Annotated in this window: 57 protein-coding genes and 2 tRNA genes (2 of these 59 cut by a window edge); 18 read left to right on the top strand and 41 right to left on the bottom strand. The window is 49.3% G+C overall.

The genetic code is table 11. The annotated features are described in order from the left end of the window. From murC to mraZ, 21 genes are all read right to left on the bottom strand, one after another. Positions 1-789: the 5' portion of a UDP-N-acetylmuramate--L-alanine ligase gene (gene murC, locus ACTHSX_RS03920; RefSeq protein ID WP_049351714.1), read on the bottom strand. 621 nt of this gene lie to the left of the window's left edge; 789 of the gene's 1410 nt are visible here — the first part of the coding sequence; the start codon lies at positions 787-789; its stop codon lies beyond the left edge, outside the window. A 171-nt stretch (positions 790-960) separates the two neighbouring features. Next, complete coding sequence (locus tag ACTHSX_RS03915; RefSeq protein ID WP_440376868.1) at positions 961-1815, bottom strand: hypothetical protein; 855 nt, start codon at positions 1813-1815, stop codon at positions 961-963. Between the two features lie 22 nt (positions 1816-1837). Next, positions 1838-2905, bottom strand: coding sequence for an undecaprenyldiphospho-muramoylpentapeptide beta-N-acetylglucosaminyltransferase (gene murG, locus ACTHSX_RS03910; protein WP_440376867.1), 1068 nt, complete (start codon positions 2903-2905; stop codon positions 1838-1840). A 4-nt stretch (positions 2906-2909) separates the two neighbouring features. Further along, positions 2910-4172, bottom strand: a complete 1263-nt coding sequence (locus tag ACTHSX_RS03905; protein WP_440376866.1) for an FtsW/RodA/SpoVE family cell cycle protein — start codon at positions 4170-4172, stop codon at positions 2910-2912. A 271-nt stretch (positions 4173-4443) separates the two neighbouring features. Next, entirely contained in the window at positions 4444-5940 is a 1497-nt protein-coding gene (locus ACTHSX_RS03900) for an amidase (protein WP_440376865.1), read from the bottom strand. Positions 5941-6143: 203 nt separating this feature from the next. Beyond that, positions 6144-6704 carry a L,D-transpeptidase family protein gene (locus tag ACTHSX_RS03895; protein ID WP_440376864.1) on the bottom strand — a complete coding sequence of 187 codons (561 nt, stop codon included), beginning with the start codon at positions 6702-6704 and terminating at the stop codon, positions 6144-6146. 13 nt (positions 6705-6717) lie between these two features. Further along, the gene (gene murD, locus ACTHSX_RS03890; protein ID WP_440376863.1) at positions 6718-8055 is read right to left on the bottom strand and encodes a UDP-N-acetylmuramoyl-L-alanine--D-glutamate ligase; all 1338 of its coding nucleotides are present in this window, start codon (positions 8053-8055) and stop codon (positions 6718-6720) included. Positions 8056-8098: 43 nt separating this feature from the next. Then, entirely contained in the window at positions 8099-9022 is a 924-nt protein-coding gene (locus tag ACTHSX_RS03885; protein ID WP_440376862.1) for an SEL1-like repeat protein, read from the bottom strand. A 69-nt stretch (positions 9023-9091) separates the two neighbouring features. Next, positions 9092-10009 carry an SEL1-like repeat protein gene (locus ACTHSX_RS03880; protein ID WP_440376861.1) on the bottom strand — a complete coding sequence of 306 codons (918 nt, stop codon included), beginning with the start codon at positions 10007-10009 and terminating at the stop codon, positions 9092-9094. A 52-nt stretch (positions 10010-10061) separates the two neighbouring features. Beyond that, positions 10062-10550: a group II truncated hemoglobin gene (locus ACTHSX_RS03875; protein WP_440376860.1), complete on the bottom strand. Its 489-nt coding sequence runs from the start codon at positions 10548-10550 to the stop codon at positions 10062-10064. Between the two features lie 116 nt (positions 10551-10666). Beyond that, the gene (gene mraY, locus ACTHSX_RS03870; protein WP_004518887.1) at positions 10667-11749 is read right to left on the bottom strand and encodes a phospho-N-acetylmuramoyl-pentapeptide-transferase; all 1083 of its coding nucleotides are present in this window, start codon (positions 11747-11749) and stop codon (positions 10667-10669) included. A 101-nt stretch (positions 11750-11850) separates the two neighbouring features. After that, complete coding sequence (locus ACTHSX_RS03865; RefSeq protein ID WP_003748282.1) at positions 11851-12000, bottom strand: hypothetical protein; 150 nt, start codon at positions 11998-12000, stop codon at positions 11851-11853. A 16-nt stretch (positions 12001-12016) separates the two neighbouring features. Next, complete coding sequence (locus ACTHSX_RS03860) at positions 12017-12448, bottom strand: hypothetical protein (RefSeq protein WP_049331932.1); 432 nt, start codon at positions 12446-12448, stop codon at positions 12017-12019. A 2-nt stretch (positions 12449-12450) separates the two neighbouring features. Further along, a complete protein-coding gene (locus tag ACTHSX_RS03855) occupies positions 12451-13818 on the bottom strand; it encodes a UDP-N-acetylmuramoyl-tripeptide--D-alanyl-D-alanine ligase (protein ID WP_440376859.1) in 1368 nt (455 codons plus the stop codon). Positions 13819-13867: 49 nt separating this feature from the next. After that, the gene (locus tag ACTHSX_RS03850; protein WP_263340355.1) at positions 13868-14599 is read right to left on the bottom strand and encodes a hypothetical protein; all 732 of its coding nucleotides are present in this window, start codon (positions 14597-14599) and stop codon (positions 13868-13870) included. Positions 14600-14790: 191 nt separating this feature from the next. Beyond that, positions 14791-15312: a M23 family metallopeptidase gene (locus tag ACTHSX_RS03845; RefSeq protein ID WP_440376924.1), complete on the bottom strand. Its 522-nt coding sequence runs from the start codon at positions 15310-15312 to the stop codon at positions 14791-14793. A 180-nt stretch (positions 15313-15492) separates the two neighbouring features. Continuing rightward, complete coding sequence (locus ACTHSX_RS03840) at positions 15493-16971, bottom strand: UDP-N-acetylmuramoyl-L-alanyl-D-glutamate--2,6-diaminopimelate ligase (protein ID WP_440376858.1); 1479 nt, start codon at positions 16969-16971, stop codon at positions 15493-15495. Positions 16972-16997: 26 nt separating this feature from the next. Continuing rightward, the gene (locus ACTHSX_RS03835; RefSeq protein ID WP_440376857.1) at positions 16998-18746 is read right to left on the bottom strand and encodes a peptidoglycan D,D-transpeptidase FtsI family protein; all 1749 of its coding nucleotides are present in this window, start codon (positions 18744-18746) and stop codon (positions 16998-17000) included. Between the two features lie 78 nt (positions 18747-18824). Then, a complete protein-coding gene (gene ftsL / locus ACTHSX_RS03830) occupies positions 18825-19088 on the bottom strand; it encodes a cell division protein FtsL (RefSeq protein WP_003681879.1) in 264 nt (87 codons plus the stop codon). A gap of 63 nt (positions 19089-19151) precedes the next feature. Continuing rightward, entirely contained in the window at positions 19152-20114 is a 963-nt protein-coding gene (gene rsmH, locus ACTHSX_RS03825; protein ID WP_314053292.1) for a 16S rRNA (cytosine(1402)-N(4))-methyltransferase RsmH, read from the bottom strand. Next, the gene (gene mraZ, locus ACTHSX_RS03820) at positions 20111-20566 is read right to left on the bottom strand and encodes a division/cell wall cluster transcriptional repressor MraZ (RefSeq protein ID WP_039861849.1); all 456 of its coding nucleotides are present in this window, start codon (positions 20564-20566) and stop codon (positions 20111-20113) included. Before mraZ ends, rsmH begins: the two co-directional genes overlap by 4 nt. A 402-nt stretch (positions 20567-20968) precedes the next feature. Between mraZ and ACTHSX_RS03815 the strand changes: the two genes are divergently transcribed. From ACTHSX_RS03815 to ACTHSX_RS03805, 3 genes are all read left to right on the top strand, one after another. After that, complete coding sequence (locus ACTHSX_RS03815; protein ID WP_440376856.1) at positions 20969-22120, top strand: class I SAM-dependent methyltransferase; 1152 nt, start codon at positions 20969-20971, stop codon at positions 22118-22120. Positions 22121-22226: 106 nt separating this feature from the next. Then, positions 22227-22303 (top strand) — tRNA-Met (locus ACTHSX_RS03810). A gap of 6 nt (positions 22304-22309) precedes the next feature. Continuing rightward, a tRNA-Ala gene (locus ACTHSX_RS03805) sits at positions 22310-22385 on the top strand. 141 nt (positions 22386-22526) lie between these two features. Here the strand turns inward: ACTHSX_RS03805 and ACTHSX_RS03800 are convergent. The 6 genes from ACTHSX_RS03800 to ACTHSX_RS03775 form a co-directional block, all read right to left on the bottom strand. Then, positions 22527-22931 (bottom strand): ClpXP protease specificity-enhancing factor, encoded by a 405-nt coding sequence (locus tag ACTHSX_RS03800; protein WP_440376855.1) that lies wholly within the window; start codon positions 22929-22931, stop codon positions 22527-22529. An 11-nt stretch (positions 22932-22942) separates the two neighbouring features. After that, positions 22943-23548, bottom strand: coding sequence for a glutathione S-transferase N-terminal domain-containing protein (locus ACTHSX_RS03795; RefSeq protein ID WP_003685910.1), 606 nt, complete (start codon positions 23546-23548; stop codon positions 22943-22945). Between the two features lie 213 nt (positions 23549-23761). Continuing rightward, complete coding sequence (locus tag ACTHSX_RS03790; RefSeq protein WP_254322270.1) at positions 23762-24547, bottom strand: cytochrome c1; 786 nt, start codon at positions 24545-24547, stop codon at positions 23762-23764. Between the two features lie 14 nt (positions 24548-24561). Further along, entirely contained in the window at positions 24562-26085 is a 1524-nt protein-coding gene (locus ACTHSX_RS03785; RefSeq protein ID WP_440376854.1) for a cytochrome b, read from the bottom strand. An 18-nt stretch (positions 26086-26103) separates the two neighbouring features. Beyond that, the gene (gene petA / locus ACTHSX_RS03780) at positions 26104-26685 is read right to left on the bottom strand and encodes a ubiquinol-cytochrome c reductase iron-sulfur subunit (RefSeq protein ID WP_049350863.1); all 582 of its coding nucleotides are present in this window, start codon (positions 26683-26685) and stop codon (positions 26104-26106) included. Positions 26686-26807: 122 nt separating this feature from the next. Then, positions 26808-27557, bottom strand: coding sequence for a Nif3-like dinuclear metal center hexameric protein (locus tag ACTHSX_RS03775; protein WP_440376853.1), 750 nt, complete (start codon positions 27555-27557; stop codon positions 26808-26810). A gap of 175 nt (positions 27558-27732) precedes the next feature. Between ACTHSX_RS03775 and ACTHSX_RS03770 the strand changes: the two genes are divergently transcribed. Then, the gene (locus ACTHSX_RS03770; protein ID WP_003748251.1) at positions 27733-28659 is read left to right on the top strand and encodes a LysR family transcriptional regulator; all 927 of its coding nucleotides are present in this window, start codon (positions 27733-27735) and stop codon (positions 28657-28659) included. 75 nt (positions 28660-28734) lie between these two features. Here the strand turns inward: ACTHSX_RS03770 and ACTHSX_RS03765 are convergent, their stop codons facing one another. The 3 genes from ACTHSX_RS03765 to dnaJ all read right to left on the bottom strand — a co-directional run bounded on the left by ACTHSX_RS03765 (position 28735) and on the right by dnaJ (position 31430). Continuing rightward, positions 28735-29385: a TIGR01621 family pseudouridine synthase gene (locus tag ACTHSX_RS03765; RefSeq protein ID WP_440376852.1), complete on the bottom strand. Its 651-nt coding sequence runs from the start codon at positions 29383-29385 to the stop codon at positions 28735-28737. A 1-nt stretch (position 29386) separates the two neighbouring features. Beyond that, entirely contained in the window at positions 29387-29965 is a 579-nt protein-coding gene (locus ACTHSX_RS03760; protein ID WP_440376851.1) for a TMEM165/GDT1 family protein, read from the bottom strand. A 295-nt stretch (positions 29966-30260) separates the two neighbouring features. Next, the gene (gene dnaJ / locus ACTHSX_RS03755; RefSeq protein WP_440376850.1) at positions 30261-31430 is read right to left on the bottom strand and encodes a molecular chaperone DnaJ; all 1170 of its coding nucleotides are present in this window, start codon (positions 31428-31430) and stop codon (positions 30261-30263) included. A gap of 210 nt (positions 31431-31640) precedes the next feature. On the opposite strand from dnaJ, the gene leuS reads away from it, so the two are divergent. The 3 genes from leuS (at position 31641) to ACTHSX_RS03740 (ending at position 36121) form a co-directional block, all read left to right on the top strand. Further along, complete coding sequence (gene leuS, locus ACTHSX_RS03750) at positions 31641-34271, top strand: leucine--tRNA ligase (protein WP_440376849.1); 2631 nt, start codon at positions 31641-31643, stop codon at positions 34269-34271. 229 nt (positions 34272-34500) lie between these two features. After that, positions 34501-35313 carry a DNA adenine methylase gene (locus ACTHSX_RS03745; RefSeq protein ID WP_440376848.1) on the top strand — a complete coding sequence of 271 codons (813 nt, stop codon included), beginning with the start codon at positions 34501-34503 and terminating at the stop codon, positions 35311-35313. Further along, entirely contained in the window at positions 35306-36121 is an 816-nt protein-coding gene (locus ACTHSX_RS03740; RefSeq protein ID WP_440376847.1) for a DNA-methyltransferase, read from the top strand. The genes ACTHSX_RS03745 and ACTHSX_RS03740 overlap by 8 nt, the downstream gene beginning before the upstream one ends. A 12-nt stretch (positions 36122-36133) precedes the next feature. Here ACTHSX_RS03740 and ACTHSX_RS03735 read toward each other — a convergent pair whose 3' ends face one another. The 4 genes from ACTHSX_RS03735 to ACTHSX_RS03720 all read right to left on the bottom strand — a co-directional run bounded on the left by ACTHSX_RS03735 (position 36134) and on the right by ACTHSX_RS03720 (position 41451). After that, positions 36134-36832, bottom strand: coding sequence for a MutH/Sau3AI family endonuclease (locus ACTHSX_RS03735; RefSeq protein WP_440376846.1), 699 nt, complete (start codon positions 36830-36832; stop codon positions 36134-36136). Further along, on the bottom strand, positions 36819-37073 hold the full coding sequence (locus ACTHSX_RS03730; RefSeq protein WP_003681417.1) for a helix-turn-helix domain-containing protein: 255 nt from the start codon (positions 37071-37073) through the stop codon (positions 36819-36821). Before ACTHSX_RS03730 ends, ACTHSX_RS03735 begins: the two co-directional genes overlap by 14 nt. A 125-nt stretch (positions 37074-37198) precedes the next feature. Then, positions 37199-39814: a bifunctional acetaldehyde-CoA/alcohol dehydrogenase gene (gene adhE / locus ACTHSX_RS03725; RefSeq protein ID WP_440376845.1), complete on the bottom strand. Its 2616-nt coding sequence runs from the start codon at positions 39812-39814 to the stop codon at positions 37199-37201. Between the two features lie 317 nt (positions 39815-40131). Next, complete coding sequence (locus ACTHSX_RS03720; RefSeq protein WP_440376844.1) at positions 40132-41451, bottom strand: MFS transporter; 1320 nt, start codon at positions 41449-41451, stop codon at positions 40132-40134. Positions 41452-41814: 363 nt separating this feature from the next. Here ACTHSX_RS03720 and ACTHSX_RS03715 point away from each other — a divergent pair, with 363 nt between their 5' ends. Both ACTHSX_RS03715 and ACTHSX_RS03710 read left to right on the top strand, forming a co-directional pair. Further along, a complete protein-coding gene (locus ACTHSX_RS03715; protein ID WP_440376843.1) occupies positions 41815-43188 on the top strand; it encodes a Na+/H+ antiporter family protein in 1374 nt (457 codons plus the stop codon). A gap of 1 nt (position 43189) precedes the next feature. Continuing rightward, positions 43190-43417, top strand: coding sequence for a SlyX family protein (locus ACTHSX_RS03710; RefSeq protein WP_004518924.1), 228 nt, complete (start codon positions 43190-43192; stop codon positions 43415-43417). A 101-nt stretch (positions 43418-43518) separates the two neighbouring features. On the opposite strand, the gene lysA is transcribed toward ACTHSX_RS03710, so the two are convergent. Then, positions 43519-44739, bottom strand: coding sequence for a diaminopimelate decarboxylase (gene lysA / locus ACTHSX_RS03705; protein ID WP_440376842.1), 1221 nt, complete (start codon positions 44737-44739; stop codon positions 43519-43521). A 16-nt stretch (positions 44740-44755) separates the two neighbouring features. Then, positions 44756-44947: an LPS translocon maturation chaperone LptM gene (gene lptM / locus ACTHSX_RS03700; protein ID WP_003684659.1), complete on the bottom strand. Its 192-nt coding sequence runs from the start codon at positions 44945-44947 to the stop codon at positions 44756-44758. A 50-nt stretch (positions 44948-44997) separates the two neighbouring features. On the opposite strand from lptM, the gene cyaY reads away from it, so the two are divergent. From cyaY to ACTHSX_RS03685, 3 genes are all read left to right on the top strand, one after another. Further along, the gene (gene cyaY / locus ACTHSX_RS03695; protein WP_254321439.1) at positions 44998-45321 is read left to right on the top strand and encodes an iron donor protein CyaY; all 324 of its coding nucleotides are present in this window, start codon (positions 44998-45000) and stop codon (positions 45319-45321) included. 54 nt (positions 45322-45375) lie between these two features. Next, positions 45376-45882, top strand: a complete 507-nt coding sequence (luxS, locus tag ACTHSX_RS03690; RefSeq protein WP_004518928.1) for an S-ribosylhomocysteine lyase — start codon at positions 45376-45378, stop codon at positions 45880-45882. A gap of 184 nt (positions 45883-46066) precedes the next feature. Next, positions 46067-47662, top strand: coding sequence for a hypothetical protein (locus ACTHSX_RS03685; RefSeq protein ID WP_440376841.1), 1596 nt, complete (start codon positions 46067-46069; stop codon positions 47660-47662). Between the two features lie 110 nt (positions 47663-47772). Here ACTHSX_RS03685 and ACTHSX_RS03680 read toward each other — a convergent pair whose 3' ends face one another. The 4 genes from ACTHSX_RS03680 to ACTHSX_RS03665 all read right to left on the bottom strand — a co-directional run bounded on the left by ACTHSX_RS03680 (position 47773) and on the right by ACTHSX_RS03665 (position 50621). Further along, positions 47773-48462 carry a hypothetical protein gene (locus ACTHSX_RS03680; protein ID WP_440376840.1) on the bottom strand — a complete coding sequence of 230 codons (690 nt, stop codon included), beginning with the start codon at positions 48460-48462 and terminating at the stop codon, positions 47773-47775. After that, positions 48444-49502 carry a beta-ketoacyl synthase N-terminal-like domain-containing protein gene (locus ACTHSX_RS03675; protein WP_440376839.1) on the bottom strand — a complete coding sequence of 353 codons (1059 nt, stop codon included), beginning with the start codon at positions 49500-49502 and terminating at the stop codon, positions 48444-48446. Before ACTHSX_RS03675 ends, ACTHSX_RS03680 begins: the two co-directional genes overlap by 19 nt. Beyond that, positions 49499-49789 carry an acyl carrier protein gene (locus ACTHSX_RS03670; RefSeq protein WP_440376838.1) on the bottom strand — a complete coding sequence of 97 codons (291 nt, stop codon included), beginning with the start codon at positions 49787-49789 and terminating at the stop codon, positions 49499-49501. Before ACTHSX_RS03670 ends, ACTHSX_RS03675 begins: the two co-directional genes overlap by 4 nt. A 106-nt stretch (positions 49790-49895) precedes the next feature. Next, positions 49896-50621, bottom strand: coding sequence for a 16S rRNA (uracil(1498)-N(3))-methyltransferase (locus ACTHSX_RS03665; protein WP_440376837.1), 726 nt, complete (start codon positions 50619-50621; stop codon positions 49896-49898). 163 nt (positions 50622-50784) lie between these two features. On the opposite strand from ACTHSX_RS03665, the gene ACTHSX_RS03660 reads away from it, so the two are divergent. Continuing rightward, positions 50785-51573 (top strand): inositol monophosphatase family protein, encoded by a 789-nt coding sequence (locus tag ACTHSX_RS03660; protein ID WP_063076823.1) that lies wholly within the window; start codon positions 50785-50787, stop codon positions 51571-51573. A gap of 264 nt (positions 51574-51837) precedes the next feature. Here ACTHSX_RS03660 and ACTHSX_RS03655 read toward each other — a convergent pair whose 3' ends face one another. Then, complete coding sequence (locus ACTHSX_RS03655) at positions 51838-52305, bottom strand: YchJ family protein (protein WP_440376836.1); 468 nt, start codon at positions 52303-52305, stop codon at positions 51838-51840. 210 nt (positions 52306-52515) lie between these two features. Here ACTHSX_RS03655 and ACTHSX_RS03650 point away from each other — a divergent pair, with 210 nt between their 5' ends. The 5 genes from ACTHSX_RS03650 to ACTHSX_RS03630 all read left to right on the top strand — a co-directional run. Further along, positions 52516-53364 carry an RnfABCDGE type electron transport complex subunit B gene (locus tag ACTHSX_RS03650; protein ID WP_440376923.1) on the top strand — a complete coding sequence of 283 codons (849 nt, stop codon included), beginning with the start codon at positions 52516-52518 and terminating at the stop codon, positions 53362-53364. A 70-nt stretch (positions 53365-53434) separates the two neighbouring features. Further along, the gene (locus ACTHSX_RS03645) at positions 53435-54433 is read left to right on the top strand and encodes a BtrH N-terminal domain-containing protein (RefSeq protein WP_440376835.1); all 999 of its coding nucleotides are present in this window, start codon (positions 53435-53437) and stop codon (positions 54431-54433) included. An 80-nt stretch (positions 54434-54513) separates the two neighbouring features. Next, positions 54514-55257: an SH3 domain-containing protein gene (locus tag ACTHSX_RS03640; RefSeq protein ID WP_440376834.1), complete on the top strand. Its 744-nt coding sequence runs from the start codon at positions 54514-54516 to the stop codon at positions 55255-55257. A gap of 28 nt (positions 55258-55285) precedes the next feature. Then, positions 55286-56200: an ABC transporter ATP-binding protein gene (locus ACTHSX_RS03635; protein WP_342031280.1), complete on the top strand. Its 915-nt coding sequence runs from the start codon at positions 55286-55288 to the stop codon at positions 56198-56200. After that, positions 56197-57298, top strand: the 5' portion of a protein-coding gene (locus ACTHSX_RS03630; protein ID WP_440376833.1) for an ABC transporter permease. Its footprint extends 152 nt past the window's final position; the window shows 1102 of its 1254 coding nt (coding positions 1-1102); it begins with the start codon at positions 56197-56199; its stop codon lies beyond the right edge, outside the window. The genes ACTHSX_RS03635 and ACTHSX_RS03630 overlap by 4 nt, the downstream gene beginning before the upstream one ends.

The following is a 57298-nucleotide window of genomic DNA, read 5'->3' as shown; positions in this document are numbered from 1 at the left end:
AACATGAACGGTAAATTTCATTTGCGCGCCGATATTTTCGATGTCGGTTGCGTAGATATCGGCAGTATCGTCCAAGCCGTAAGTCGCGTAAGGCTTGCTCACTTTGGGCAAAATCGCGCGGACGTGTTCGCTGTCGATACACAAAAACGCTTTGCCGTAAAACGGCATACGGTGGATGAAATCGACAAACGCCTGATGCAGCTTCTCAACGCTGTGGCCGTAAGTGTCCATGTGGTCTTCGTCGATATTGGTCACAACGGACATAATCGGGGTCAGGTACAGGAAAGAGGCATCGGATTCGTCGGCTTCGGCGACGATATATTCGCCTTTGCCCAAGCGGGCGTTGGTACCTGCGGCATTGAGTTTGCCGCCGATAACGAAAGTGGGGTCTAGACCTGCCGCGCCGAGGATAGAGGCGGTCAGACTGGTGGTCGTGGTTTTGCCGTGCGTACCGGCAATGGCGATGCCGTCGCGGAAGCGCATCAGTTCCGCCAGCATCAGGGCGCGCGGAATGACGGGAATTTGCTGCTCCAGAGCAGCGACGACTTCGGGATTGTCTTTTTTGACGGCGGTAGAAGTTACGACAACATCCGCGCCGTTGACATGTTCGGCAGTATGACCGGGATAAACTTGAATACCCAAGCTGCTCAAATGCTCAGTAACGGCATTACGCGCCTGATCCGAACCGGAAACTTTAAAGCCCAAATTGTGTAAAACTTCGGCAATACCGCTCATGCCGACGCCGCCGATTCCGACAAAATGGATGTTGGTTACTCGATTTTTCATCATAACGTTGCGTTCCGGTTGGTTTTTAGTGCATAAAGGCGTTATTTTAAAGGGCTATCCGCTTCTGCGCTATGCTTTTATTGTAAAGGAATTTTAACAAAAGCAATAAAGGCCGTCTGAAACACCGTTAATCAACTTTTCAGACGGCCTTCTCATCTATAGTGCCTATAAAATTTACTCTCTACATTTCATACGCTCTTTTTGCAAAGGTTTTTGCAAATCTGAAATCTGCCTTTCTATCTCCCCCGGTACTGGAATCTCATGACGTTTCATCCATATGTTGATATGCTGAGATCGGTTTTGTATTTCTAATAAATCCTTGCCTTTAACGTTAATAACTATATTGATTCCATCTATCGTGTCACCAACTTTAAGATTTTTTCTCCAATCTCTTATAATAGAATCTCTAATTAACTGTTCTTTTTTTATAACTTTGTTTTCACAAACTTCCTGTCTTTTTTTTATTTCGTCTCTTTGTGTTTCTTTCTCTAAAATTCTAGCCCTCAATAAATCAGGGGTATCTGTTACAAAAATAATCTGGGTATCAAATGTTGCAGCAAAATGACTATTCTCTTGTTTACAAGAAACATTCACAAATCTATTTTTATCATGACCAAAATCATTATCTATTTCATAATTATCCAATTCTTTTGAGGAAGCTGTTTGATAATAGATATTTGGCTCTTTTGTAATAACTGCATCTCCATAGTAATATCTATTTGGATCCTTCTCGAAATCTGAACTCCAAATACCATTATTACTTTGACACCAATTTCTTAAATGCCAATGCAATAAACTATACCTAGTATTTGGCATGTTTTTCTCAAAAAATACTCCTTTGATAGAATATGTATATCTACGAATCAGAGTATCTTCAGAAACTAAATTCTCATCCAAATACTTCATATCCAACTTTTCAAACAACTGTTTATACGTGAGATTATTATAATTTATATCTTTTCTACCTGGCAAAGATGCATGTGTCAAAGTGGTAAATACAGTAAATAAAATAAAAATTTTCCATACCATTTATATTAACCTCCCTATATCTCTATGTCGTACAAGCGATTGCAGCTTCCGCCACATCGTCCGCACTGTGCGGCAACGCCAGCGTACGGGCATTCTTCGCCCATTTCAGGCATTTTTCACGGTTCAAGCCGCCAAGGATTTCGGCCAGTTTTTCTGCCGTCAGTTGAGTTTGCGGCAACAGCAAACCAGCTTCGGCCTGCACCATAAAGCGCGCATTAGCTGTTTGATGGTCGTCCACTGCGTGCGGATACGGCACCAGCAATGCACCCAAACCGGCAGCCGTTAACTCGGCAATCGTCAGCGCGCCGGCACGGCAAATCACCAAATCGGCATCGCGGTAGGCGGATACCATGTCGGTAATAAATTCGACGCACTCGGCCTGTACACCCAACGCATCGTAATCCGCCTGCAGGTTGCCCAATTTATTGCGGCCGGACTGATGATACATTTGCGGACGGGCAGACTCAGGCAATAATGCCAAAGCTTGCGGAACGGTTTTGTTCAACACATCCGCACCCAAACTACCGCCCACCACCAAAACTTTCAGACGGCCCTGGCGGTTTTCAAAGCGTTCTTCAGGAACAGGCAATGCCGCAATATCGGCACGGACAGGGTTACCCACCAATCCGCCTTCATGTTGAAAGGCTTTCGGGAAAGCATACAGGACACGTTTTGCCCAACGCGACAGTTGGCGGTTGGACAAACCGGCTACGGCGTTTTGCTCGTGAATCACAATCGGCACACCGGAAATTTTTGCCGCCAAGCCACCGGGGAAAGTAACAAAACCGCCAAAACCGATCACACACTCGACACGGTGTTTCTTAATAATCTGCTGCGCCGCGCGGACGGTTTTATACAGCGTAAACGGCAACATCAGCTTACGCTTGATGCCGTTGCCGCGTATGCCTTTAATCGCCAGCGTTTCCAAGCGTATGCCGTATTGCGGCACGATACGCTCTTCCATCGAATCCTGACTACCCAGCCAAATCACATGATGGCCACGCTTTTGCAGCGACTCGGCAACCGCCAATGCAGGGAAAATATGACCGCCCGTACCACCGGCCATCAGCATAAAAGTTTTACCGCTCATGGTTTTACTCCACCGAATAACCGCGCATTTTTTGGCGGTTTTCATAATCAATGCGCAATAACAAAGTAACGCACACCAGCATGATAAAGACAGCCGAACCGCCGTAAGACATAAACGGCAAAGTCAGGCCTTTAGTGGGCAGGATACCGATGTTTACACCGATATTGAAGAAACTTTGAATACCAATCCAAATACCGATACCGTTGGCAATGTACGCGCTGAACATCAAGCCCGAATCACGCGCCTGCTTGCCGATGGAAAACGCACGCCACACCAGCCAGCCGTAGCAGAACACCAAAACCAGCATCCCGAAAAAGCCGAATTCTTCACCGATGACGGCAAAAATAAAGTCCGTATGCGCTTCAGGCAGATAGAAACGTTTTTCCAAACTTGCACCCAAGCCCTCGCCAAACCAGCCGCCGCGCGCAATCGCCATCAAGGAATGCGTCAGCTGATAGCCTTTGCCCAAAGGATCGCTCCAAGGGTCCAAAAACGCCGCCACACGCGCCATACGGTAAGGTGCGGCCAAAATCAGCAAGCCCATTCCGCTCACAACGGTCGCCACCAATACGGCAAAATACTTCCACGGGAAGCCTGCCAAAAACAGCATGCCCATAGTAATCACGACAATCACGACAAACGAGCCAAAGTCCGGCTGCCACATAATCAAAAGCAAGCCAGCGGCAACCAACACAATCGGCAGAATCAGGGTCTTAAACTTACGCAAGCGCTCTTTAACCCTTACCCTAGCTTCACTTTTAAAAGGGCTGCACACCAAATCGCCAATACCGGTAAACAAAGACGACCAACCCAAAGAATCCAAATCGCGCAACATTTCTTCACGGCGCGTAAACAGGCTGGACAAATACAAGACCGTCGCCAATTTGAAAAATTCAGTCGGTTGCAAGTTGAGCGGTCCGATATGAATCCAGCGCGTCGCACCGTTAATCTCGCGGCCGACAAACAATACCAGCAACAACAGCAAACCCGAAACAGCAAAATAAAACGGAATAATCCGCCGCCAGAAGCTCATCTTCAGCAGGAAAAGCGGCAAGCATATGGCCACCGTAAACAGGATAAACATTGCCTGCTTAGACACAAAAGAAAACTGGCTGCCCCCTTCCGATGCCGCATACGCAATAGAAGCCGAATAAATCATAATCAGGCTGAAGACCGTCATTAAGACGACCATCCACAAGAGAGAAACATCAAACTTCCGACCATCGCGCGCAATCGGCCGGTCAAGCATTTTGGAAAGACTAATCATGAAAACATCCGTAACGGCTTGAATAAAATATTCAGACGGCCTGAAAATGGGCAAGAGGCCGTCTGAAAAAATGAATTAACGTTATTTTAAAGGTTTATTTCCAAACCAACAATTCAGAATCTTTAAAGATGCCGGATTCCGACGTTCTTTGCGCCCTCCCCTACCCTTTGATACCGGCAAAAGGCCGTCTGAAAACACTTTTATATTTTCAGACGGCCTTGTATAAATCTTTTCTTCAGGGAAATAGGCTACTTTTTATCTAATGCAAACCCTAAGCCAACTGCTGTATTTCCGCCCATGGCTGTATCTGTTCCAACTGCGCGGCGAGGCTAAGCAGCGTGTCTTCGCGCCCGTGTGCGGCGGCGAACTGGGTACCGACGGGCAGCCCGTTATGCCGGTAAAGCGGCACACTCATGGCGGGGTTGCCGCTCATGTTCAGCGGCGACGTATAACCGACGTATTGCAGCGCGGCGGTGGCTTCTTTTTCTAAAAACGGGTTGTTTTTCAACAGAAAACCCAAACGCAGCGTGCCGAACAGCAGGCGCATGGCTTTTTGCGCGGCGGGTGGCGGCATCATCTCGCCGATTTTCGGCGTGGTGCGCGGGCAGACGGGCGTCATCAACACGTCGTAGCGCGTAAAAAATGCTTTGGCGGCACGTTCCTGCGCCAACATCACGTCGCGCGCCCAAGCCATTTCGCCCGCGCTGATTTGCCGCCCCTGCACAATCATTGCCCACGTTGTCGGCTCAAGCAGGCGGTGCGGCAGTTTTTGTCCGGTTTCGTATTGATATTGGTAAAACAGTTTTGCCGTTTCACCCATGACGATGATGCGGGCAGCTCGGTTTAATTGTTCGGGCGGCACAAAATCGGGCGTGGCTTCTTCCAATTCGTGTCCCGTGTCTTGCATCAGTTTCAAACTATGGGCGAACGCGGCTTCCGTGCCTTCGTCGTTACCGCCGCCAAACCATGTCTGTTTCCAAAAAGCGATTTTCAGACGACCTGTTTCTAGTTTCAGGCTGTCTGCAAAACCGTTTTCGGGCGGCGGCGGGCAGGCATACAGGGCGCGGGCTTGGGTTTGGGCGGCGATGTCCAGCAAAACCGCGCTGTCGCGCACGCTGCGGGTCAACACATGGTCGCATACCAAACCTTGCCATGCCTCCGATGCGTTCGGCGCGTAACTGCTGCGGCCGCGCGTGGGTTTCAGCCCGAACACGCCGCAGTTGTGCGCGGGTAAGCGAATGGAGCCGCCACCGTCGCTGCCGTGCGCTGCGGGTACGACGCCCGAAGCCACTGCCGCCGCCGCGCCTCCGCTGCTGCCGCCCGCGGTGTAATCCAAATGCCACGGATTGCGCGTGATGCCGTAAATTTCGGTTTCGGTAACGGGATACGCGCCCCATTCGGGCGTGGTGGTTTTGCCGAACACGCGCAGCCCCGCATCGAGATAGGCTTGGGTCAAATCGCTGTTTTGTTTGGCAATGTAATGCTGCATCATGCGCGAACCCGACCATGTCGGCGCGCCTTCCCAATCCGCCAGCAAGTCTTTGAGCAAAAACGGCACGCCCGCCAGCGGCGTATCGGCATTTTCAGACGACCCCTGCCACGCTGCCGCGCGTTCGCGCAAATCGTGCGCCAACAGATTGAGCTTGGGATTGACTTCGTCCAAGCGGTTTAAAGCAGCCTGCAACACTTCATCGGCGGACACTTCTTTTTTGCGGATCAGCTCTGCCAAACCGACGGCATCGTAACGGATGTAGTCTTGAAAATTCATGGGTTTTCCTTTCGGATTGATGAACACACGTTTTTTCGGTCAGGCATGGCTGCCCGCCTTTTCGCCGTTTGCCCGCATAGGCAATTTTTAAGAAACAGTAACACCGGATAAAGGCAAAGAACAAGTTTGCCGCTGCTGCAAAAAGGTCGTCTGAAACCGCCTTAACGTTTTCAGACGACCTTTGAAGCAATGTCGCACATGGTTTACGGCAGAATCTCAATTTCCGCATTGTGTTTTACGCTGCGGTAGAGTTCGTCGATTTCCTCGTCCGTTACCGCGATGCAGCCGTTGGTCCAGTCTTTTTGCAGGTGTTTTTTGCCGATAAAACCCCAACCGTTTTTCATGCCGTGGATTTTAATCAGCCCGCCCGGACTTTTGCCTTGTGCCGCCGCGTAGGCTTTGTCGGCTTCGTTGGGGTAGGAAACGCCGAGGTTTTTGTGGTAGCCGCTGTTGGGATTACGTTCATTGATGCGGTATTTTCCTTCGGGCGTTTTGCCGTCGCCTTCAAACTGTTTATGCCCGACCGGTTGTTTGCCCAGCGAAATAGGATAGGTTTTTAGCAACCTGCCTTGCGAGTACACCGACATGGTGCGCTTACTTTTATGCACGACCAATCTGTCGATAACTGCATCTTCAGGCAACGGCGTTTCGCTTGGCGTAGTAACGGTTGTCGTGGAACGAATCGGCGCGACAAACCAAAACATCGAAGCGGCGACAGCCAAAAGTACGACTGTCGCCAAGCCGATTTTCAACCCGACTTTCATCTTTCAGACGGCCTTACAAAGCTTTGAACGCTTCGATAAACACTTCCGAACGGTGCGCATAGCCTTTAAACATATCAAAGCTCGCACAAGCAGGGCTGAGCAACACGATATCACCCGCTTCGGCTTGGGCGTATGCCGTCTGAACCGCTTCTTCCAAAGTGGCGCAGTCGGTCATATTCAGACCGCAACCGTCCAAATCGCGGCGGATTTGCGGCGCATCGACGCCGATCAGGAACACGCCTTTGGCCTTACCGGCAAGCGCGTCGCGCAGGGGCGTAAAGTCCTGCCCTTTGCCCATGCCGCCCAAAATCACGAATAGCGGATTTTGCAAACCGGCAATCGCGGCGGCTGTCGCGCCGACGTTCGTGCCTTTACTGTCGTCGATGAACACCACACCGTTTTTCTCGCCGATTTTTTCCACACGGTGCGGCAGGCCTTGGAAGGTTTTGACGTGTTCGAGCAATTCGTTTCGTGGCAAGCCAATGGCCTCACACAAAGCCACGGCAGCCATGACGTTGGCGGCGTTGTGTAAGCCTTGCAACGGGATGTCTTGCGTGGCAATTAAATCTTCATCGCCTTGTTTCAGGCGGCCTATCTCACGTTCCAACCAAAAATCGGCTTTATGTTCCAACGAAAACCATTTCACCTCACGCCCGGCACGCTTCATCGCACGGCAGAATGCATCGTCCGCATTCAAAACCTGCACGCCATCGCCACGGAAAATCTTATCCTTGGTATGCGCATAATCAAGCAGATCATCGTAGCGGTCGAGATGGTCTTCGGAAATGTTCAATACCGTCGCCGCAGTCGGGCGCAGGCTTTCGGTGTTTTCCAGTTGGAAGCTGGAAAGCTCCAACACCCACACGTCCGCCTTTTTGCCTTCGCGCTGCAATTCCGCCTCCAAAACCGGCGTACCGATATTGCCCGCGATAACGGTATCCAGCCCGCACTTGATGCAGAGATAGCCGACCAAGCTCGTTACCGTCGTTTTGCCGTTGCTGCCGGTAATCGCAATCACCTTGTCACCGCGACGGTTCACAATGTCCGCCAGCAATTCGATGTCGCCCAGCACACGCCCGCCGTTTTGCTTGAACGCCTCAATATCCGGCTGCCGCTCGCTGATGCCGGGACTGAGCGCCAGAATATCGAAACCATTGTCCAACGCATCTTTCAGACGACCCGTGTAAAACACCAGCCCGTCAAACATCTTACCGATTTGCGCCACGCGCTCCGGTTTCAACTCCGCATCATAAGCGGCAACCTCCGCGCCGTTTTTACGCAGGTAGGCAATCATGGAAATACCCGTGCCGCCGAGTCCGGCGACGAGGATTTTTTTATTTTGAAAAGTCATTTTGGTTTTATCCTAAGTTTTTTCAGACGGCCTTTAGAAAAATTCAATATCCTGCCTGATTCAATTTTCTATAAGCATCACAACCTGTTTGGAATCCATTATCACAAGCCTTACCAAACCACTCTTTGGCAATCTTATAGTTCTGACGAACTCCTTGCCCATTGGCATACTTCACACCCAAATTAAATTGGGCTTCTGCAATCCCTTGTTCTGCCGCCTTGCGATACCACTGCACTGCCTGTATATAGTCCTGACGAACTCCTTGCCCATTGTTGTATATCAAACCCAAATTATATTGGGCTTGTGCGATCCCTTGTTCTGCCGCCTTGCGATACCACTGCACTGCCTGTATATAGTCCTGACGAACTCCTCGCCCATTCTCGTACATCACACCCAAATTAAATTGGGCTTGTGCAAACCCTTGTTCTGCAGCCTTGCGATACCACTGCACTGCCTGTGTATAGTCCTTACGAACTCCTTGCCCATTGTCGTATATCACACCTAAATTAAATTGGGCTTGTGCGATCCCTTGTTCTGCAGCCTTGCGAAACCACTTCACTATCTGTACATAGTCTTGACGGACTCCCTGTCCGTTGTAATACATCAAACCTAAATTAAATTGGGCTTCTGCAATCCCTTGTTCTGCCGCCTTGCGATACCATCTGACCGCTTCAACATAGTCTTTGCGGACACCTTGTCCTTTTTCATACATCACACCCAAATTATATTGGGCTTTAGCATTCCCTTGTTCTGCCGCCTTGCGATACCACTGCACTGCCTGTGCATAATCCTTACGAACTCCTTGCCCATTGTAGTACATCCCACCCAAATTATATTGGGCTTTAGCATTTCCTTGCTTCGCAACTTGAAACGTTTCCTTAAAATCCGGCACATTATCAGCCCAAGCTGCTTGCACCAAGCCCAAAGATAACAGGGCTACCATCATTTTTTTTAATAATTTATTCATTTTTAAATCCATTACATTCAGATTATTGTTTCTGTTTGATCCTAGTTTTCAGACGGCCTTTAGAAAAATTCAATATCCTTCCTGATTCAACTTTCGATAAGCATCACAACCTTGTTGCGATCCATTATGGCATGCCTTGCCAAACCACTCTTTGGCAACAGATTGATTTTGAGGAACACCTTGTCCGTAATGATACATAACACCTAAATTATATTGGGCCTCAGAACTTCCTTGCTCGGCTGCTTTACGATACCAATATAAGGCCTGCTTTTCATCTTGACGAACACCAAATCCATTATGATAAGCCACACCAAGATCAAGTTGAGCTTTGATATTTTCTTGATCTGCTGCACGACGTAACCATTGTACTGCCTGTTTAAAATCTTTTTGTATGCCTACGCCATGCATATACCTTGTAGCCAAAGTATATTGTGCTTGATTATCTCCTTGCTCTGCAGCCTTTCGATACCATTCAACCGCCTTACTGCGGTCTTTACTAACACCGAATCCGTTATCATACATAATGGCTAAATTGTATTGGGCATCAAGATACCCTTGTTCTGCTGCCTTTTCATACCATCGAGCTGCTTGATCATAATCTTGTTCAATGCCTTTACCAAAAAAATAGATTATTCCTAAATCATACTGAGCTTTAGCAAAGCCTTGTGCAGCAGCTTTTTGAAACCAATATTTGGCTTGCTCATAATCTTGGGCAACACCTTGTCCCTTATAATACAATCCCCCTAGATTGCTCTGCGCATCCACGTCCCCTTGCTCTGCTGCTCTACGGAACCAATGTTCTGCCTGTTTATAATCTTTGGGCGCCCCTTTCCCCAAGTAATACATCAAACCCAAATTAAATTGGGATGCTGCATTTCCTTGTTTTGCATCCTGCTCTGTTTCTGCGAAATTTGGGATATCACTTGCATTAGCCATCTGTCCAAATCCAAACAAAACAACTGCTATCTTTCTCAACCAATTCTTCATATTACATTCTCTCTTATATTCTTTAATGTCATAGCAGCATTTTCAAACAAACTTAATCTGCAAATCCCTCAAAAAATCCGTTTACACCATAGCTACTCAAAATCTGCTGCAATTCCGGTGCGCGTACCCATGGATCAACCGCCATCGGCGGCATAGGCGGTTCGATACCGTCTTCGTTTTGGTTACGACACCAATCTGCCATCGCAAAAACTTGGATTAAAACTGGTTCGGCAAGTGTTTTGTCAATGTCCAGTTCGATCATGGCTTGGGCAAAACAGGCGATCCATTCGTTGCGGACTTGTACGTTGACGGCAAACGGCATATGGCGGGCGCGCAGTTGGGGATGGCCGTATTTTTCGACAAAGAGTTGCGGTCCGCCGAGCCAGCCGCTGAAAAATTCGTAGAGCTTTTCACGTATCAGGGTCATGTCTTCGCCGTGCATTTGGCGCAAGGCTTGGTATTTCGGCTCAAGTTCCATTAAGTCGTAGAAACGGTCGGTCAGGGTGCGGATGCCGGTTGCGCCGCCGAAAGATTGGTACATGTTTGGGGACTTTCTGTGTGGATTATTGCGGGATTTATTTTTGAAATAGAGGATTCAGACAAGCATGCTTATCCTACATAATGGCCGTCTGAAACTTTCAGACGGCCTTTGGAGATTTAGCGGATTTTGAGGGTACTCAAACCAATCAGCACCAAGACGATGGTGATAATCCAGAAACGGACGACGACTTGGGTTTCTTTCCAGCCTTTTTGTTCGTAATGGTGATGAATCGGTGCCATCAGGAAGATGCGTTTTTTGGTGCGTTTGTACCAACCGACTTGCAACATAACGGAAATGGCTTCGACAACAAACAGACCTCCCATGATGACGAGGACAAATTCTTGGCGGATGATGACGGCAACAGTGCCGAGCGCCGCACCAAGCGCGAGCGCGCCGACGTCGCCCATAAAGACTTGTGCCGGATAAGCGTTAAACCACAAAAAGCCGAGACATGCGCCACACATGGCAGTACAGAAAATTACCACTTCGTTTGCGCCGGCAACGTAAGGTAATTGCAGGTATTGGGCGAATTGGGAGTGGCCGCTGGCATAAGCAAAAATGGCAAGACCGGCGGCAACAAGTACAACGGGAAATGCGGCCAAGCCGTCCAAACCGTCGGTCAGGTTAACGGCATTGGATGTGCCGACGATGGTCAGGTAGGACAACACCAAGAAGCCGACCACGCCAAGCGGCAAGGCAACTTGTTTGAAGAAGGGAACAATCAGGATATTGTTGGCGGAATTTGTCGCAAGGTAGAACAACGCCAAACCGGCAATGATGGCGACGCTCGACTGCCACACCATTTTAAATTTGGCAGACACGCCGTTAGGGTCTTTATAAACCACTTTGCGCCAATCGTCGTAAAAACCGAGTGCGCCGGTAGCAAGCAAGACTCCTAAGAGAATCCAGATATAAGGATTTGCCCAGTTGCCCCACAAGATTGTGGACACGGTAATGGCGGTCAAAATCAGCGAGCCGCCCATGGTTGGCGTACCGTTTTTGATCAGGTGGGTTTGAGGTCCGTCGGTACGGACGGCTTGGCCTACTTTAAGCGCAGTCAGTTTGCGGATGGTCCACGGACCAAGCAATAGAGAAAACGCCAAAGCAGTCAGCGCAGCCATCACGGCACGGAATGTGGTGTATTGAAAAATATTCAGACCGGTTAACCAGTTGCTGAAATGTGCGAGCCATAAAAACATGGGGCTTCCTTTTTTGTTTTTGTTGTTACAGCGGGCTTATTGCCCAATTAAAAATAAATCGGTATGCCGTCTGAAATTACAGACGGCCTTGTTGAGTAAGATTATTTCTCTACCACGCAAATCGGATAGTTTCCAGGATTCTTTCCGCCGCCCAAATCCAAGCAGGTATCTTCATAAATAAATGCCTGTACTTTCATTCCAGCATAAAACGCAGCAATCAGCAAACCAGCCAATAGTAAAATCTTTTTCATATTTCAGACGGCCTTCTTAAGTTTTATTTTCTTGAGTCTGAAAATAATCCTTGGGATGTAAGCAAAACAAGCTGTAACAAATTGCAGCGCGAATAATGACATCCAACAATGGAAACCCGATTCTAGGGGAAACCAAATAACCGACCATATTGTAGACGATATACAGTATACAGCCATACAGCCATAACCTACGCGCCCAATCCTTACCTCTCCATAATCCAACAGCACTAACCAGCATCAATATCACTTGCACAAGCAAATGAAAATTTCCTAACCAAAATTCAAACCAACCCCAACGTCCTCTTGTGCTTTCGTATGCTTCGCTTATTGTCTCAAATCCTACATCTTTGATGTACTGCCACACTACAACCGGCCATAACACTGCTGCCACTACCATCATCCCAACGATAACCTGCAACAGTATAGGCCGTTTCCTTTTCTGTTCCATTTTCAGACAACCTCTTTATCCGTCAGTGCCTCGACCACTTCTTCCATCTTCATAAAGCGCGAGCCTTTGACCAATACAGTAGCGCGTTCAGGCAAGTCGTGGCTCAACACTTGAATCAGCGGATCTTTATCTGCAAACCACAAACCTTCCGCACCAAACGTCTCTGCCGCTTCAACGCTGTTGTCACCGACAAAATATGCGGCCTCGATGCCTTTATCCCGTGCATACGCGCCAACTTCGGCGTGCATGGCTGCGGCTTCGTCCTCGCCCAATTCGCCCATGTCGCCCATTACAAAAATACGCGGCGCAGGCATAGCGGCGAGCACATCAATGGCGGCTTTCATGCTGTCAGGGTTGGCATTATAAGTATCGTCAATCAAAGTCGCGCCTTTAATGCCTTGCTTGATATTCAGACGGCCTTTGATATTACTGAAATTTTTCAGGCCGTCTGAAACTTCGGCAAGGCTCAAACCTGCCGCCAAAGCCATAGCCGCTGCCGCTACGGCATTATGCACATTGTGACGGCCGGGGACTGGCAACACCACGGCAACACGTTCATTGTCACGCACCAAATCAAACTCGCAGGACAACAGTTTCAACTCAATATTTTCTGCATGGACATCGCCACTGGCAATGCCGAAAGTCTGAGCATTCAGTTGTGCAGTAGCGGCTTCAAATGTAGCGATATTGGCATCTTCGCATGGAATCAGCGCAATACCGTCTGCAAACAAACCTTCGTAGATTTCACTTTTAGCTTTAGCAATATCGCCGACACCATCGAAACCGCAACCAACATGCGCGCGCAAAGCGTTATTGACCAGAGCGACATTCGGACCGGCGATTCGGGTCAGCAAAGACAACTCGCCAAAATGGTTCATACCCATTTCAATGACGGCATAGCGGTGTTTTTCGTTTAATTTCAACAAAGTCAACGGCAGTCCGATATGATTGTTGAAATTGCCGGCAGTCGCCAACACAGCTTCATCACCGAATCGATGACGCAATACGCCGGCCAACATCTCTTTAACTGTCGTTTTGCCTGAAGAGCCGGTAATGCCGAAGACAAACGGATTCACATTTTCACGCCACGCCTTCGCCAGTTTTTGCAAAGCCGCAAGCGTATCGTCAACCTTCAACGCGCCTTTCAAAGTCGCACAATCTTCACGCGAAACCACAACCGCCGTTGCCCCCGCTGCCAATACATCTTCAACAAAGTCATGCGCGTCAAAGCGTTCGCCGGCAAGCGCGAAAAATACATCGCCGTCCTGAATATCGCGGCTGTCGGTTACGATACGCGAAACGGGTTGATTTTCAGACGGCATCGGAAGTCCGAGAGTTTGGCAGATGAAATTTAGGTCTAGTAGTTTCATGGTTTCTTTCGTTTGTTTTTTCAAACAGGCATTTTATTGTAAAGGCATTTTACATTTTGGCAGAAGGCAGCAACTCTTCGACAAGCACCTTTAAAGCGTGCCTTCCTTCTCGATTTCTGGTACTGGGATGAGGTGCTCGGTAACATATTATTTCCTTATCACCTTCAAAAGAAAATTTTTCCAGTTTTCCCTTATTCAAGCCGTTTATGCCTTGACCCGAGCCGGACAAATCAGGAAAGCATTCCCTCCGCGCCGCTACGCCGCCATCTCCGCTTACGAAAAGAATAATCTGTGGCTTTAAAATTTCAATTTGGGCACGCAGTAATTTACAGGAAAGTGTTTTTATATCTTCGAACCAATCCGAATGCTTGGGATGTTTAGTTTTATAGTCCACCGCAAAAATATTAGCCCACAAGATGCCTTCGTTCCCACTTCGCTTGGCAACCCTGCGGACGAAATTGAAAAATGTAGCCCCTCTTGTGTTTCTTTTTAAATCTCCAGTCAAATTCCGCCAAATAAAATCTTTGCTTAACGACATCAGTTGCCTTACATTTTCGGCATGATATTCATCAAATTTCTTGCTATCGTACCAACTGCGTGTTTCTCTGCCGACAATCAAAATTTTGTGTTCTGCGCTTTCATAATGTTCAGGGACAAAGCCCAAATGGATATTGGACAATTTATTGTCCTTATTGTTAATTGCATGCAACAAATCCTGATACTCCGGCTTGTTTAAAACCTCCACATATTTCTTCAGCAAAGCTTCTTGTAAATCAATCATTTAATTTATTTCTGTAATATTAAAAAAGCCTTGTCATACCACAGTTTTACTCATGAGATACCGAGATTGAACCTGCGTATAACAGTCGGAGAACAGCATAACGAGCAAGAAGTCGTCTGAAAAAACACATCAACCTTTGAAAATACCCAAAAGCGCCTCCCTTATATTGCGCACCTTATTTATCAGACGGCCTATTTGTCCTGATTAATTAACGGATACGGATTCACCGCGCCGTTTGGCAGATACACGCCGTAATGCAGGTGTGCCGGTGTGGTTCTGGCATTGCCGGTTTTACCGACATAGCCGATGACCTGCCCTTCTTTTACTCGCTCATACAGGCGGATACGGGCAAATTTATTCAGGTGGGCATAGTAATGCCACGCACCCGGCCCTTGAATACCGATAACTTTACCGCCCAATCGGTTGCGCCCGATTTTGGTGACGATGCCGGGCGTGGTACTGCGTATCGGCGTATTTTTCTTAGCAAAAATATCCACACCTTCATGCCTGCGCCCCTGACTGCGCGCCGCGCCCCAAGTGTCGTCAAAACGCTTGCCTTTAACAGGATTCGGCAGGCTTTGCTCGACCGGAGGCTGTTGCGCCCTCAATTGTTCGATTTCGGCAGTAGGACGCGGAAGTTGTTTGGTTGTACAGCCTGCGAATAAAACCACGGCTGCACTGATTAATAAGGTTTTTGTCGGCATTTTCAGCATCAAATCGGTCTCCTTGTTGTTCAGACGGCCTTTCTAAAAAGCCTTCTGAAACAAACAACTGTGATGGGTTTAATGGCTGACGTGCCGTAATGCGTGTGTCGTATTGCTTTTGTTTTGTATGGTTAAATCTTTTTCAGACGGCCTTAAGGTTTCGGGCCGTCTGAACATTTGTGATATGGTCTATCCGCGCTCTGCCAATGCTTTTTCTGCGATTTCAAAATCGGAGAAATGGTGTTTCACGCCTTGTACATCCTGATAGTTTTCATGCCCTTTACCAGCAATCAGAATGATGTCGTTCGCGGCAGCCTGCTCAACCGCATAACGGATGGCAACGGCACGATCAACCTCAACGCGTTCAGGATTAGGTACGGCAGGCAAAATATCGTTGATGATGTCTTGTGGATTTTCCAAACGTGGGTTATCGCTGGTAACCACTACTTTATCGGCACCCTGAACTGCTGCCGCACCCATCAATGGGCGTTTGCCGCGGTCTCGGTTACCGCCGCAGCCGAATACGCACCACAAAGCCGCACCCTGAGGTTTGATTTCCTGCAAGGTGGAGAGTGCTTTTTCCAATGCGTCAGGTGTATGGGCGTAATCGACGACGACCAAGGGCTTGCCACTGTTCATGATACAATCCATGCGGCCTGAGGCGGGACGGATTTTTGCCAGCACATCCAATACTTTATCAAGCGGATAACCGTTGGCACAAAGCAAGGCGATGCAGGCGGCGAGGTTTTGCGCGTTGAAGCATCCGAGCAGGCGCGTGCGGCATTTTCCTTCACCCCATGGTGTTTGGAATACGGCTTCCATGCCGTCTGAAGAAGCGGTGAAATCGGTAATGCGGATATCGGCGTGTTCGCTAAAACCATAGCCGTAAACGACTAAATCGGGACAGTCTTTTTTCAGACGGCCTACCAGTTCTGCGCCGTATTCATCATCGACATTGATGATGGCGTGTTGCAGACCATACCAGTAGAACAGGCGCGATTTGATGGCACCATAGGCTTCCATGGTGCCGTGGTAATCGAGGTGGTCGCGGGTGAGATTGGTGAAGATTGCACTGCAAAACGGCACGCCGTTGACGCGCGATTGGTCAAGGCCGTGGCTGGAAACTTCCATCGCGGCGGCTGTTGCGCCTTGCTGGCGGAAGCGGTAGAGCAGGGTTTGAACATCGACAGGGGCAGGCGTGGTATGCGTGGTCTCTTCCAATGCACCCCAAAAGCCATTGCCAACTGTACCGATAATGGTGGTTTTTTCGCCCAACAAATCGGCGACTTGCGCCAGCCATTGTGTGATGGAGGTTTTGCCGTTGGTGCCGGTTACGCCCCAAACTTTAAGGCCGTCTGAAACATTGCCGTAAACCTGTGCCGCCAACATACCGGCACGATGTTTCAGATCTTTAATGCCTTGATTGGGAACGTTCCATTCGGGATTCCATGTGAATTTGCCGTCATCATCCCAAAAAACAAAGGTGGCACCGTTGGCGATGGCGGCAGGAATATAGCTGCGGCCATCTGTATATTCGCCCTGACAGGCAACGAAAATGTCACCCTGTTTAATTTGTCGGCTGTCTGAATGCAACAAACGCCCTGCTGCGTTTTCACACAGCAGAGGCGGAAAGTTGGTTTCAGCCAAGGGGGTTAACTTGCTGAACATAAACAATATCTCTTTGATTATTTGGATTATGACGGTACTTTGACAGTAGCGGTATTACTTAAAGGCTTGGTCGGGGAAACGCCTAAGATGTTCAAGCTTCCGCTCATGACTTCTTTGAATACGGGACCGGCAACCACGCCGCCGTAATAGCCGTTGGCAGTCGGTTCGTCGATGGTAACGGCCACGATCACGCGTGGATTTTTAGCCGGAGCAAAGCCGATAAACGTACCGACGTGTTTGTTGTCCACATAACGGCCATTGACCAGTTTACGCGCCGTACCGGTTTTCGCACCTACGTCGAAACCATCCACAGCACCGGCAGTACCGGTACCGCCGGCTTCAGTAACGGAAACCATCAACTCGCGCACTGTTTTCGCAGTAGAGGCTTTGATGACGCGCTTGCCTTTAGGGGCAACCGCTTGTTTTTCAAAGCTGACCGGCAACAATTCGCCGTCATGGGTCAAGACAGTATAGGCACGCGCCAATTGCAATAAGCTTAATTGCAGGCCATAACCGAAAGACATAGTTGCCTGTTCGATTTTTTGCCATCTGCGCCAGCTTCTCAACAAACCTGCAGTCTCACCCGGAAAGCCCGAATGCATACGCACACCCACACCTAAATCATGATAGAAATCGTACATTTCTTTAGGCGTAAACATGGCAGAAAGTTTACTGGTACCAACATTTGAAGATTTTTGCATAATGCCGCGCACATCCAAAGTAGGATAAACGTGGGTATCTTGTACGGTAGCCGGACCGATTTTGTAAGGCAAGGTGTTGAACGTATCGGTTGTATCCACTTTACCGGAATCCAATGCTTTGGCAATGGTAAACGGTTTCATGGCAGAACCAGGTTCAATCATGTCGGTTACGGCGCGGTTGCGACGCTGTTCGCTATTGGCTTGACCCGGTTGATTCGGATCGTAAGCCGGGCTGTTGACCAAAGCCAAAATTTCGCCGGTTTGCGCATCCAATACCACAACCGTACCCGCTTTGGCTTTGTGATAAGCCACAGCCTTGTTCAACTCGTCATAAGCCAACGTTTGAATACGCTGATCCAAAGACAAAATCATGTCTTGGCCGTTTTTAGGCACGCTGTTGCGTGGAGAATCGAGGCTGTCTACGATATTGCCTTTGTTGTCACGCAATACGACTTTCGCACCATCTTCACCGCGCAGGCTGTCTTCACGGGAAAGCTCCAAGCCTTCCTGACCTTTGCCGTCAATATTGGTAAAACCGATAACGTGTGCAAACAGATTGCCCATTGGGTAATGGCGTTTCAATTCTTTTTGGAATGCGATGCCTTTAATGCCCAATGCTTTGATTTCTTCTGCTTTCTCGTAGCTGAGTTGGCGTTTCAGATAGATAAAGCCTTTGTCTTTTTTAGATAATTTATTTTTCAAAACTTCAACGGGCACATCGGCAATGGCCGACAGTTTTTCTAATTGTTCTGCAGTCGGCATTTCCTCCATACCGGAAGGCATGGCATACAATGATTCGGTAGGCGCACTCAAAGCCAATGTGGCACCATTGCGGTCGGTAATCATACCGCGTGATGCCGGCAGCGGAAGCGTACGCACAAAACGTTGGTCGCCCTGATTCTTCAAAAATTCATGCTGACTGGTTTGCAGATAAACCCCGCGTACCAACAGACCGGTAAATGCCAGCGCAACAGCGCCCAGCACCAAACCAATTCGCCCGTTACTTGTCAGCGGCTTTTTCGTTTTTGTTGTTCCAGACAGCATTTGAGGTTTATATTCGTTCTTAATTAACATGTTGAACTTCTCATGACTTAGCTGCTCAGTGAGCCATCAAATCCCGTAAATCTTGCACCAATGCAAGGCTCTGTATTCTTATTTTTTGCGTTCCAGCATAGCCGTATTATGCGCACCCGGCGGAAGCAGATGTTGCTTTTCGGCCGCCACTTTAATCAGTTTGTGGTTTGCCAGCCTAGCCTGCTCCAATTTCAAGCGCGCGTAATCCTGTTCCAACTGAATTTCCCGTTTTTGCGCCTTATCCAACTCGATAAAATGCAAACGGGACTGGTTTTGCTTAAACACTACAGCAAAGGCTGAGACCGTCACCAAAACCAGCAATAAAATATTCAACTTACCCATCTCAAACTTTCAGACGGCCTGTCAACAGGACTATCTCTTACGACAGCGTTTAGACGCCATCCCCTACTCAATAACCGAAAATTCGCCACTGCTTCGCTCCGCCACACGCAAAACTGCACTGCGCGCACGCGGATTGGCTTCAGTCTCTGTCGAACCCGGTTTGATTGCTTTGCCCACAGCCTTCAAAGGCGGCTGAGGCAAATCCGCTTCCTTAACCACCGCCCAACGGGGCAATGGCGCATGTTGCGAATATTTTTTAATAAACTGCTTCACAATTCTGTCTTCCAGCGAATGGAACGCAATGACAGCCAAGCGTCCACCCTCTTTCAGACGGCCTGCAACTTGCGGCAAAACTGCCTCTACCTCTTCGAGCTCGCGGTTAATAAAGATGCGAACTGCTTGGAAGGTGCGTGTTGCAGGGTCTTGTCCGCGCTCACGAGTACGGACGTTTTGCGCCACAAGCTGCGCCAGCTTGCGGGTTGTATCGATGGGACTCTCCTCGCGTTGCGCAACAATGGCACGCGCAATCTGGCGACTAAACCGCTCTTCACCATAATTCTTAATTACCTCGTGTAAATTCTGTTCGGATGCGGTTGCAATCCATTCTGCCGCAGACATCCCGCGAGTCGGATCCATCCGCATATCCAGCGGCGCATCAAAGCGGAAACTGAATCCGCGGCTGCCATCGTCAATTTGCGGCGACGAAATCCCCAAATCAAAAAGCGCACCGTCAATCTTATCGATGCCTAATTCATCCAAGGCCGTCTGAAATGTTTCAAAACCATTGTGTACGACACTGACGCGCTTATCTTGCTTTGCCAATTCATTAGCTACCGCAATCGCCTCGGGGTCTTTATCAAAAACAACCAAACGACCCTGCTCACCCAAACGCGACAAAATCAGCCGGGAATGCCCTCCCCTACCGAACGTACCGTCCACATAAATCCCGTCTTCACGGATTGCCAACGCATCCACCGCCTCATGCAACAAGACAGTAACATGCTGATAATTTTCAACTTTACTCACAATTGCAAATCCGTTTGACTCAATTGGAAAGCCAACTCATCAGGATCAATATCCAAAGCCTGATTCATTTCCTCTTCCCAATGTTCGCGACCCCACAACTCCATACGGTTTGCACGGCCAACCAAAGTAACTTCTTTTTCAAAATCCACGCGTTTGCGCAGATTCGCCGGAATCAAAACGCGTCCGGCGCTGTCCCATTCCAAAATCTCCGCATTGTGCAGCAGTAAATTCTGATACCGTTGCAAAGCTTCATTGCCGGCTACTTTCAACTTCAAAATCTGCTCGGCTTTTTCTTCCCAAACGGGCTCGGGGTACATCAATAATTTTTTTCGAGAATCCAGAGTAACCACAATTGCAGGCGTATAACGGCGCAGCAAAATATCGCGGAATTTGGCAGGAATCGCCAACCGCCCTTTACTGTCCATACTCAATTCATGAGCACCGCCAAACACATCACACCCCAAATTCGATTAAAATAAAACTAGAGTGGGATTAAAAATCCCACCTTCCTAAAATATTTCGTTTTCACTCCTACGGAACACTTTTTAGGAAAAAGTAACCACTTTCACCCACTATGCCCCACTAACCGACACTATAAGAAATTTTGGCAATCAGGTCAAATCAACCCTTTATCTGAAATGAAACACTAAACACTTAAAATTCAATAGCTTATATATACAAAAATGCATGACAAATTAATATATCAGTCATCTCATATAGCATAAAACACTATATATAGTATTATTTGTGTTTTTAAAATACTATATATAGTATTTTTATACCCGATTACCACCCCTGTCACAAGGGGCTATAATATACAAACAAATTCAAATTTTTTACATTATCTAACAGTCATGAAGCCACAACTCCCCCTCCCTTCCCCTGATGCACAAGCCTCTTCAGCACACCTGACCAAGCTCATAAAAAACGAAATTAAACAACATCAAAACTGGATACCCTTCTCCCGTTTTATGGAGCTTGCCCTTTACACACCTCAATACGGCTATTACAGCGGAGGCAGTCATAAAATCGGTACGGACGGCGACTTCATTACCGCCCCCACCCTTTCCCCCCTATTCGGACAAACCCTTGCCAAACAACTTACCGAATTACTGCCGCAAACAGCAGGTAATATCTACGAATTTGGTGCAGGCACAGGTCATCTCGCTGCCACACTCTTGCAAGACCTTTCAGACGGCCTGAATCATTACTATATTATTGAGTTATCCGCAGAACTTGCAGAGAGACAACGCCAACATATTATTGAGCACACATCTCCCGAAGCAGCAGCAAAAGTCATCCACCTTACCGCATTACCAGAACACTTTGACGGCATCATCATCGGCAACGAAGTATTGGATGCCATGCCGGTGGAACGCTTGATTTATCAAGAGGAAAGGTTTCAACAAATCGGCGTCAGTTTAGAGAATGACGGGCTAATCGAAGCCATCAGACCATTGGCACAAGCCGAACTTACGCAAACAGCCGCCTTATACTTCCCTCCCCTTCCCTCATACACAAGCGAGCTGCATCCTGCACAATATGCCTTTATCCAAACCCTGGCCGCCAAATTGCAGCGCGGCGGCATGATATTTATCGATTACGGCTTCGATGCCGCTCAGTATTACCACCCGCAACGTAAGGAAGGCACATTTATCGGCCACTATCGCCATCACACTATCCATAATCCATTTTTCAATATCGGCCTGACCGATTTGACTGCACACGTCAATTTCACCGATATCGCACGAGCCGGCACGGAATCAGGTTTAGACTTAATCGGCTACCTGCCCCAATCTTATTTCCTACTCAATCTCGGCATCACCGATCTGCTGGCACAAATCGGCAGCCCGGATTCGGTTGAATATATCCAAGCCGCAGCAGCAGTACAGAAACTGATACATCAGCACGAAATGGGAGAACTTTTTAAAGTGATCGCTTTTGGCAAAGACATCGATATCGATTGGACAGGCTTCAGCCACGGCGATATTTGCCACAAGCTATAACCTGATAACCTACTTTTTATTTTTTAAAAACAACAAGAAATAAAAAAAAGCAAAATTAGCGCTTGCCAAATATTCAAAAAAAACTATAATAGCGACTTCACGAAACGGCGAATTAGCTCAGTCGGTTAGAGCAGAGGAATCATAATCCTTGTGTCCGGGGTTCGAATCCCTGATTCGCCACCAAATTTCGGGGGTATAGCTCAGTTGGTAGAGCGCTTGCATGGCATGCAAGAGGTCAGCGGTTCGATCCCGCTTACCTCCACCACTAAACAAAAAAGCTCTTGTTAAACACAAGAGCTTTTTTGTTTGGCTTAATTAATAACTGATTGCCCATTAATTTTGCCACTTCAATACCCCCAATCAATAAAGGCCGTCTGAAACATTTCAGACGGCCTTTTGTCTTTAATTACTTCACAAGCTTCAATACTTTCTTCGGTTTATCTTCCGCAGATTCAGCTTTTTTATCTTCGGCCTCCGCAGCTTCAACAGAAGCAGGCTGATATGGTTCTATCTCAAACCCCATACCCTCTCCACTTTCGCGGCCAAATATACTGACAATATGACCGACTGGAATCCAAATCTCGTGCGCCACGCCGGAAAAGCGTGCAGAGAAATTAACCCATTCGTTGTCGATATTCAAGTTATGGCTGGCGGTAGGACCAATATTTAAAACAATTTCATTATCACGCACATACTGCATCGGCACACGGGTATGTTCATTTACCCAAGCCACGATGTGCGGTGTTTGGTTATTATCCAAACACCATTCATACAAAGCACGCAACAAATACGGTTTGGTTGAAGTTGCCATAGATCCGTCCCTTAGCGGCGCATGGCTTTTTCAGCCGGAGTCAATGCTTCAATAAAGGCTTCGCGTTGGAAAATACGCTCGGCGTATTTCAGCAAAGGCGCAGCAGATTTACCCAGTTTGATGTCGTAATAATCCAAACGCCACAACAGCGGAGACAAAGCAACATCAATCATGGAGAAGTCATCGCCCAAGATATATTTGTTTTTAGCAAAAGATGGTGCCAACAGTGTCAAACCGTTGCCAATGGCTTCACGCGCTTTAGCTTGTTCTTTATTGGTAGATTCAGGGTTTTCCAACACTTGCACCAAGCTGAACAATTCTTTTTCCATACGGTACAGTACCAAACGGCCGCGACCGCGCATAACAGGATCACCCGGCATCAACTGAGGATGAGGGAAACGCTCGTCAATGTATTCGTTGATGATGTTTGATTCGTGCAAAATCAGATCACGCTCAACCAGAACCGGTACTTGGTTATACGGATTCATCAAAGCCAAGTCTTCAGGTTTATTGAACACGTCCACATCTTTGATTTCAAAATCCATGCCTTTTTCGTACAGCACAAAACGGCAGCGTTGGCTGAATGGACAAGTAATACCTGAATACAATGTCATCATAATCTTTTACTCCTGATAAATCTTTTCAGACGGCCTTAAGCCTTATAAGAATTCAGACAGAATTATACATAATTTCAAATACTTAATCCAGAAATTTCACATATCACTTTGTTTATATTAAGTAATTTTAAAATTTACATTATTTCCGCATAAACCAATTTCACAAACAAAAAGGCAAACCTGAAACAGGTTTGCCTTTTTGATTCAAAAGAATTAGTGAACGTCTTTCCAGAATTCTTTTTTCAGGAAGTAAGCCAATGGCAGCATTACCGCAAACAGGAATGCCAGAACCATGTAGCCGATGCGGTGGCGTTGCAACTGAGCAGGCTCACCCATGTACACCAAGTAGTTCACCAAGTCGCGTACATAAGTATCGTACTCTTTTTGGATCACTTTCCCATTAGGCAGGCGACGGCTTTGCAGACCAGTAGATTCCCAATACAGCTTAGGAGTCAGGTTGCCATGCTCGTCTTTAATCATAACGGGCTGACCTTTGGCATCCAACTCAACGGCTTGAACACCTTGTTGCTCCCACAATGGGTGAGGCATACTCGCACCGGCCAAAACAGTATTGTTCCAACCGTTCGGACGAGTTGGGTCTTTATAGAAGCCGCGCATATAGGCGTACAGGTAGTCTGCACCCTTAGAACGGGCAATCAGGGTCAAATCCGGCGGAGGCGCACCCAACCATTTGGAGGCATCTTTCGGATCCATTGCCGCTACCATGACATCACCAACGTTATCTGTTGTGAACATCAGGTTTTTCTTGATTTCATCTTCAGTCAAACCGATGTCTTTCAGACGGTTGAAGCGCATACCGCTTGCAGAGTGGCAAGACAAACAGTAGTTTGTAAAGATTTGCGCACCGTGCTGCAGGCTGACTTGGTCACGCAGGTCGATATCGACTTTTTCGTAGTGTCCGCCGCCGCTGGCGACGGCTGCACTCATAGGTACTGCCAGCAATAAGGCAGCAAACCAGTTTTTCAGAGTTTGTTTCATTTTCGCTGCCCTCATCAGATATTGGTTGCAAACAAGTAAGCACCGACAACGGTAATACCGACGTAAACAAAGAACATAATTTTTTGTTTAGTAGTGCTCATGGTTACGCGTTCAGGCGTGGCTTTTTCGCTATTAAACGCATTCAGGAATGGAATAGCTGCAAAGAAAACAGTGTAAGCCAGAACGAACGCCTTAACGATGTAATTTGGCAAGACTGCAACTAAATACAGGTTATAAATAATTAAAGCTGCATAAACCAACAGACTGATTAAATATTTAATACCACCAGCTTTTTCAGCCAACCATTTAGGGTTTGTATGCAAAGGCATACCGATGAAGAACAAGAAATAGAATGAACTGAATGCGCGAGCAAAAGCTGTACGAGTATCATCTGCTACCAATGCACCCAAAATTCCCAAGCCGATAAAAGATACAACAAACAACGCCAACATTACTTTGAAAGAGTTGTTGCGGTAACGAACAGATTTTACAGGTGACTTATCCAGCCAAGGCAACAAGGCAATCAACACAACTGCTGCACCCATGCCGATTACACCCCATACCTGAGTACCTGCCATCGAAGGAATCGCACGCAAAATTGCGTAGAACGGAGTGAAGTACCATACCGGAGCAATGTGCGGAGGTGTTTTCAACGCATTTGCTGCATCGAAGTTCGGCGCTTCCAAGAAGTAGCCGCCGCCTTCAGGTGCAAAGAACAACACAGAACAGAAGACAATCAGGAATACAACGACGCCCAAGATGTCTTTAACGGTGTAGTAAGGATGGAATGGGATCCCATCGCGTGGAATACCGTTTTCGTCTTTGTTTTTCTTGATTTCAACGCCATCAGGGTTGTTAGAACCCACTTCGTGCAGGGCGATGATGTGTGCCACAACCAAGCCGAGCAATACCAAAGGTACAGCGATAACGTGCAGGGCGAAGAAGCGGTTCAAAGTAACGTCGGAAACGTTGAAGTCACCACGGATCCAAGTGGACAAATCAGGGCCGATAACAGGGATGGCGGAGAACAGGTTAATAATTACCTGCGCACCCCAGAAGGACATTTGACCCCAAGGCAACAGGTAACCCATAAAGGCTTCTGCCATCAATGCCAAGAAAATCAGGGAACCGAAAATCCACACCAATTCACGAGGTTTTTTGTACGAACCGTAAATCAGACCACGGAACATGTGCAGATAAACGACGATGAAGAAGAAAGATGCGCCAGTGGAGTGCATGTAGCGGATAATCCAGCCGCCGGACACGTCGCGCATGATGTACTCTACTGCGGTAAAGGCAGCAGGCAGATGGTAGGCGTTAAGGTTGCCGTCCGGTTTGTAGTTCATGGTCAGGAAAATACCGCTGACGATTTGAATTACAAGGACAAGCAGAGCCAAAGAGCCGAAGTAATACCAGAAGTTGAAGTTCTTCGGCGCATAGTATTGAGCCAAATGCTCATTCCACATTTTAGACAGAGGGAAGCGAGCGTCCATCCAGCCTAACAATGCTTTTGCTTTGCTATTGGTTTGGTTTGCCATAATTATCGTTCCTTATTTTTAGTCTTCGCCCACCAAAACAGTTGTATCGCTCAGATATTTGTAAGGCGGTACAACCAAGTTGGTCGGTGCAGGAACACCTTTGTATACTCGGCCTGCAATGTCGAATTTCGAACCATGGCAAGGGCAGAAGAAACCACCTTTCCAGTCTGCACCCAAGTCGGCGGGAGCAATGTCGGGACGGTAAGTCGGAGAGCAACCCAGGTGGGTACAGATACCGATAGCGACGAGGAGGTTCGGCTTGATCGAACGGTGCTCGTTTTTACAGTTTTCGGGCTGATGATCCACTTCGGAATTGGGATCGACAACTGCACCATCCAAACTTTTCAAGTCTTTGAGCTGTTGATCTGTGCGGTTGACCAGCCAAATCGGTTTACCCTGCCATTCGGCAGTCAGCATTTGGCCTGCTTCGATTTTGCTGACATCTACTTCGACAGCAGCACCGGCAGCCTTAGCTTTCTCCGATGGGAAGAAGCTGGCCACGAAAGGCGTAGCTACGCCTAGAGCCGCCACACCGCCTGCACCGCATGTAGCCAGTGTCAGGAAACGGCGGCGACCGTTGTTGATTTCTTGATTATCCATTATTCAGTCGTCCTAAAATTTTGGGAATACCGAGCCATTAAACAGCGTAATTCTACCTAGTTTGTTGTAATACTCAAAGCATTATTTAAAATAAGGTAAAGTTTTATGATATTTCTCAATACTCAAGCAGGATTGTTTTCATCAAAGTGAACCACTTCGATACCGAATTTTTCTGCCACGGCATCGCCTAAGGCACGTACGCCGTAGCGTTCTGTCGCATGATGGCCAGCGCTGATAAATGCCACACCTGTTTCATTGGCAAGATGATATTGCGCTTCGGAAATTTCACCGGTCAGATACGCATCGACACCTTCGTCTACGGCCGTCTGAAAAAATCCCTGCGCACCGCCGCTGCACCAGGCAATACGTTTGATTTTACGTTCAAGATCGCCGATAACGGTCGGCTTGCGACCGAATACCGCCTCAATGCGTTCAGACAACTGCGCCAATGTTTGCGTAGTTTTCAGACGGCCTGTATTCAACAGGTTTTGCTCGCCGAATTGTTTTTCGAGCACCCAATCGAGTTTCTCGGCCAACTGCGCGTTATTGCCTAATTGCGGGTGCGCATCCAGCGGCAGGTGGTAGCCTGCCATATTGATTTGGTGTTGCAGCAAGGTTTCAATGCGTGCTTTTTTCCAACCGGTAATCGTGACAGGCTCGCTTTTCCAAAACATACCGTGGTGAACCAAAAGCAGATCCGCCCCCTGCTCTACGGCAAAATCGATTGCAGCTTTGCTGGCGGTAACCGAAGTGGCGATTTTGGCAATTTCTCCTTTGCCTTCGACCTGCAAACCGTTGGGTGCATAGTCCTTAAACAGCCCGACCTGCAATGTCTCATCGCACCAAGCCAGAATTTCACGGCGTAAAGCCATATTCCGCTCCTTATATCTATCTTCAAAAACAGCTTCGCATTCTAACCGCAAAATCTGTTTATGCCTCAAATTCTTACATTCCGATTTCAGCAATCATTCCCAACATTAATCATTTGCACATCATCATGAATTATTTTAATATACCCCACCTTACCCACAGGCCGTCTGAAAACACATGGACTCTATTATCGAATTGCGTCATCTCAAAACCTTGCTGGCTTTAGAAGAAACCGGCAGCGTTTCCCTTGCCGCCAAACGGGTTTTCCTGACCCAATCCGCCCTGTCGCACCAAATCCGCGCCTTGGAAAATTATTACGAAACGCCGTTGTTTGAACGCAAATCCACACCTTTACGCTTCACTCCGGCCGGTATGCGCCTGCTGCAACTGGCACGTGAGCTGTTACCGCAGGTTGCCGCCGCCGAACGTGATTTGGTACGGATTATCGAAGGCGAAGCCGGCGAACTCAGACTTGCCGTCGAATGCCACACCTGCTTTGACTGGCTGATGCCTGCCATGGGCGAGTTCCGCCCGTTATGGCCGCAAGTTGAATTAGACATCGTTTCCGGTTTCCAAGCCGATCCGGTCGGGCTGCTGCTGCAACACCGCGCCGACCTTGCCATCGTTTCCGAAGCCGAGCCGCTCAACGGTATCAGCTACCGCCCTCTGTTTGCCTATGAAATGGTCGGCATCTGCGCAGAAGACCACCCGCTTGCCGACAAAGACGTTTGGGAAGCGGAAGACTTTATCGACGAAACCTTGATTACTTATCCCGTCCCCGACGAAATGCTGGATTTACCCAAAAAAGTGCTGCTGCCCAAAGGCATTAATCCGCCGCGCCGCCACAGCGAGCTGACCATTGCCATTATTCAGCTGGTTGCCAGCAAACGCGGCATCGCCGCCCTGCCCTATTGGACAGTCATGCCGTATTTGGAAAAAGGCTACGTCGTCCACCGCAAAATCACTTCAGACGGCCTGCAAAGCAAACTTTATGCCGCCATTCGTACGGAAGATGCCAACAAAGGCTATCTGGACAACTTCTGCCAAATCACGCATGACCGCTGTTTTGCCGACTTGCCGGGTTTGAGCGAATTGGAAATGTAAATTTGAAACAATCAAAAGGCCGTCTGAACAATTTTCAGACGGCCTTTTTTAATATACACAAAAATTTCACTGCTTCTATTCGGATTCATCCGAGCCCAAACACGCCGACAAATCGATTTCAGACGGCCATGTTTTATCAGGCGCAACCCGAATATCGAAATGCTCGCCACGATAGTCGAAAACCAAACGCCAAGCGTGCAAAAACAGATGTTCCGCCTCATCGCCGCCATACAGCGTATCGCCCAAAATCGGACTGCCTATGCTTTTCATGGCCACGCGCAGCTGATGGGTTTTGCCGGTAAACGGTTGCAACACAAACAGGCGCAAACCGGGCTTCAGGCTTTGGCTGCTGAACCGGGTGACGGCAAAATTATCCTCATCACGCGTCAGCTTCCATGTACCGCGCCGCGAACGCGCCATACCGCCTTTTACCCAACCCTGCTTTTTCGCCGGCTTGTGCGTACCGAGTGCCAAATAAGTTTTACGCATGGTTTTCTCGGCAAACTGCACCGATAAAGCCGCCGCGCTGTCGCGGTTTAATGCAAACAGCAACAGGCCGCTGGTGGCTTTGTCCAAACGGTGAACCAGCCACACACGCTCAACACCGAGCTGCTGTGCCAGCGAAGCGGTCAAGCAAACATCCCCTTCCGATTCGCTGTGTACCGATACGCCGCCAGGCTTATTGATGACCACAAAGTCTTTGTGTTCAAAAACAATATCCCACATTTCAGACGGCCTTCAACACGATACCGTCGCCAAGCAGGGTCAAAATACCCAGCAGGCAGAACAAGATACATGCGGCAATGCGCACTGCTTTGGCCGGAATTTTACGCATCAGCATTTCACCCAAATACACGGCAGGCACAGAAGCAATCATCAAACCGGCGATACTGCCGACCACGACCAGCAGGATAGATTGGTATTTTGCCGCCAAAAGAACCGTCGCAATCTGCGTTTTATCGCCGATTTCCGCCAAGAAAAACAGGACGACTGTTGCCGTAAATGCTCCGTATTTCAACCACTTACTATCAGGGTCTTCGTCTTTGTCCGGCAACAGCAGCCATAAGCCGACCGCAATAAAGCTGCCGCTGACTACCCATTTCATGACTTCGGGCGAAATAGCGGATGCCAGCCAGACACCGAGTGCGGCTGAAACAAGATGGTTCAACAGGGTTGCAATAAAAATACCGGCAACAATCGCGTTTTTGTGGGCAAAACGTGCTGCCAAAAAGAGCGCCAGTAATTGCGTTTTATCGCCGATTTCGGCAATGGCAACGCCCAGCGTCGAGGAGAAAAAAGCTTCCATGATTTAAGATACTCAACCGAAAAGCGGGCAAACAAAAAGCGCTGTGCATACCGCCCGCAAGGGTATGGACAACGCTTACGTCTTGCCTGTCTTCCGATAAAGCAGAGAAGATACCGCTGCCACGGCCGCACAAGCCGATTATGTTGACAACGGTTTCGGCATTGCGCCGAATGGCTACTCCCGTAAGAGTGAAGCGCGCATTGTAAGGTAAACCATGGCTTGAAGCAACAAAAAGAAAAACAAAAGGCCGTCTGAAACCCAATGTAACAGGTTTCAGACGGCCTTTCTACAGCGATTAATTATCGGAGAACAAATCGCCTACTTTTTCGCCTACTTTTTCCCAAAACGATTTTTTGCGCGGGGTTTGGCTGAGATTGAGACCGGAGGAGATTTTTTCAAATTCTTCCAGCAACTCTTTCTGACGGTCGGTCAGGTTGACCGGCGTTTCGACCAAAATGTGGCAGTACAAATCGCCGGTCGCGCTGGAACGCAGAGACTTGATGCCTTTGCCTTTCACGCGCATACGGCGGCCGGTTTGCGTTTCTTTCGGAATGTGCAGTTTGACTTTACCGTCCAAAGTCGGCACTTCGACTTCGCCGCCCAATGCGGCAATGGCAAAGCTGATCGGCAGTTCGCAATGCAGATCCAAGCCGTTGCGCTCGAAGATTTTGTGCTGTCTTACGCGGACATTGACGTACAAATCACCTGCCGGTGCGCCGTGTTGACCCGGCTCGCCTTCGCCGCTCAAGCGGATGCGTTGACCGTCGTCGATACCTGCCGGAATATTGACTTCAACCGTTTTGCTGGTTTTGGTGCGGCCTTCGCCACGGCATTTGACGCAAGGATCTTTGATTTCTTTGCCTGTACCGTGACAAGTCGGACAAGTCTGCTGCATTTGGAAAATGGCTTGGCGGACGTGTACCGTACCTGATCCGTGACAGGTCGAACAAGTCGATGCGGATGTGCCCGGTTTGGCACCTGAGCCGTGACAAACATCACATTCTTCGTAAGTCGGAATGTTGATGCGTTTTTTCACGCCTTTGGCGGCTTCTTCAAGCGAAATCTCTATGCCAACCTGCAAGTCCGCACCGCTGTAATCCGGCTGACGGCCGCCTGCGCTGCCGCCACCGCCGAACATTTGGCTGAAAATATCGGAAAAATCGAAGCCTTGCGCACCACCGAATCCGCCTTGGCCGCCAAAACCGCCAAAGCCACCGAATCCGCCCGCACCTGCGCCCTGTTCGAACGCGGCATGGCCGTATTGGTCGTACATGGTGCGTTTTTCTTTGTCGGACAAGGTGTCGTAAGCTTTTTGGACTTCTTTAAATTTTTCTTCCGCTTCTTTGTTGTCAGGATTGCGGTCGGGATGGTATTTCATTGCCAGCTTGCGGTAGGCTTTTTTGATTTCATCGTCGCTAGCGCTGCGGGCAACACCAAGGGTTTCGTAAAAATCTTTATTGCTCATAATTTTGATAGTGTTAAGAATGAATTCAAACTGGGTGGGATATGTGGGCGAGTATCAAAAACTCAAGTCAGTATTTTCAAGGCCGTCTGAAATTGTGCTTTTCCAACATCCAAACATTCAGACGGCCTTTGTCAAACCGACAGGCCCGACAACCTGCTATAATCCCATCTTTATTTTTTCCAACGTTTTCAAGCGAAAAACAGAATGACCATGCAAGAACATTACCAACCCGCCGCCATTGAGCCTGCGGCGCAGAAAAAATGGGACGACGCCCGTATTTTCAACGTCTCCGAAGACGCTTCCAAACCAAAATACTACTGCCTCTCCATGTTCCCCTACCCCAGTGGCAAGCTCCACATGGGGCATGTGCGCAACTACACCATCGGTGACGTATTGAGCCGCTTCAAACTTTTAAACGGCTTCAACGTCATGCAGCCTATGGGTTGGGACGCGTTCGGTATGCCTGCGGAAAATGCGGCGATGAAAAACAACGTCGCCCCTGCCGCATGGACTTACGACAACATCGAATACATGAAAACCCAGCTCAAAAGCCTGGGTTTTGCGATTGACTGGGAACGCGAAGTCGCCACCTGCAAACCCGAATACTACCGCTGGGAACAATGGCTGTTTACCAAGCTGTTTGAAAAAGGCATCGTCTATCGCAAAAACGGCACGGTAAACTGGGACCCGGTCGATCAAACCGTCCTTGCCAACGAGCAAGTCATCGACGGGCGAGGCTGGCGTTCCGGCGCGTTGATCGAAAAACGCGAAATCCCGATGTATTACTTCAAAATCACCGATTACGCCGAAGAGTTGCTCAACGATTTGGACAAGCTGGAACACTGGCCGGAACAAGTCAAAACCATGCAACGCAACTGGATCGGCAAATCTCGCGGCATGACCGTGCGCTTCGCCATTTCAGACGACAGCAAACAAGGCTTGGAAGGCGATTACGCGAAATTCCTGCAAGTTTATACCACCCGTCCCGACACGCTGATGGGCGCGACTTATGTTGCCGTTGCCGCCGAGCATCCGCTGGCAACCGCCGCAGCCGCCGACAAACCTGAATTGCAGGCATTTATCGCCGAATGCAAAGCCGGTTCGGTTGCCGAAGCCGATATGGCGACGATGGAGAAAAAAGGCGTACCGACCGGCCGCTACGTCGTCAACCCGCTCAACGGCGACAAGCTGGAAGTGTGGATTGCCAACTATGTATTGTGGGGCTACGGCGACGGCGCAGTGATGGCAGTTCCGGCGCACGACGAACGCGATTTCGAGTTCGCCACCAAATATAATCTTCCGAAAAAACAAGTGATTGCCGTCGGCGACAACGCATTCGACGCAAACCAATGGCAAGAGTGGTACGGCGACAAAGAAAACGGCGTATTGGTCAACAGTGGCGACTTGGATGGCATGAATTTTCAGACGGCCTTCGACGCCATCGCCGCCAAACTGCAAAGCCAAGACGCGGGCGAACCGAAAACCCAATACCGCCTGCGCGACTGGGGTATTTCTCGCCAACGCTACTGGGGCTGCCCGATTCCCATCGTCCATTGCGAAAAATGCGGCGACGTTCCCGTCCCTGCCGACCAACTGCCCGTCGTTTTGCCTGAAAACGTCGTACCCGACGGCATGGGTTCGCCGCTGGCAAAAATGCCCGAGTTTTACGAAACCACCTGCCCATGCTGCGGCGGTGCGGCGAAACGCGAAACCGACACCATGGACACCTTCATGGAATCGAGCTGGTATTTCTTCCGCTACATGTCTCCTCAATTCTCAGAAGGCATGGTATCGACTGAAGCCGCAAAATACTGGGGCGCGGTCGACCAATACATCGGCGGCATCGAACACGCAATTCTGCACCTCTTATACGCGCGCTTCTTCACCAAACTGATGCGCGACGAAGGTTTGGTCAGCGTGGACGAACCGTTCGAACGCCTGCTCACGCAAGGCATGGTCGTCTGCGAAACCTACTACCGTGAAAACGCCAACGGCAGCAAAGACTGGATCAACCCCGCCGATGTCGAATTGACTTTCGACGACAAAGGCCGCCCCGTTTCCGCCGTCCTCAAAGCCGACGGACTGCCCGTCGTCATCAGCGGCACGGAAAAAATGTCCAAATCCAAAAACAACGGCGTCGATCCGCAAGAATTGATTAACGCCTACGGCGCGGACACCGCCCGCCTGTTCATGATGTTCGCCGCACCGCCCGAACAGTCCCTCGAATGGAGCGACAGCGGCGTCGAAGGCGCACACCGCTTCCTGCGCCGCCTGTGGCGTACCGTTTACGAATACCTGAAACAAGGCGGCGCGGTCAAAGCGTTTGCAGGCAACCAAGACGGTTTGTCTAAAGAACTCAAAGACCTGCGCCACAAACTGCACGCCACTACCGCCAAAGTCAGTGACGACTACGGCCGCCGCCAGCAGTTCAACACCGCCATCGCCGCCGTGATGGAACTGCTCAACCAATACGACAAAACCGAAACCGGCGGCGAACAAGGCCGCGCCGTCGCCCAAGAAGTATTGGAAACCGCCGTACGCCTGTTGTGGCCCATCGTGCCGCACATCTGCGAAACCCTGTGGAGCGAATTGAACAGCGCAAAACTGTGGGAAGCAGGCTGGCCGACAGTCGATGAAGCCGCTTTGGTCAAATCCGAAATCGAAGTGATGGTTCAAGTCAACGGCAAACTGCGCGGCAAAATCACCGTTGCCGCCGACGCATCCAAAGCCGACCTCGAAGCCGCCGCCCTTGCCAACGAAGGCGCAGTGAAATTCATGGAAGGCAAGCCTGCGAAGAAAATCATCGTCGTTCCCGGACGCTTGGTGAATATCGTCGTCTAAACCGCTTTTAAGGTTTAGCCATACGGATAAAGGCCGTCTGAAACTTGGTTTTCAGACGGCCTTTTTAAGGTAGATTGAGTTGATAAGTCCAATAACACATTGGGATGAAAAGGTTCCATTGGATTTAGAATCACTCTACACACGTCCCTAAAACATAAATCCGTTGTATTCCTCACGATGTTTTGGCACAATTCGAAGCCAATCAACCACGCTTGTACTTGGCATTCTAATGGCTTCAAAACCCTTCCTAAAATGGGCTGGTGGCAAACATAAACTTGTCCCCTTTATCGAACACAATCTACCCACTCCTGCACGAAAACGTCTGATTGAACCCTTTTGCGGTTCTGCCGCTTTGTCTCTTGCATTGGATTTCGAACATTATCTGCTCAATGATATTAACGCTGACTTAATCGGCTTATTCCGTATCCTAAAAGAAGAAAAATCCGGATTCATAGACTATACCCGCTCTTTCTTTACTTCCGAAAACAATAGCGATTCAAGATTCTATGAATTGCGGGAACAATTCAACTTCAGCCAAGATCTACACGAACGTTCAGCGCTATTTATTTATTTGAACCGCCATGCTTTTAACGGTTTATGCCGTTACAACAGCAAAGGGGCATTCAATGTGCCATTTGGACGCTACAAATCTCCTTACTTTCCACAACAAGAAATGGAAGGTTTCATTCAAAAATCTGACAGAGTTGAATTAATGTGCGGAGATTTTCAAACAATCCTATCTCTGACAAACAATACAGATACTGTTTATTGTGATCCTCCTTATGCACCTTTAAGCCCAACCGCTTCATTTACCACTTATGCCAAAGAAGGCTTCAATTTAGACGATCAAATCCGCCTTTCCCGGACAGCCCAACAAATTGCGCCTAACTCTCAAGGCGTTTTGATTTCAAATCATGATACTGAATTTACGAGAAATATTTATTCTTCTGCTATTCTGAAAACGGTTGAAGTACAACGCAATATTGCCGCGAAAGGCAGCAGTCGTAAAAAAGTCGGAGAATTATTGGCAATTTATGAGTGATTTCGACAAATTGGCTGAAGAAGCTACCATTTATCAAAGTCGTTTGAAAAAAATTGTTTCTGACGACCTTGTTCTCTACAACGAAAATTCCCTTAACGTCATGCGGAAGATATTGGAAAAACATCCAAATGGCTGTTTTGATATGATTTTCGCAGACCCTCCTTACTTTCTTTCCAATGACGGCTTCAGTTGTCAAAACGGACAAATGGTTTCCGTTAATAAGGGCAACTGGGATAAATCCAAAGGAATGGCGGCAGATTTGGAATTCTACGAAGAATGGCTCCGACTGTGTTACGCCTTATTAAAACCAAACGGCACAATTTGGGTTTGCGGTACATTCCATAATATCTATTTAATCGGCTACCTGATGCAAACCATCGGCTACCATATTTTGAACAATATTACTTGGGAAAAACCCAATCCTCCCCCTAATTTGTCCTGCCGTTTTTTTACCCATTCGACAGAAACAATCTTATGGGCAAAGAAAAATAAAAAAGCCAAACATACGTTTCATTATGAAATGATGAAAGCACAAAATGATGGCAAACAGATGAAATGTGTTTGGACATTTCCTCCGCCAAATAAAACCGAAAAAACATTCGGCAAACATCCGACACAAAAACCACTCCCCTTGCTTGAACGCTGCATACTATCGGCTTCAAATATCGGAGATTTAATTTTTGACCCTTTCATGGGCAGCGGCACAACAGGCGTTGCTGCCTTAAAACATGGTCGGAAATTTTGTGGTTGCGAACTAGAAGAAGATTTTTTTGAATTAGCAAAGAAAAGGCTACAACAAAAGCTGTAGCCCCATCTTATTTTAAATTATTCGAACAACACCATCTCTATCCTGTCTGGCCATTTCACGAACTTCCCGCATGAATTCTTTTTTAAAATAAAATGCATGATTCTTATTTGAAATATTCCGATTATATTGCACAGAAAATATAGGACTGTATGGCTTGGAATCTTTTGATCTGATTTGTATAAAACTACCGTTTGATGTATGAATGTATCCTTCGCCGGAATTAATATCAGCTAACAGCTTACTTTTAATTTGCGTGAAATCAGCAGATAACTGTCTGAAAAGTTCACCCCCTTCATTTATTTGCACATGATAAGCTGACTGTATGTACCATTTGTCAGGATCGTCGTCGACTTTACAAATAGGAACATATAGCAAATTCTTTATTTTTTGGTATATCCAACTATCTTCAAAGCTTATCTGATCGCTGATTAACTGATCAAAGTTACTGGAAATCTGCGAGATAAACATAGTCTCTAGTGGTGCACCATCTGCATCTGCCTTATTGGTTTTCAGCTCACCATCAGAAAAATCTGTCAAAGCATTTGTATTCTTAAGTCCTATCAATTTCTCGATAAACTGTCCTACCCCGCCTTTATTTATCTTCATTTCAGCGGTGAACTTGGGAAATCTGGTTTGATATTCAAGCTTTAGATCTCCTAGCGTCCTTCCGGCGTTTTCTCTAAAAAAATCATACGAATCAGTTAGATTCATTATCACAGTTCCCGTCATTAACATAGTCCTTAAAAGTTAAAAGTTCAGGCAAAGAAATATCTAATGCGCTAGCCAAACGAATAAGATTTAATAGGGCGGGGTTACGCTCTCCACGTTCTATCATTCCGATATAAGTCCGGTGCATATTCGCTTTTTCAGCCAATGTTTCCTGACTTAAATCCTGGAGTTGTCTTAAATGACGAACATGTTTGCCAAATTGTTTTAAAATTTCTGATTTCATGATGACTATTCTTAATGTTTGCAAATTAAATTCCACATACAATAAGTATCAACTTTAGTTCTAATACGAAAGGCCATCCGAAACCCTATATTCAGTTTTCAGACGGCCTTTTTAACTGCCCGATTTTATTCGCCGTAATAGGCTTTGGTCAGGATTTCTTCCATATCGGCTACCATAGCGAGGCGTGGGTTGGCCGGGGTGCATTGGTCTTCAAAAGACATCATGGCCAGCTCTTTTCTGCCGTCGAGGAAGGTTTTCTCATCGATGCCCTGCTCTTTCAACGACATTTTGATGCCGACATTGACCGCCAGCTCATGGCAGGCGCGGGCGAAGGATTCGACGCCTTCTGCAGGTGTGCTGCATGGCAGGCCTAAAGTACGGGCAATTTCCTGATATTTCAGGTCGGCTTTGTAGTAGTTGTACTTCGGCCAAGTGGCGGTTTTCTGCGGACGCGTGCCGTTGTAGCGGATGACGTGCGGCAGCAGGATGGCATTGGCACGGCCGTGCGGAACGTGATATTTGCCACCGATTTTGTGTGCCATCGAGTGGTTGATGCCCAAGAACGCATTGGCAAACGCCATGCCTGCGATGGTGGAGGCATTGTGCATATGCTCGCGCGCTTCGGGATCGGCCGCACCGTGTTTGTAGGAGCGTTCGAGATATTGGAACACGATCTTAATGGCTTGCAGGGCGAGGCCGTCGGTAAAGTCGTTGGCGAGCACGGAAACGTATGCTTCTACGGCGTGGGTCAGTACGTCCAAACCGGTATCGGCGGTTACGCCTGCCGGTACGGTCATGGTAAACGCAGGATCGACAATTGAAATGGTCGGTGTCAGCGAGTAGTCGGCAATCGGATATTTCTTATCGCCGTCGCTGATGACGGTAAACGGCGTGACTTCGGAGCCGGTACCCGATGTGGTAGGGATACCGATAAATTTGGCTTTACGACCCAACTCAGGGAAGCGGAACGCGCGTTTGCGAATGTCCATGAATTTTTGAACCAAGTCTTCAAAATCGACTTGCGGCTGTTCGTAGAAGAGCCACATGGCTTTGGCCGCGTCCATTGGAGAACCGCCGCCCAGCGCGATAATGGTGTCCGGCTGGAAGCTACGCATCAAATCCGTGCCTTTATAGACGGTTTGGACGCTCGGATCGGCTTCGACATCGGTAAACAGCTGAATGGTCACTTTGTTTTTGCGTTGATGCAGTTGATGGGTGATTTTATCGACAAAGCCTAGATCAACCATCGAACGGTCGGTCACAATCATGACTTTTTCGCAGTCTTTCATGTCTTGCAGATATTGGATGGAATCGCGTTCAAAATAGATTTTGGCGGGCACTTTGAACCATTGCATGTTGTTTCTCCGACGGCCTACTTTTTTGATGTTTAACAGATTGACTGCGCTGACGTTGCCGCCGACGGCGTTTTTACCGTAAGAGCCGCAACCGAGGGTCAGAGAAGGCAGGAAGGCGTTGTACACGTCGCCGATGCCGCCGAAGGTGGAAGGCGAATTCCAAATCACGCGCAGCGCTTTGACGCGGGAGCCGAACGTTTTGACCAATTCTTCGTCGGCGGTATGGATGGCGGCGGAGTGTCCCAAGCCGTCAAAGGCAACCATTTCTTCGGCAAACTGCAAACCCTGTTCGGTCGAATCCGCCTTAATCATGGCCAACACAGGCGAAAGTTTTTCGCGGGTCAGCGGCTCGTTCGGACCGACTTCGCGGCATTCGGCGATGATGATGTTGGTTTTTTCAGGCACTTTAAACCCGGCCTGCTCGGCAATCCATGCCGCCGGTTTGCCCACTACCGCAGAATTAAGTTTCGCCCCGCCGCAGCTGGCGCAATTCGCCGTTACGCCGAAGATAAACTCTTCGAGCATGGCTTTTTCTTTTTTATTGGCAAAGTACACGCCGTAAGATTTGAATTCTTCGGCTAACTCTTTGTAAATCTCTTTATCGGCAATCACCGCTTGCTCGCTGGCACACACCATGCCGTTGTCGAAAGATTTCGACATCACAATATCGTGTGCCACCTGTTTGATGTCCGCCGTTTTTTCAACATAAGCAGGTACGTTGCCCGCCCCGACACCGAGCGCAGGTTTGCCGCAAGAATACGCGGCTTCCACCATCGCATTGCCGCCGGTTGCCAAAATCGTTGCCACGCCCGGATGCTTCATCAACGCGGAAGTACCTTCCATAGACGGTTTTTCAATCCACTGGATACAGTTTTCCGGCGCACCGGCCGCAATCGCCGCATCGCGCACGATACGCGCTGCATGGGCGGAACACTGCTGGGCGGACGGATGGAACGAGAAAATAATCGGATTGCGGGTTTTCAGCGCAATCAGGGATTTGAAAATGGTGGTGGAAGTCGGATTAGTAGTCGGCACAATACCGCAAACTACGCCGACAGGATCGGCAATTTCAGTAATACCGGTTACATCGTTTTCGCTGATGACACCCACGGTTTTCAAATCGCGCAGGCGGCGCACGACGTTTTCGCAGGCAAACAGGTTTTTCGTCGCCTTATCCTCAAACACGCCGCGTCCCGTTTCTTCCACTGCGTGCATGGCGAGCACACCATGTTTGTCCAGCGCGGCGATAGAGGCTTTGGCCACAATAAAATCAATCTGCTCCTGATCCAACTTAAGAAACTCATCCAACGCCCGTAAACCCTTTTCAACCAGGCTATTTACCTCGACTACAGCTGGGCTGACGACGTTGTCGGCTGATGCGTTCATGGTGTATCTCCTTAATAAAAGGTGGCAATAAGGTCAATAAATTTTCACTACGATAACTATAAGTAATTTAGTTACATTCTGCTTTGACCTACATCACAAACCATGATTGAACTTTTCAGACGACCTCTTTATCATTTATTCATTTTAATTTATTGAAGTATAATGATTTTATCCTCACACAACCGAAGACGGTCATTCTTGGTCACTTTCCCCACATATTAAAATAAGAACAGAAAATCAATGTATCAAAATTACATACTCAAAATAAAAAAGGCCGTCTGAAAATATTTTTCAGACGGCCTTTTCATGTCTATCTTTTATTGACTGATGTCTTCCAGCGTACGGCCTTTGGTTTCTTCACCCAATACCAAGATTACCACCACAATCAGCAGCATAACCAGCGCAAACATCATAAAGATATTGCCGAAGCCGCCGCTGTTGCCCACCATCGCCGCCACTACCATCGGAGCGAGTATGCCGCCGATGCGGCCGATGGCGCCTGCCCAGCCGGATGCGAAGGCACGGAAGCGCAAGGGGTAGAGTTCGGGGGTGTAGGTGTACAAAACGCCCCATGCGCCCAAGTTGAAGAAGGACATCAGGCTGCCCCAGATCATGACTTCGGCCGCAGTTGCACTCTGCCCGAAAAACCATGCGCACACGGCGCAAGCGGCCAGAAAGCCTGCCAGCGTTGCTTTGCGGCCGATTCTTTCCACCAAAGCCGCGGCGGCAATATAGCCGGGCAGTTGCGCCACAATCATCACCAGCACATATTCAAAGGTTTTGACCACGGTATTGCCCTGCTCGACCAGCAGTTTGGGCAACCAAGTGAAAATGCCGTAATACGAAAACACGATGCCGAACCAAACCAGCCACAGCATTAGCGTGCGCCGTGCAAACGGATGTTGCCAAAGTTGGACGAAGCGGATACGTTCGCGCGGGGCGGCCGGTGCGGCAACGGCTTCTGTCGGCGGCGTTATGCCCGATTGCATTTCCAGCGCGGATACCAAATGGTGCGCCTCGTTGGTTTTGCCGCGGGAAAGTAGGTAAGGCACGGATTCGGGAACGAATTTCAACACCAACGGCACATAAAACAGGGGCAAGGCGCCGAATAAAAATGCGCTGTGCCAGCCGGTTTGTGGAATAAAGAAATAAGACACCAGCGCGGCCGAAAGCCAGCCTAAGCCCCAAAAGCTTTCCAGCAATACAATAAAACGGCCGCGTACTTTCGGCGGCGCATATTCGCTGACCAGCGACACGGCAACGGGCAGTTGGCCGCCCAAACCGACGCCGACAAAAAAGCGGCACACCAGCAAAACCGTCAAATCAGGCGCAAGCGCGCACAAACCTGTGGCAATGCTGTACACCACCATCGTACCGGCAAAAACGGTTTTCCGTCCGAACCTGTCCGCCAGCCAGCCGCTGAATACCGCGCCCAAGGCCATGCCGACAAAGGCAATGCTGACAATCCAGCCCAACTGCGCCGGAGCCAGCGCCCAATCTTTGCCCAAAGCCGGCAATACAAACGATACCAAACCGGTATCCATGGCATCAAACAGCCAGCCTATTCCGACCAAGACCAGAAGTTTGTAATGAAAGCGGGAGGGCGGCAGATTGTGCAGCCGCGTCAAAATATCCATCACTTCTTTCCTTTGTTTGTGTATGATTGAATTGGGTTTTAGCAATAAATGCTTTAATTTCAGTGATAAACCTAAAAATAGAGCATTATGTCGATTTTAACATTTATACAATATGCAAAGAATAGGAAACGCGCATTTTTTGGCAATTTTTGAATATCTGAATCTCGGTGATAAACCGCATACCCTATTGAAACATGAAACAAGAAATCACTTCAGGCCGTCTGAAAGTTGATGATCTGGTTTTCAGACGGCCCGCCGTTTTTTGCAAAGGCTTCATGCTTGGGTTATGATGTTTATTTGTAATATGTAAACAGATGATTGCCTGTTTTTACATAACAGGCCGTCTGAACAACGGAGAACGATATGAATGCGGTTGTAATTGCGGTCATCATCATGCTTGTGCTGTCTTTATCGCGCGTGCATGTGGTGCTCAGCTTGGCTGTCGGCGCGTTTGTCGGCGGCTTGGTGGCCGGTATGCCTTTGGAGAATGTAACCAACACAGCCGGCGATGTGGTGCAGCAAGGCATTATTCCTGTTTTTAACGAAGGTCTGAAAGGCGGGGCGCAAATCGCGCTGTCTTATGCTATGCTCGGCGCGTTTGCCATGGCCATCACGCATTCCGGCCTGCCGCAACAGCTCGCCGGCGTGATTATCCGCAAACTCAACGGCGGCGAAGGCAATGCGAAAGGCGAAGGCGCGGTCAAATGGCTGCTGCTGGCGATTATTTTGTGCATGGGCGTGATGAGCCAAAACGTTGTGCCGATTCATATCGCGTTTATCCCGATGATTATTCCGCCGCTGCTGTTGGTGTTCAACCGTTTGAAACTCGACCGCCGCTTGGTGGCATGTGTAATTACGTTTGGCTTGGTAACGACTTATATGTTCCTGCCTTACGGTTTCGGCGCCATCTTCTTGAACGACATCATGTTGGGCAATATCCGCTCGGCAGGCATGGACACCAGCGGCATCAATGTGATGCATGCGATGGCGCTTCCGGCTTTGGGCATGGTATTCGGCTTGCTGCTGGCCTTTTTGCACTATCGCAAACCGCGTATTTATCAAAACAATACCACGGACACGGAAGACAACCGTGCGGCAGTGCAACAACAAGAGCCTTCAACTTATCGCAGCTTGGTGGCGGCCGTGGCGATTGCTGTGTGTTTTGCCATTCAGCTTTTGTATGATGGTTCGCTGGTATTGGGCGCCATGTTGGGCTTTGCCGTGTTTATGATGTTGGGCGTGATGAACCGCTCCGCCGCCAGCGATGTGTTCGGCGAAGGCATCAAAATGATGGCGATGGTCGGCTTTATTATGATTGCGGCTCAAGGTTTCGCCGCCGTAATGAATGCAACCGGCGAGATTCAGCCTTTGGTCGAACACAGCATGGCTTTGTTCGGCGGCAATAAAGGCATGGCCGCATTGACCATGTTGTGCGTCGGCTTGCTGGTGACCATGGGCATCGGTTCGTCCTTCTCGACTTTGCCGATTATTACCGCGATTTATGTGCCTTTGTGCATGAGCTTGGGCTTTTCACCTATGGCGACCGTCGCCATCGTCGGCACGGCCGGTGCCCTGGGTGATGCAGGCTCCCCTGCTTCCGACTCGACGCTCGGCCCGACCATGGGTCTGAACGCCGACGGTCAACACGACCACATCCGCGATTCGGTTATCCCGACTTTTATCCACTACAATATTCCGCTGATGGCTGCCGGCTGGATTGCCGCGATGGTGCTGTAATATGAGCGATATTCAGGAATTGGAACACCGCGTCACGGAGCTGGAAATTCAGACGGCCTTACAGGAAGATTTAATCGGCAGCCTGAACGACACCATCGCCAAGATGCAGCAGGCTTTGGATTTGCAACAAGGCCAGCTGCGGCTTCTGTATCAACGGATGCAGGACAAAGGTGCAAATGGCGAACGCGAACCGTACAGCCTGCGCGATGAGATTCCGCCGCATTATTGATAAACTAAAAAGGGCTTGTTGGATACATGCCCTTTTCTTTCATAACAAAGGCCGTCTGAAAGTCTATCAAGCTTTCAGACGGCCTTTTAAACAATCAAACCTTACAAACAAGCCAATTCGTTGGCCATTTGCTGCTCGACGGTTTCACGTTGGCGGATAAGTTTGCATTCGCTGCCGTCAACCAATACTTCCGCCGCACGGTTGCGCGTGTTGTAGTTGCTCGCCATGCTTGAGCCATACGCACCGGCGCTGTGGATAAGCAGCAAATCCCCTTCTTCGCAGGCGATGGTGCGGTCTTTGCCGAGGAAGTCGCCGGTTTCGCAAATCGGGCCGACGATATTGGCTGTCAGAGGCTCAATGTCTTTGGTTTCAACCGCTTCGATGTGATGATAGGCATCATAAAGTGCCGGACGCATCAAATCGTTCATCGCCGCATCAACCATCACAAAGTTTTTCTCTTCGCCATGTTTGACGAATTCAACTCGCGTCAACAACGCGCCTGCATTGCCGACCAAACTGCGGCCTGGCTCGAGAACCAGTTTCAGACGGCGTGCACCGATCAGCTTTTGAACGGCTTGAGCATACGCGCCCAAATCAGGCACATTTTCATCTTGGTAAACAATGCCGACACCGCCGCCCAAGTCCAAGTGTTCCAACACAATGCCTTCGGCTGCCAGTTGGTCGACCAAGGCCAAGATACGTTCGCAGGCTTCGACAAGCGGGCTGAGGTCGGTCAGTTGCGAGCCGATATGGCAGTCGATACCGACGATTTTCAAATGGCTTTGTCGGGAAGCATGACGATAGGCCTCAAGCGCATCGGCATAGGCAATACCGAACTTGTTAGCTTTCAGGCCGGTGGAGATATAAGGATGGGTTTTGGCATCGACATCGGGGTTGACGCGCAGGGAAACCGGGGCGACTTTACCCAAACGCGCGGCAACTTTTTGAATGCGGTCAATTTCGGGAATGCTCTCCATATTGAAGCATTTCACGCCGGCATTCAGCGCAAACTCGATTTCTGCTTCACTCTTACCCACACCGGAAAAAATCGTTTTTGCCGCATCGCCGCCTGCCGCTAAAACACGCGCTAACTCGCCGCCGGACACAATGTCAAAACCGCTCCCCAAAGAAGCAAAGTGCTTGATGATGCTCAGGTTGCCATTCGCTTTCACTGCGTAGCAGACAAGCGGATTCAAAGCGGCAAACGCGGTTTGGTAGTTTTCAAATGCCTCGGTCAGCGCAGATTTGCTGTACACATAAAGCGGCGTACCAAACTCTTCGGCAAGGTGTGTATAAGGAAGTTGTTCGCAGAATAAGGTCATGTTTGTGAAGTCTTTTTTAATCGTTGGTTTGAGTGGTCGGTTCTTTGGCCGTATCGAATTTCAAGCCGGTTTGAATCACGCCGAAGCGCGCCTTGTCGCCTTCTTTGGGCAGGTAGAGGTCACCTTTGTAACCGCAGGCAGAGAGCAGCAGAGCAGTTGCCGCTGCAAAAAATACGCCGTATTTCATCAGTAAAACTTTCTTCATCATTACGAATGTGGCAAGATTCGGTATCTTAAACAAAAACCACACAAAAAGCCATGATGACCGAAAGCGAATTCATCCGCATGAGCGAAGAATTGTTCGAACATATCGAAGACCAAATCGATGAAAACGGCTGGGATTTCGACTGCCAGTTTTCCGGAAACGTACTGACCATCGAAGCCGAAAACGGCACGCAAATCATCGTCAACCGCCACACGCCCAACCAAGAATTGTGGATTGCCGCCAAAAGCGGCGGCTACCATTTCGCCGAGCAAAACGGCAAATGGCTGGCAACACGCGACAGCCGCGATTTCTACGACGTTTTAAACGAAGCACTGAGCGAGGCTTCGGGCGAAGCAGTTGAGATTGCGGAATTGTGATTCAGTCTTCAAATATCCCTAGCTAAAAATCTATTTACCTCAAAGGACACCCAAATGCCCCTACTAGACAGTTTCAAAGTCGACCACACCCGTATGCACGCCCCTGCCGTACGCGTGGCAAAAACCATGACCACGCCCAAAGGCGACACCATTACCGTGTTTGACCTGCGTTTCTGCATTCCCAACAAAGAAATCCTGCCTGAAAAAGGCATTCATACGCTGGAGCACCTGTTCGCAGGCTTTATGCGCGACCACTTAAACGGCAACGGCGTTGAAATCATCGACATTTCCCCGATGGGCTGCCGTACCGGTTTCTACATGAGCCTCATCGGTACGCCCGACGAGCAAAAAGTGGCCGATGCATGGCTCGCTTCAATGCAGGATGTTTTGACCGTTCAAGACCAAAGCAAAATCCCCGAGTTGAACGAATACCAATGCGGTACTTACCTGATGCACTCGCTTGCCGAAGCGCACGAAATCGCCCAAAACGTTTTGGCACGCAAAGTCGCCGTCAATAAAAACGAAGAGCTGACATTGGACGAAAGTCTGTTAAACGCTTAATCCGCCATGACAGCAAAGGCCGTCTGAAACTCTATATGACAAGTTTCAGACGGCCTAAAACCTTTTATTCCAATTTTCAACCTTCCAACCACAGTTTTACACCGCCTAAAAATAAGTTGGCGGATGCTGACAGTGTACATAGTATAATTACACTTTGAACAAACAACCTGATTCTATTGCCTTTATGAAACCGTTTTTCTGCAAAACCGCCATTGCCCTCAGCCTGACCCTCCCTGCTGCCGCCAACGCTGCCGAGTATGTCTGCAATGTTGAAGGCATCACCGTTTATGCTTCATACCAGATCAATGACGCCTGTCGCATAGTTGAAACAAACAATGTAACAGAAAACAGCGTCGTTGCGATTCCAGGCGACACTCCGGTTTTAAAAACGGTACAAACAACAGAATTTAAAGCATCTGCCGCTGACTACGTTCATACTTCTCAAGCAACGCCTGCGGTACAAACCCCAGTCGTTGTTGCTCGAAATGAATACGGTATTCCGGCACCTATTTCCATTCCGATGGCACAAACTCGACAAGCTGTGCCTGCGAATAAAACCATTGTGGACAGCGTAATTGTTTCCAATAATCCGCCTGTTTTGGAAACACCTGCCGTTGCAAAACCTGAAAACTATGTTGTTGATACTACTGTCCACAACACAACTCCTGTCGTACAAACGCAGACGACTGCTGCTCAAGAGGACAACACTATTGTTCCTCCAACGCTCGCAGCACAAACCCAACCTACCGTTGCAGCCGACAAAGCCATTGCAGACAGCGTAATCGTTCCCAACAATACGCCTACTCTGGAAGCGCCGCCCACAATAAAAGCTGAAGACTATGTTGCCGACACTACTGTCCTCAATACAACTCCTGTCGTACAAACTCAGTCTAGTGCAACCCAAACAGAAAACAGTGTTGTTCCTGTAATGCTTGCCGCACAAGCCCAACCTACTGCTTCTACCGAGAAAACAGTTTCAGACGGCATTGCTATTATTAATGAAACACCAGTTGCTCAACCTGTTGTACCTGCAATCCAAATTCCACAAGAGATTATTCAGAACTCGGCAGCTCAGCCGCAAACTTCAACTACCCAAAATAGCCAAGCAGTAACAGCTCAGGATGAAGCGCTCGATAAAACACCTGCCAAAGTCGAGACTAAGCGCAAAGGCAAAACTTATGCCAAAACCTCCTCTCGACGAAAAGCCAAGGTCAGCCGTACTAAAACAGCCGTTGTCCGCGCATCCGAAGAACAAGCAGCCAAACCTATTGCCACAGCTTCGGTCGAACCAAGCACGCCGGCAACTGCCACTCCGGTAGAGCATGGCAAAACCACTGTCACAACACCTTTCCCACAAGCATACAAACCGGCAGCCGATATTTTGCTGGATAAAGGAAATAATGACAGCGATATCAAAATTCTGCCGAATGTACCGATTACCAGCGTGACCAACACAGCCGAAGCTGCCAATCCGCGCCTCAATATTATCCTGCGCAACCGTCAGAACAAATCACGCAGTTCTTCATACAGCAAATACAAAGCCCCTGTTATCCGTACTGCTCCTGTGGTTACGCCGGCTCCTAAACCAAGCCCTAAAGAAACCCGCAAACAGATATTGCAGACTGAAGTGCGCAATGAACAGGCTGCTATTACCCGCCTTCAAACACAGCTGAATGCGGCCAAACAAAAAGGCGATCAGATTAAAATCCAACAACTGACCCGTACCATCAACGCCCGTCAAGCGAATATCCGCGCTATTCAAGGCGAGATGTCTCGTTGATTGTTTTTTGATACCAAAAGGCCGTCTGAAAATATTTTCAGACGGCCTTTTTAATGGTGCAAACCTTATTTATTCAAAAGACAAATACTTTCTCTAAAATTATTTGCCGATCACGCCAAAGTACATTTCTTTACAACCCTACCCTCGTGCGCCATTACTGCTTCTATCCAATCGGCGACATTCTGCCAATAATATTGCGGCTTTTCAGACGGCTCATCAGTCTGAGTACCTTCATCATTCAACACAACGGGAACACCCTGCTCTGCACCGGCTTCAAGCACAATCCAGATACTGCCTTCATGGGTATCGGCACGGGCTACTTGATGTTCATACGCCCAGCCAACCGCAGCCTGTCCGCCATTTTGCACAGACTGCATCGCCAGAGATAATGGATGAAAGCACGTATCTACATTGTTATCGGCAGTAACAACCAAAGTTGCACCATGCGTGCCTAACGCTTGCGCAGCATGAAAAACGGGAGAGTTGTGTAGGTTGGCAATAAAGTCAAACGGCATCGCAGCGTGATGGTTCAGCACATTGTCTGCCATTTTTTCAAATACGGATGGCGAAGAAAACGGCGTACCGAGAAAAACAGCGCAATCAGAACGGATTTCGCATTGCTCTTTCAGTTGCCCTGCACCAAGCGCGGCAATCAAACTCAAACGGCTGAGGCGGCGGGTATCTATACCGCTTTGCTGCTTTAAGGTTTGTTTGAGGATTTTGCCGCCGGTACCGGCGTCAGTATCAAAACGCACGGCGGCGATAATACGGATATCAGGATTTACGGTTGCCATTGCCATACCAAAGATGTGTTGCTGCCGCCAAAACCAAACTGATTGGCCAAACAGAAAAAGCCGCCTTTTTGTGAAGCCGCGCACTCGGAAAAACGAATTTCCCGCCCCTGATAATCGCTGCTTCCGCCTTGTTTTAAAGCGGATAAAAGCAAAGCCGTTTCGAGGGCTGCCGTTGCGCCAAGCGTGTGTCCGATTTGCGGCTTAAACGCCATCAAAGGCGGCAGTGTACCGAATATATTTTCCAGTGCGACCAATTCGGCGGCATCGCTGTCAGCCGTGCCGATGCCGTGTGTTTTAACGGCTGTAATGCTTTCAGGAGCGATGCCTGCAATGTCTAACGCTCGGCGCATCACCTGCTCTTGCGCTTGGCCATCGCTTTGAATCAGGTCATTGCCTGTATTGGCGGCGTGTCCGATAAGTTTCAGACGGCCTGAAGAAGATTCGGGAGCAGCGGAAGATAAGGCAAGCGCAGCAACACCTTCGCCTAAAATCAAACCGTTTCCTCCAAAAGGCTGATAGTGTTCGGCCAGCAAACCCAAGCTGTGAAAATGTAGCAAAGTCAGCTGGTTGAGGTTTTCAATACCAAGCACAAAGGCACGCTCTGCCCCGCCGCACAAACAGTTATCCGCCTGAATCAGCGCATGGGCGGATGAAGTGCAGGCAGTAGCGAAACTGAAAATCTGCCGATTGCCGCTGCGCCGGCGCAAATCTTCGGCGAGATAAAGCAAATTGTGTTCCTCTGCCGTCCTATTGCCCGCAAGATGGCGGTTTTCATATTCGGAGATGGAATAGGAACTGGAACCGATAAACACCGGCGCATCATGCCAACTTTCAGACGGCCAGCCTGCATTTTCGGCAGCTTGTCGCAAATGTTGTTCGGCAATATCCGCAAATTCCTTCCGCCCCAAACTGTCGCCGGCAAATGCACGAAAATAAGCAGCCTGCTGCGGTTGGTTTAAAAACGTATAAGACACCGCATCAGGCCGTCTGAAATCCGTTTGCGGATTCAAGGCAGAAGTGGCCGCCGTACCGTAAACCCAACTCACGCGCCATGCTCCGCACGGATAAACGCCGCCAAATCACGTACGCACATCATATGTTTGCGCACCATACGGTCCCCCTGCAGGCGCACTTGAAAATACTGTTGCAAGGCAACGCTGATCTGCAGCGCATCAAGAGAATCCAAACCGACCGGACTGTCATCGCCAAACAAAAGCGCATCGTCGGTGAAATCATCCATATCCACATCGTCGGCCTTATCGGACTCTTGCACGATTAACTTTTTCAATTCCGCTTCCAGCTCGTGCTCGGCCAGTGTAAAGGTGTAAGACATTTTTAAACTCCCATTTTTATATCATGAAGCAATAGCTTGTTTTAACGAAACTCGCTACGCTCGTTTTAGCGAAACTCGTGACACTCGTTTTCAGACGGCCTGAACTTTATGCAAAATCGCCCCAAAGCGTCTGCATGGCGGCAATGGCCGCAAGTGAGGCAGTTTCGGTACGCAACACCCGTTTGCCAAGCGTAACGGATTGAAAACCGGCATCAAATGCCTGCTGTTCTTCCTTCTCCGTCCAGCCGCCTTCCGGGCCGACCATAAACACGACCTTGCCGGATTGCGGTTGAACATCTCTCAATTTTTGTGCGCGGTTCAAGCTCATTAACAGTTTGGTCGTTTCCTGTGGCAACTGTTGCAGAGCCTGCGCATAAGTTGTCAGCGGCAAAACCTTCGGCACAATATTGCGGCCGCTTTGTTCACACGCCGAAACGACGATTTCCTGCCAACGTGCCACCCGCTTTTCAGCGCGTTCGCCGCTCAAGCGGACGACACAGCGTTCGCTGATGACCGGGCGGATTTCTGCCACACCCAATTCCACGCTTTTCTGCAAAGTGAAATCCATGCGCTCGGCGGAGGATACCGCCTGTACCAACGTAATGTTCAGTGGCGATTCGTTGTCCGTTGCCTCTTCACGCAAAATCCGCACGCTGGCGCGGCGTTTTTCCAAAACTTCGGGCAAAGCCGGATATGCCTTGCCATTGCCGTTGAACAACACGATTTCTTCCGTGTTTTTCACGCGCAATACATTCAGATGGCGCACCACATTATCGGGTAATTCGACCACGCTGTCGGGGCTCAAGGCAAAATCAACATAAAATCGGGGCATGGTTTCCTGCTTTATTCATGTATATAATTTGAACTTTCGTGAACGAAGTTGAAACACGGCGACATACACTTGCCTGCCTGATTTCGATTTCATCCACTATAATTTAAAACTTCCCGAATTTTAATCCACTGTCACGCAAAACTGCAAAAAACAAGGATACGCCGTGCTATATCGTTTACAGAAAGTCGTCCGCCACATCGCCCAAACCGAAGTCATGCCGCGTTTTCTGAACACGCCGTCACGACGCAAGGAAGACGGCTCGGTTTTGAGTGAAGCAGATTTGGCCGCGCAAACCGCTTTTGCCGCCGCCCTACCCTTATTGGAGGATTGTCCGATGTTGGGCGAGGAGATGAGCGTTCAGGAGCAAACCCGTTTGTGGAACGAACATTCAGACGGCCTGTGGATTGTCGACCCCATCGACGGCACAAACAACTTCGTCAACGGTTTGCCACATTTTGCCGTATCCGTCGCACTGGTTAAAAACGGCCACGCCGAATTGGGTGTGATTTACAATCCGGTCAGTGGCGAATGTTTCTATGCCGAACGCGGCAAAGGCGCATTCCTCAACGGCACACCGCTGCCGCTGCGTTCCGGAAACAAAAAACTTAACGAATCCATTGCCGGCGTAGAAATCAAATACCTGCGTTCGGGCAAACTCGCCAGCCGCATGAATACCCTCGCCCCATTCGGCACAATCCGCAGCATGGGCAGCAGCACGCTCGATTGGTGCTACCTTGCCAGTGGCCGCTACGATATTTACATCCACGGCGGACAAAAGCTGTGGGACTACGCTGCCGGCGCATTGATTTTTGAAGAAGCCGGCGGCTGCCTGACCACTTTGGAAGGCGACGATTTTTGGAGCGGCGAACATGTATTCAAGCGTTCCGTCATCGCCGCATTGCAACCCGAGCTGTTTCAGCAATGGGTGAAATGGATTCGAGAAAATCAGTAAAAATACCGTTTATCCTCAAAAAATCACGATTATCTTGCAACTTATTGAAATTATTTCACTTCTTAACAGCATTTAATACTAAAAACGGTAGAATATTCATCGCTGACACAACACCGCTCTTTCATCCCTTTTGGGCGGTGCAGCAAGTAAGACGTTTTCCCGCAATGTATTGGCCATTCATACTTCTCCCTTAGTATGAATGGTTTTTTTTATCTGCAAAAACAGCTCAGGCCGTCTGAACGTTCAGACGGCCTGTTTACACTACTATTTGAAAAACTGTCCGCAACACGCCTTAAACTTTTTGCCCGAACCGCACAAACAAGGCTGTTTCATCGTCGGCAAAGCAACGGTCGGATCAATGAAGTACCAACGCCCGTCTATTTTCACAAATGCCGACAATTCATGATGGCACTCAGTTTGCCCGTTCTCTTCAAAATACGCCTCAAACTCGACCAAAGCATGCAGCTTGCCAAACGGCACATGACGGATAACCTTCAATCCCGACCACTGCGTCTGCTTACTCCATGCCGCCAAATCCTGCTTATCCAACAAATTCTGCTGCGCAGGGACAGTCGTGTCCACGATATAGTCGATTTCCTGCAAAACATACGCGCTGTAACGCGAACGCATCAATTCTTCCGCCGTCGAGGCCGCCGCCTCACGCGCATGAAACGGTGCGCAACATTCCGTATAACCGCGCCCCGACTGACAGGGGCAAAGTGTAGCCGTCATTACTAATTACCCGAATAAATCCATTTCAAAATTATAACGCAAACCCGACTCAGGCCGTCTGAAAATGGGCGTAGCGCGTTTCGCTAAAACGAGTGTAACGAGTTTACCAAAACGAGCGTGGAAAGGTTCACTAAAATAAGTAAAACGGGTTTCGCCAAAATAAACGCAACAATCTGATATAATGCACCTTTTCGATTTTGACTATCCATGATGACCATTCCCATCCAAAGCATCAGCCGCCTGTTGCCGCAAACCCAATGCCGTGAGTGCGGCTATGAAGGCTGCTTACCCTATGCGCGTGCCCTGTCGGCAGGAGAAGCGCCGGTAAACCTGTGCGCGCCGGGTGGGGAAACCGTCATGAAAGACATTGCCGACCTATTGGGCAAGCCCTACCTCGCGCCGGCAAAAACACAAATCAAAGCCGTAGCCCTGATTGACGAAGCCGTCTGCATCGGCTGTACCGCCTGCATCCGCGCCTGCCCTGTCGATGCCATTATGGGCGCATCCAAACTGATGCACACCGTCATCAGCGACGAATGCACCGGCTGCGGCTTGTGCGTTACCCCCTGTCCCGTCGACTGCATCGACATGGTTCCCGTATCGCAGCCCTTCCTGCCGTCCGCACGCCGTTTCAGCACCTCTGCCGAACCGCGCTTTGCCGCCGCCGAACACGCACAAAGCCGTTTTGAACGCCATACCGCGCGCAAACAGCGCGACGATGCCGAACGCAAAGCCCTGCTGGCGCAACGCGAAGCCGCCGTCAAAGCCAAACAGGCCGCACAGGCACAAACCCAAACAGCCGCACCAAGCTCCGCATTCAACCCCATGGATTTGATTGCCAAAGCCATGGCCAAAGCGCAATCGCAGCAGGACAAACTCGTCTCCTCCGACAACCGCGAAGACTTCAAAGCGCGCCAAATCGAAGAAGCCAAAGAACGCGCCGAACTGCGCCGCGCCCAACGTGATGCCAAATACGGCAACGAAGCCGAAAAAACCGCAGCCATCGAATTTCTACGCCGCTACAAGGCCGAGCAGGAAGCGGCCAAAGAAGCCCGCTGATTTCCAAACAACAAACCCATTCCGACCGCTTCAGGCCGTCTGAAAACATTGCACGAAAACCAATAACTTTATGACCGCACAAGAATTTCCACACCAGCATACCGCCCATTGCGAAAGCGGTGTGATGTCCACCCTGCTCAAATACCATGGCCACAATTTAGACGAAGCCATGATTTTCGGCATTGCCCATGCACTGACATTTGTCTGGATGCCGCTGATCAAATTAAACGGCATGCCGCTGGTTTCCTACCGTACCGCACCGCGCAGCATCATCAAAAACACCTGCAAAGCATTGGGGCTGAAATTATCCGTCCGCAAATTTTCCGACGCACAAAGTGGGCAAGCCGCATTGGATGCCGCGTTATCCTCAGGCAAACTGGCCGGTTTGCAAACCTCCGTCTTTTGGCTGCCCTACTTCCCGCCGCAAATGCGCTTCCATTTCAACGCACACAATCTTTTGGTATACGGCAAAGACGGCAACGACTACCTCATCAGCGACCCCGTATTTGAAACCGTACAACGCTGCGCCGCCGAAGATTTGCAGCGGGCGCGCTTTGCCAAAGGCGTATTGGCGGCAAAAGGCATGATGTACACCTTGGAAGACAACAGGCCGTCTGAAAAAATCATGGCAGACTTGCCCGCCATTATCCGCAAAGCCATACGCAAAAACGCCAAACATATGCTCGCACCGGTCTTTTTCATCGGCGTAAAAGGCATTCGCACACTAGCCAAAAAAATCGAATCCCTGCCTGACAAACAAAACGACAAATACCAAAAACTGTTTCTCGGCCATTTGGTGCGGATGCAGGAAGAAATCGGCACCGGCGGCGCAGGTTTCCGCTACATCTACGCCTACTTCCTCGAACAGGCCGCCCATATCTGCAACGAACCTGCATTTCAGACGGCCTCGGAACAAATGACCGCCATCGGCGACCAATGGCGTCAGTTTGCAGCCATGTGCGTGAAACAATGCAAAAAACCATCTGAAAACGGCTGCCGCAACATCGCTGAATTTCTGCGCAAAATTGCGGATGATGAAGAAGCGTTATGGCGGGGATTATTGGAATAATCAGGATTTATTCGATCCCGATTAATCTACCGTGAATTATTTTGACATTCAGGCCGTCTGAAAACTAAAAGAAATTAAAAATGCGTTACCTAGCTACTGTCTTATTTTTGTGTTCCGCCTTAACCCATGCCGCGCCGCAAAATGGCTTTGCCTTGGTTCATGATGCCGACGGACACACCAACTTACGCGAACGCCCCGATTTGAATGCCAAAGTTTTGGCAAAAATTCCCAACGGCACGCCGTTGGAATGTGTAGGCGAAGCCAGCAAAGACAATCCGAATTTCTGTACCGCGAAGTTGCAACAGACAGCCACCGACGGTTACGGTTTTATCCATCGCAGCCGCCTGATATTTCCCGCCTCCGACAAAAACTTCGTTTCCCTACACGAACACTTCGGTCGCGACGACACACTGACTTTGTCCGGCAACGGTCAAACAGTACACATCGCCGCCCGCCGCATCCACCCCAAACGCAGCGACTTTTCAGGCACAGCCCCAAATAGTGACACCGCGTCTCTTTATCGGGGCAAACCGTTTTACGGCAGAGACGGCTCTATTCCCAAAAGCGTCTTTGCCATAGAACAGATCACGCTAAACGGTCAAGCAGTTCCCGCTGCCGAACTGCAAGGGCTGTTCTTGCCCGATTTTGCCGCCACTGCACGCGGCAGCAATGCGTATGATGGCTGGGAAGCCTATTACCGCCGTACCGACAAGACGCTTTATCTGTTTAATTCGGTGAATAATGATGCCGGTTCTTTCGGTATGTGTTTCGTATTTAAAGACGGCAAATTCCAGCGCCGTTATGTGTGGACTGCATTACTATAAATATTCATTAAAGGGCAATTTGGAAGCCATGATTCAAATCCAATCCCTCTCCCACCGTTACCCCAAAGCCGAAACTGCCGCGCTGGACAATGTATCGTTCGACATTGCCGACGGCGAATGTTTGGGGCTGCTCGGCCACAACGGTGCGGGGAAAACGACGCTGATGTCGCTTTTGGCCGGCTTGCAGGAAGTACGGCAGGGCGAAATTTTGTTTGACGGCAAGCCGTTGCGCCTGTTAAGCCGCAGCGAGCGGCAGAAAATCGGTTTGGTGCCGCAGGATTTCGCGTTTTATCCGCAGCTTTCAGTGTGGGACAACCTGCTGTTTTTCGCCTCGCTTTACAAAGTGCGCGACAAAGGCCGTCTGAATGCGCTTCTAGAACAGACCGACCTGACCGCCCACAAAAACAAAGCGGCAAAGCATCTTTCGGGCGGGCTTAAACGTCGTCTGAATTTTGCCATCGGCCTGATTAATACGCCGCAACTGGTGTTCCTCGACGAAATCACGGTCGGCATCGACCCGCAGTCGCGCCGCTTTATCCTCGACAGCGTAGCGGATTTGACGCGGCAGGGGGTAACGGTGGTTTACACCTCGCACTATCTGTCGGAAATCGAGCAGCTTTGCGGCAAAATCGCGCTGCTGCAACACGGCAAACTGGTGTACCACGGCGGTTTGGACGAGCTTTTAAGCACGCAAACCGGTGTCGTGCGTTTTACCGTCGAACCGCCGCTGCCGCCTCAGACGCTGACCGCTTTGGGTGCAAAGCAAGTGGACAGCCGCGGCATGATGGAAACGACACACGATGCCGCCGCCGTTTACGCCGCCCTGCAACAAAGTGGCGCGCAAATCCGCTACTTCCAGCAGGGACACGGTTCGCTGGAAACGTTTTACCTTGATTTCCTGCGCAAAGACGAACCGGCAACAGATAAGCAAAATCCACAATGACGACTTCCTCCCTCCTCAAAGAACTCAAACTGCTCTGCCGCGACCTGCACGGTTTGGCAGTGTTGTTTGTGATGCCCATCGCCTTCATGCTGATTATGTCGTTGGCGCTAAGCCGCGACCAAGATCCGCACACCGACAGCCGCATCGCGCTGGTCGGCGCGGCAAACGACAGCGTCAATACCGCGCTGGCCGCCGCGCTGGAAAAAGAGCAGATTCATGTCACGCTGATGTCGTCTGAAAAACTGACCGACGCGCAAAACGGCCTGCACGACAAGCGTTTCCAACTGGTGCTGTACAACCCGAACGCCGCTTCCGACAAAATCGCCGACAACAAAGCCTTGCAAATCTATGTACCACCCGATACCGAGCCTTCGTGGCTGGCGGCGGTTAAAGGCGTTTTGCAGCAGCACTACACCCAAACGCGGCTGGACGCCTATTTCGACAACAACGACGGCATCAAAATCAACAATAAAAAACTGCCCCGCGCCATCCGAAAAGACATCCAGAAAAAAGTCGATGAAAAAAACGACGAACAATTCGCCGCCGTGCAAACCTTTTTAGATAAAAAAATGCTGGAAGAGCATTACCTGAGCGCAGGCAGCGGCACGGTGGAAAAACCCAATGCCGTACAGCACAGCGTTCCCGCATGGCTGATTTTCGGCATGTTTTTCATCATGATACCGCTGTCGAACGTCATGGCATTAGAACGCCAGACCAACACCATTACCCGTCTGCGTCTCGCCCGCGCCTCCGCGTCCGGCCTGATTGCCGCCAAACTCATCCCCTATTTCCTGATTAACCAGCTTCAGTTTGTCGGAATGCTGCTGCTCGGCCGCTACCTGCTGCCCGAAATCGGCGTACCCGCCCTCATACTCAACGGCAGCCTTGTTCCCTACGCACTGCTGTCCGCCGCCGTCAGTGCCGCCGCACTCGGCTACGCACTGTTAATCAGTGTCTGCGCAAAATCTACCGAACACGCCGTCGTACTCGGCGGCGGCGGCATTATCCTGATGGCGGCAATCGGCGGCATTATGGTGCCCGCCCACGTCATGCCCGAAACCATGCAGCAACTCACTTGGATTTCCCCGATGGCTTGGG

This window comes from Neisseria sp. P0014.S002 (assembly GCF_051958295.1).
GTDB lineage: Bacteria > Pseudomonadota > Gammaproteobacteria > Burkholderiales > Neisseriaceae > Neisseria > Neisseria flavescens_B.
Note: the sequence above shows the minus strand (reverse complement) of the source record. Positions and strands in the feature narration are given on the sequence as shown.

Bases quoted from the DNA above. Each gene is read 5' to 3' on its own strand.
- ACTHSX_RS03835 (WP_440376857.1), bottom strand. From the start codon at position 18,746: ATGTTAATTAAGAACGAATATAAACCTCAAATGCTGTCTGGAACAACA.
- ACTHSX_RS03900 (WP_440376865.1), bottom strand. From the start codon at position 5,940: ATGAATTTTCAAGACTACATCCGTTACGATGCCGTCGGTTTGGCAGAG.
- ftsL (WP_003681879.1), bottom strand. From the start codon at position 19,088: ATGGGTAAGTTGAATATTTTATTGCTGGTTTTGGTGACGGTCTCAGCC.
- ACTHSX_RS03885 (WP_440376862.1), bottom strand. From the start codon at position 9,022: ATGAATAAATTATTAAAAAAAATGATGGTAGCCCTGTTATCTTTGGGC.
- ACTHSX_RS03770 (WP_003748251.1), top strand. From the start codon at position 27,733: ATGGACTCTATTATCGAATTGCGTCATCTCAAAACCTTGCTGGCTTTA.
- ACTHSX_RS03730 (WP_003681417.1), bottom strand. From the start codon at position 37,073: ATGAAATCAGAAATTTTAAAACAATTTGGCAAACATGTTCGTCATTTA.
- leuS (WP_440376849.1), top strand. From the start codon at position 31,641: ATGCAAGAACATTACCAACCCGCCGCCATTGAGCCTGCGGCGCAGAAA.
- petA (WP_049350863.1), bottom strand. From the start codon at position 26,685: ATGGATAATCAAGAAATCAACAACGGTCGCCGCCGTTTCCTGACACTG.
- ACTHSX_RS03800 (WP_440376855.1), bottom strand. From the start codon at position 22,931: ATGGCAACTTCAACCAAACCGTATTTGTTGCGTGCTTTGTATGAATGG.
- ACTHSX_RS03745 (WP_440376848.1), top strand. From the start codon at position 34,501: ATGGCTTCAAAACCCTTCCTAAAATGGGCTGGTGGCAAACATAAACTT.
- ACTHSX_RS03795 (WP_003685910.1), bottom strand. From the start codon at position 23,548: ATGATGACATTGTATTCAGGTATTACTTGTCCATTCAGCCAACGCTGC.
- ACTHSX_RS03655 (WP_440376836.1), bottom strand. From the start codon at position 52,305: ATGACGGCTACACTTTGCCCCTGTCAGTCGGGGCGCGGTTATACGGAA.
- ACTHSX_RS03720 (WP_440376844.1), bottom strand. From the start codon at position 41,451: ATGGATATTTTGACGCGGCTGCACAATCTGCCGCCCTCCCGCTTTCAT.
- ACTHSX_RS03860 (WP_049331932.1), bottom strand. From the start codon at position 12,448: ATGGAACAGAAAAGGAAACGGCCTATACTGTTGCAGGTTATCGTTGGG.
- ACTHSX_RS03640 (WP_440376834.1), top strand. From the start codon at position 54,514: ATGCGTTACCTAGCTACTGTCTTATTTTTGTGTTCCGCCTTAACCCAT.
- lysA (WP_440376842.1), bottom strand. From the start codon at position 44,739: ATGACCTTATTCTGCGAACAACTTCCTTATACACACCTTGCCGAAGAG.
- ACTHSX_RS03905 (WP_440376866.1), bottom strand. From the start codon at position 4,172: ATGATTAGTCTTTCCAAAATGCTTGACCGGCCGATTGCGCGCGATGGT.
- adhE (WP_440376845.1), bottom strand. From the start codon at position 39,814: ATGAACGCATCAGCCGACAACGTCGTCAGCCCAGCTGTAGTCGAGGTA.
- ACTHSX_RS03635 (WP_342031280.1), top strand. From the start codon at position 55,286: ATGATTCAAATCCAATCCCTCTCCCACCGTTACCCCAAAGCCGAAACT.
- ACTHSX_RS03665 (WP_440376837.1), bottom strand. From the start codon at position 50,621: ATGCCCCGATTTTATGTTGATTTTGCCTTGAGCCCCGACAGCGTGGTC.
- ACTHSX_RS03645 (WP_440376835.1), top strand. From the start codon at position 53,435: ATGACCGCACAAGAATTTCCACACCAGCATACCGCCCATTGCGAAAGC.
- ACTHSX_RS03710 (WP_004518924.1), top strand. From the start codon at position 43,190: ATGAGCGATATTCAGGAATTGGAACACCGCGTCACGGAGCTGGAAATT.
- ACTHSX_RS03915 (WP_440376868.1), bottom strand. From the start codon at position 1,815: ATGGTATGGAAAATTTTTATTTTATTTACTGTATTTACCACTTTGACA.
- ACTHSX_RS03785 (WP_440376854.1), bottom strand. From the start codon at position 26,085: ATGGCAAACCAAACCAATAGCAAAGCAAAAGCATTGTTAGGCTGGATG.
- ACTHSX_RS03850 (WP_263340355.1), bottom strand. From the start codon at position 14,599: ATGATTGATTTACAAGAAGCTTTGCTGAAGAAATATGTGGAGGTTTTA.
- ACTHSX_RS03685 (WP_440376841.1), top strand. From the start codon at position 46,067: ATGAAACCGTTTTTCTGCAAAACCGCCATTGCCCTCAGCCTGACCCTC.
- ACTHSX_RS03855 (WP_440376859.1), bottom strand. From the start codon at position 13,818: ATGAAACTACTAGACCTAAATTTCATCTGCCAAACTCTCGGACTTCCG.
- ACTHSX_RS03845 (WP_440376924.1), bottom strand. From the start codon at position 15,312: ATGCTGAAAATGCCGACAAAAACCTTATTAATCAGTGCAGCCGTGGTT.
- ACTHSX_RS03815 (WP_440376856.1), top strand. From the start codon at position 20,969: ATGAAGCCACAACTCCCCCTCCCTTCCCCTGATGCACAAGCCTCTTCA.
- ACTHSX_RS03670 (WP_440376838.1), bottom strand. From the start codon at position 49,789: ATGTCTTACACCTTTACACTGGCCGAGCACGAGCTGGAAGCGGAATTG.
- ACTHSX_RS03775 (WP_440376853.1), bottom strand. From the start codon at position 27,557: ATGGCTTTACGCCGTGAAATTCTGGCTTGGTGCGATGAGACATTGCAG.
- ACTHSX_RS03715 (WP_440376843.1), top strand. From the start codon at position 41,815: ATGAATGCGGTTGTAATTGCGGTCATCATCATGCTTGTGCTGTCTTTA.
- cyaY (WP_254321439.1), top strand. From the start codon at position 44,998: ATGATGACCGAAAGCGAATTCATCCGCATGAGCGAAGAATTGTTCGAA.
- ACTHSX_RS03880 (WP_440376861.1), bottom strand. From the start codon at position 10,009: ATGAAGAATTGGTTGAGAAAGATAGCAGTTGTTTTGTTTGGATTTGGA.
- dnaJ (WP_440376850.1), bottom strand. From the start codon at position 31,430: ATGAGCAATAAAGATTTTTACGAAACCCTTGGTGTTGCCCGCAGCGCT.
- lptM (WP_003684659.1), bottom strand. From the start codon at position 44,947: ATGATGAAGAAAGTTTTACTGATGAAATACGGCGTATTTTTTGCAGCG.
- ACTHSX_RS03650 (WP_440376923.1), top strand. From the start codon at position 52,516: ATGACCATTCCCATCCAAAGCATCAGCCGCCTGTTGCCGCAAACCCAA.
- mraY (WP_004518887.1), bottom strand. From the start codon at position 11,749: ATGTTTTTATGGCTCGCACATTTCAGCAACTGGTTAACCGGTCTGAAT.
- ACTHSX_RS03765 (WP_440376852.1), bottom strand. From the start codon at position 29,385: ATGTGGGATATTGTTTTTGAACACAAAGACTTTGTGGTCATCAATAAG.
- ACTHSX_RS03790 (WP_254322270.1), bottom strand. From the start codon at position 24,547: ATGAAACAAACTCTGAAAAACTGGTTTGCTGCCTTATTGCTGGCAGTA.
- ACTHSX_RS03760 (WP_440376851.1), bottom strand. From the start codon at position 29,965: ATGGAAGCTTTTTTCTCCTCGACGCTGGGCGTTGCCATTGCCGAAATC.
- ACTHSX_RS03680 (WP_440376840.1), bottom strand. From the start codon at position 48,462: ATGGCAATGGCAACCGTAAATCCTGATATCCGTATTATCGCCGCCGTG.
- ACTHSX_RS03735 (WP_440376846.1), bottom strand. From the start codon at position 36,832: ATGAATCTAACTGATTCGTATGATTTTTTTAGAGAAAACGCCGGAAGG.
- murD (WP_440376863.1), bottom strand. From the start codon at position 8,055: ATGACTTTTCAAAATAAAAAAATCCTCGTCGCCGGACTCGGCGGCACG.
- ACTHSX_RS03895 (WP_440376864.1), bottom strand. From the start codon at position 6,704: ATGAAAGTCGGGTTGAAAATCGGCTTGGCGACAGTCGTACTTTTGGCT.
- luxS (WP_004518928.1), top strand. From the start codon at position 45,376: ATGCCCCTACTAGACAGTTTCAAAGTCGACCACACCCGTATGCACGCC.
- ACTHSX_RS03865 (WP_003748282.1), bottom strand. From the start codon at position 12,000: ATGAAAAAGATTTTACTATTGGCTGGTTTGCTGATTGCTGCGTTTTAT.
- ACTHSX_RS03875 (WP_440376860.1), bottom strand. From the start codon at position 10,550: ATGTACCAATCTTTCGGCGGCGCAACCGGCATCCGCACCCTGACCGAC.
- ACTHSX_RS03840 (WP_440376858.1), bottom strand. From the start codon at position 16,971: ATGTTCAGCAAGTTAACCCCCTTGGCTGAAACCAACTTTCCGCCTCTG.
- murG (WP_440376867.1), bottom strand. From the start codon at position 2,905: ATGAGCGGTAAAACTTTTATGCTGATGGCCGGTGGTACGGGCGGTCAT.
- ACTHSX_RS03740 (WP_440376847.1), top strand. From the start codon at position 35,306: ATGAGTGATTTCGACAAATTGGCTGAAGAAGCTACCATTTATCAAAGT.